At 34.2% G+C, this 57,671-nt stretch carries 49 protein-coding genes and 2 pseudogenes (1 of these 51 running past the window's edge); 36 read left to right on the forward strand and 15 right to left on the reverse strand.

Annotated features, from left to right (window positions below; all coding sequences use genetic code 11):
- Positions 1-19: 19 nt before the first annotated feature.
- On the reverse strand, positions 20-856 hold the full coding sequence (locus tag NEH74_RS07360; RefSeq protein ID WP_055277545.1) for an Rpn family recombination-promoting nuclease/putative transposase: 837 nt from the start codon (positions 854-856) through the stop codon (positions 20-22).
- Positions 857-1,051: 195 nt separating this feature from the next.
- On the opposite strand from NEH74_RS07360, the gene NEH74_RS07365 reads away from it, so the two are divergent.
- The 4 genes from NEH74_RS07365 (at position 1,052) to NEH74_RS07380 (ending at position 7,272) form a co-directional block, all read left to right on the forward strand.
- A complete protein-coding gene (locus NEH74_RS07365; protein WP_055304967.1) occupies positions 1,052-1,396 on the forward strand; it encodes a hypothetical protein in 345 nt (114 codons plus the stop codon).
- A 62-nt stretch (positions 1,397-1,458) separates the two neighbouring features.
- Positions 1,459-2,070, forward strand: coding sequence for a plasmid pRiA4b ORF-3 family protein (locus NEH74_RS07370; RefSeq protein WP_055304965.1), 612 nt, complete (start codon positions 1,459-1,461; stop codon positions 2,068-2,070).
- A 78-nt stretch (positions 2,071-2,148) separates the two neighbouring features.
- Positions 2,149-2,979, forward strand: a complete 831-nt coding sequence (locus NEH74_RS07375; RefSeq protein ID WP_055304963.1) for a hypothetical protein — start codon at positions 2,149-2,151, stop codon at positions 2,977-2,979.
- Positions 2,980-3,747: 768 nt separating this feature from the next.
- Positions 3,748-7,272: an SH3 domain-containing protein gene (locus NEH74_RS07380; protein WP_055304961.1), complete on the forward strand. Its 3,525-nt coding sequence runs from the start codon at positions 3,748-3,750 to the stop codon at positions 7,270-7,272.
- 76 nt (positions 7,273-7,348) lie between these two features.
- Here the strand turns inward: NEH74_RS07380 and bsh are convergent, their stop codons facing one another.
- Positions 7,349-8,338 carry a choloylglycine hydrolase gene (gene bsh, locus NEH74_RS07385; protein WP_055244290.1) on the reverse strand — a complete coding sequence of 330 codons (990 nt, stop codon included), beginning with the start codon at positions 8,336-8,338 and terminating at the stop codon, positions 7,349-7,351.
- Positions 8,339-8,629: 291 nt separating this feature from the next.
- Between bsh and NEH74_RS07390 the strand changes: the two genes are divergently transcribed.
- Together NEH74_RS07390 and NEH74_RS07395 are read left to right on the forward strand one after the other, a co-directional pair.
- Positions 8,630-9,184: an RNA polymerase sigma factor gene (locus NEH74_RS07390; RefSeq protein ID WP_262941243.1), complete on the forward strand. Its 555-nt coding sequence runs from the start codon at positions 8,630-8,632 to the stop codon at positions 9,182-9,184.
- Positions 9,177-10,397: a hypothetical protein gene (locus NEH74_RS07395; protein WP_055304957.1), complete on the forward strand. Its 1,221-nt coding sequence runs from the start codon at positions 9,177-9,179 to the stop codon at positions 10,395-10,397. Before NEH74_RS07390 ends, NEH74_RS07395 begins: the two co-directional genes overlap by 8 nt.
- A gap of 59 nt (positions 10,398-10,456) precedes the next feature.
- Here NEH74_RS07395 and NEH74_RS07400 read toward each other — a convergent pair whose 3' ends face one another.
- A complete protein-coding gene (locus tag NEH74_RS07400; protein WP_262941244.1) occupies positions 10,457-12,082 on the reverse strand; it encodes a potassium/proton antiporter in 1,626 nt (541 codons plus the stop codon).
- Positions 12,083-12,401: 319 nt separating this feature from the next.
- Between NEH74_RS07400 and NEH74_RS07405 the strand changes: the two genes are divergently transcribed.
- The 3 genes from NEH74_RS07405 to NEH74_RS07415 are packed head-to-tail and all read left to right on the forward strand — an operon-like array spanning position 12,402 to position 14,408.
- The gene (locus tag NEH74_RS07405; RefSeq protein WP_055304953.1) at positions 12,402-13,454 is read left to right on the forward strand and encodes a ParA family protein; all 1,053 of its coding nucleotides are present in this window, start codon (positions 12,402-12,404) and stop codon (positions 13,452-13,454) included.
- 14 nt (positions 13,455-13,468) lie between these two features.
- Positions 13,469-13,999, forward strand: a complete 531-nt coding sequence (locus NEH74_RS07410) for a hypothetical protein (protein ID WP_055304951.1) — start codon at positions 13,469-13,471, stop codon at positions 13,997-13,999.
- 34 nt (positions 14,000-14,033) lie between these two features.
- Positions 14,034-14,408: a hypothetical protein gene (locus NEH74_RS07415; RefSeq protein WP_055244276.1), complete on the forward strand. Its 375-nt coding sequence runs from the start codon at positions 14,034-14,036 to the stop codon at positions 14,406-14,408.
- 296 nt (positions 14,409-14,704) lie between these two features.
- On the opposite strand, the gene NEH74_RS07420 is transcribed toward NEH74_RS07415, so the two are convergent.
- Positions 14,705-14,932, reverse strand: a complete 228-nt coding sequence (locus NEH74_RS07420) for a hypothetical protein (RefSeq protein WP_055304949.1) — start codon at positions 14,930-14,932, stop codon at positions 14,705-14,707.
- 206 nt (positions 14,933-15,138) lie between these two features.
- On the opposite strand from NEH74_RS07420, the gene NEH74_RS07425 reads away from it, so the two are divergent.
- The 4 genes from NEH74_RS07425 to NEH74_RS07440 all read left to right on the forward strand — a co-directional run bounded on the left by NEH74_RS07425 (position 15,139) and on the right by NEH74_RS07440 (position 19,097).
- On the forward strand, positions 15,139-15,855 hold the full coding sequence (locus tag NEH74_RS07425; protein WP_055276920.1) for an HAD family hydrolase: 717 nt from the start codon (positions 15,139-15,141) through the stop codon (positions 15,853-15,855).
- Positions 15,856-15,937: 82 nt separating this feature from the next.
- Positions 15,938-16,714, forward strand: coding sequence for a CPBP family intramembrane glutamic endopeptidase (locus NEH74_RS07430; protein ID WP_055276922.1), 777 nt, complete (start codon positions 15,938-15,940; stop codon positions 16,712-16,714).
- 127 nt (positions 16,715-16,841) lie between these two features.
- Positions 16,842-18,434: an ABC transporter permease gene (locus NEH74_RS07435; RefSeq protein ID WP_070099777.1), complete on the forward strand. Its 1,593-nt coding sequence runs from the start codon at positions 16,842-16,844 to the stop codon at positions 18,432-18,434.
- A 12-nt stretch (positions 18,435-18,446) separates the two neighbouring features.
- Positions 18,447-19,097: an ABC transporter ATP-binding protein gene (locus NEH74_RS07440; protein WP_055244269.1), complete on the forward strand. Its 651-nt coding sequence runs from the start codon at positions 18,447-18,449 to the stop codon at positions 19,095-19,097.
- Between the two features lie 203 nt (positions 19,098-19,300).
- On the opposite strand, the gene NEH74_RS07445 is transcribed toward NEH74_RS07440, so the two are convergent.
- Both NEH74_RS07445 and NEH74_RS07450 read right to left on the reverse strand, forming a co-directional pair.
- Complete coding sequence (locus tag NEH74_RS07445) at positions 19,301-20,431, reverse strand: 5-methyltetrahydropteroyltriglutamate--homocysteine S-methyltransferase (protein WP_055304948.1); 1,131 nt, start codon at positions 20,429-20,431, stop codon at positions 19,301-19,303.
- Between the two features lie 96 nt (positions 20,432-20,527).
- Positions 20,528-21,445 (reverse strand): LysR family transcriptional regulator, encoded by a 918-nt coding sequence (locus NEH74_RS07450; RefSeq protein ID WP_055304945.1) that lies wholly within the window; start codon positions 21,443-21,445, stop codon positions 20,528-20,530.
- A 246-nt stretch (positions 21,446-21,691) separates the two neighbouring features.
- Here NEH74_RS07450 and NEH74_RS07455 point away from each other — a divergent pair, with 246 nt between their 5' ends.
- The 4 genes from NEH74_RS07455 (at position 21,692) to NEH74_RS07470 (ending at position 24,141) form a co-directional block, all read left to right on the forward strand.
- Positions 21,692-22,780 carry a helix-turn-helix domain-containing protein gene (locus NEH74_RS07455; RefSeq protein ID WP_055304943.1) on the forward strand — a complete coding sequence of 363 codons (1,089 nt, stop codon included), beginning with the start codon at positions 21,692-21,694 and terminating at the stop codon, positions 22,778-22,780.
- A gap of 5 nt (positions 22,781-22,785) precedes the next feature.
- The gene (locus NEH74_RS07460) at positions 22,786-23,103 is read left to right on the forward strand and encodes a heavy metal-binding domain-containing protein (protein WP_055276929.1); all 318 of its coding nucleotides are present in this window, start codon (positions 22,786-22,788) and stop codon (positions 23,101-23,103) included.
- Positions 23,096-23,224, forward strand: coding sequence for a hypothetical protein (locus tag NEH74_RS07465; protein ID WP_262941245.1), 129 nt, complete (start codon positions 23,096-23,098; stop codon positions 23,222-23,224). The genes NEH74_RS07460 and NEH74_RS07465 overlap by 8 nt, the downstream gene beginning before the upstream one ends.
- Positions 23,225-23,466: 242 nt before the next feature.
- Positions 23,467-24,141 (forward strand): restriction endonuclease, encoded by a 675-nt coding sequence (locus NEH74_RS07470; RefSeq protein ID WP_055304941.1) that lies wholly within the window; start codon positions 23,467-23,469, stop codon positions 24,139-24,141.
- Here the strand turns inward: NEH74_RS07470 and NEH74_RS07475 are convergent.
- Positions 24,130-25,266, reverse strand: coding sequence for an AraC family transcriptional regulator (locus NEH74_RS07475; protein WP_055304939.1), 1,137 nt, complete (start codon positions 25,264-25,266; stop codon positions 24,130-24,132). The genes NEH74_RS07470 and NEH74_RS07475 overlap by 12 nt on opposite strands.
- Before the next feature lie 174 nt (positions 25,267-25,440).
- On the opposite strand from NEH74_RS07475, the gene NEH74_RS07480 reads away from it, so the two are divergent.
- Positions 25,441-26,787 (forward strand): MATE family efflux transporter, encoded by a 1,347-nt coding sequence (locus NEH74_RS07480; protein ID WP_055304937.1) that lies wholly within the window; start codon positions 25,441-25,443, stop codon positions 26,785-26,787.
- 21 nt (positions 26,788-26,808) lie between these two features.
- Here the strand turns inward: NEH74_RS07480 and NEH74_RS07485 are convergent.
- A pseudogene (locus NEH74_RS07485) lies at positions 26,809-26,937 on the reverse strand (helix-turn-helix domain-containing protein); the annotation flags it as partial.
- Between the two features lie 331 nt (positions 26,938-27,268).
- On the opposite strand from NEH74_RS07485, the gene NEH74_RS07490 reads away from it, so the two are divergent.
- The 7 genes from NEH74_RS07490 to NEH74_RS07520 all read left to right on the forward strand — a co-directional run bounded on the left by NEH74_RS07490 (position 27,269) and on the right by NEH74_RS07520 (position 39,482).
- Entirely contained in the window at positions 27,269-29,329 is a 2,061-nt protein-coding gene (locus tag NEH74_RS07490; RefSeq protein ID WP_055304935.1) for an alpha-galactosidase, read from the forward strand.
- A 416-nt stretch (positions 29,330-29,745) separates the two neighbouring features.
- A complete protein-coding gene (gene melB, locus NEH74_RS07495) occupies positions 29,746-31,170 on the forward strand; it encodes a melibiose:sodium transporter MelB (protein WP_055304933.1) in 1,425 nt (474 codons plus the stop codon).
- 641 nt (positions 31,171-31,811) lie between these two features.
- Positions 31,812-32,753, forward strand: coding sequence for a translation initiation factor IF-2 N-terminal domain-containing protein (locus NEH74_RS07500; RefSeq protein WP_055304931.1), 942 nt, complete (start codon positions 31,812-31,814; stop codon positions 32,751-32,753).
- 508 nt (positions 32,754-33,261) lie between these two features.
- On the forward strand, positions 33,262-34,131 hold the full coding sequence (locus tag NEH74_RS07505) for a methionyl aminopeptidase (protein ID WP_055304929.1): 870 nt from the start codon (positions 33,262-33,264) through the stop codon (positions 34,129-34,131).
- Between the two features lie 194 nt (positions 34,132-34,325).
- On the forward strand, positions 34,326-37,358 hold the full coding sequence (locus tag NEH74_RS07510; RefSeq protein WP_262941246.1) for a glycoside hydrolase family 2 TIM barrel-domain containing protein: 3,033 nt from the start codon (positions 34,326-34,328) through the stop codon (positions 37,356-37,358).
- A 252-nt stretch (positions 37,359-37,610) separates the two neighbouring features.
- The gene (locus NEH74_RS07515) at positions 37,611-37,838 is read left to right on the forward strand and encodes an HPr family phosphocarrier protein (protein ID WP_055244983.1); all 228 of its coding nucleotides are present in this window, start codon (positions 37,611-37,613) and stop codon (positions 37,836-37,838) included.
- Between the two features lie 384 nt (positions 37,839-38,222).
- Positions 38,223-39,482: a maltose ABC transporter substrate-binding protein gene (locus tag NEH74_RS07520; protein WP_055304925.1), complete on the forward strand. Its 1,260-nt coding sequence runs from the start codon at positions 38,223-38,225 to the stop codon at positions 39,480-39,482.
- A gap of 75 nt (positions 39,483-39,557) precedes the next feature.
- Here NEH74_RS07520 and NEH74_RS07525 read toward each other — a convergent pair.
- The 4 genes and pseudogenes from NEH74_RS07525 to NEH74_RS07540 form a co-directional block, all read right to left on the reverse strand.
- Positions 39,558-40,622 (reverse strand): annotated as a pseudogene (locus NEH74_RS07525) (branched-chain amino acid aminotransferase).
- A gap of 71 nt (positions 40,623-40,693) precedes the next feature.
- Positions 40,694-41,143, reverse strand: a complete 450-nt coding sequence (locus tag NEH74_RS07530; protein ID WP_055304922.1) for a GNAT family N-acetyltransferase — start codon at positions 41,141-41,143, stop codon at positions 40,694-40,696.
- Positions 41,144-41,533: 390 nt separating this feature from the next.
- Complete coding sequence (locus NEH74_RS07535; RefSeq protein WP_055243344.1) at positions 41,534-42,541, reverse strand: aldose epimerase family protein; 1,008 nt, start codon at positions 42,539-42,541, stop codon at positions 41,534-41,536.
- Between the two features lie 25 nt (positions 42,542-42,566).
- On the reverse strand, positions 42,567-43,571 hold the full coding sequence (locus tag NEH74_RS07540; protein WP_055243343.1) for a LacI family DNA-binding transcriptional regulator: 1,005 nt from the start codon (positions 43,569-43,571) through the stop codon (positions 42,567-42,569).
- A 231-nt stretch (positions 43,572-43,802) separates the two neighbouring features.
- On the opposite strand from NEH74_RS07540, the gene NEH74_RS07545 reads away from it, so the two are divergent.
- The 4 genes from NEH74_RS07545 to NEH74_RS07560 all read left to right on the forward strand — a co-directional run bounded on the left by NEH74_RS07545 (position 43,803) and on the right by NEH74_RS07560 (position 48,884).
- Positions 43,803-44,972, forward strand: coding sequence for a galactokinase (locus NEH74_RS07545; protein WP_055304921.1), 1,170 nt, complete (start codon positions 43,803-43,805; stop codon positions 44,970-44,972).
- A gap of 23 nt (positions 44,973-44,995) precedes the next feature.
- A complete protein-coding gene (gene galT / locus NEH74_RS07550) occupies positions 44,996-46,510 on the forward strand; it encodes a UDP-glucose--hexose-1-phosphate uridylyltransferase (RefSeq protein ID WP_055243341.1) in 1,515 nt (504 codons plus the stop codon).
- Between the two features lie 12 nt (positions 46,511-46,522).
- Positions 46,523-47,503, forward strand: a complete 981-nt coding sequence (galE, locus tag NEH74_RS07555) for a UDP-glucose 4-epimerase GalE (protein ID WP_055304919.1) — start codon at positions 46,523-46,525, stop codon at positions 47,501-47,503.
- Between the two features lie 373 nt (positions 47,504-47,876).
- On the forward strand, positions 47,877-48,884 hold the full coding sequence (locus NEH74_RS07560) for a helix-turn-helix transcriptional regulator (protein ID WP_055304917.1): 1,008 nt from the start codon (positions 47,877-47,879) through the stop codon (positions 48,882-48,884).
- A gap of 725 nt (positions 48,885-49,609) precedes the next feature.
- Here the strand turns inward: NEH74_RS07560 and NEH74_RS07565 are convergent.
- The gene (locus tag NEH74_RS07565; RefSeq protein ID WP_055243339.1) at positions 49,610-50,068 is read right to left on the reverse strand and encodes a hypothetical protein; all 459 of its coding nucleotides are present in this window, start codon (positions 50,066-50,068) and stop codon (positions 49,610-49,612) included.
- A 77-nt stretch (positions 50,069-50,145) separates the two neighbouring features.
- Positions 50,146-50,688: a hypothetical protein gene (locus NEH74_RS07570; protein ID WP_055304915.1), complete on the reverse strand. Its 543-nt coding sequence runs from the start codon at positions 50,686-50,688 to the stop codon at positions 50,146-50,148.
- 131 nt (positions 50,689-50,819) lie between these two features.
- On the opposite strand from NEH74_RS07570, the gene glpK reads away from it, so the two are divergent.
- The 7 genes from glpK to NEH74_RS07605 all read left to right on the forward strand — a co-directional run bounded on the left by glpK (position 50,820) and on the right by NEH74_RS07605 (position 56,748).
- Positions 50,820-52,307, forward strand: coding sequence for a glycerol kinase GlpK (gene glpK / locus NEH74_RS07575; protein WP_055304913.1), 1,488 nt, complete (start codon positions 50,820-50,822; stop codon positions 52,305-52,307).
- Between the two features lie 134 nt (positions 52,308-52,441).
- The gene (locus NEH74_RS07580; protein ID WP_055243337.1) at positions 52,442-52,768 is read left to right on the forward strand and encodes an inorganic diphosphatase; all 327 of its coding nucleotides are present in this window, start codon (positions 52,442-52,444) and stop codon (positions 52,766-52,768) included.
- The gene (locus NEH74_RS07585; RefSeq protein ID WP_055304911.1) at positions 52,769-53,302 is read left to right on the forward strand and encodes a GNAT family N-acetyltransferase; all 534 of its coding nucleotides are present in this window, start codon (positions 52,769-52,771) and stop codon (positions 53,300-53,302) included.
- Positions 53,303-53,569: 267 nt separating this feature from the next.
- Positions 53,570-54,250 carry a DUF554 domain-containing protein gene (locus NEH74_RS07590; protein WP_055276975.1) on the forward strand — a complete coding sequence of 227 codons (681 nt, stop codon included), beginning with the start codon at positions 53,570-53,572 and terminating at the stop codon, positions 54,248-54,250.
- A 442-nt stretch (positions 54,251-54,692) separates the two neighbouring features.
- A complete protein-coding gene (locus NEH74_RS07595) occupies positions 54,693-54,815 on the forward strand; it encodes a hypothetical protein (RefSeq protein WP_257720679.1) in 123 nt (40 codons plus the stop codon).
- Between the two features lie 65 nt (positions 54,816-54,880).
- The gene (locus tag NEH74_RS07600; RefSeq protein WP_055304908.1) at positions 54,881-55,318 is read left to right on the forward strand and encodes an NUDIX hydrolase; all 438 of its coding nucleotides are present in this window, start codon (positions 54,881-54,883) and stop codon (positions 55,316-55,318) included.
- 185 nt (positions 55,319-55,503) lie between these two features.
- On the forward strand, positions 55,504-56,748 hold the full coding sequence (locus tag NEH74_RS07605) for an aminopeptidase P family protein (RefSeq protein ID WP_055304906.1): 1,245 nt from the start codon (positions 55,504-55,506) through the stop codon (positions 56,746-56,748).
- A gap of 214 nt (positions 56,749-56,962) precedes the next feature.
- On the opposite strand, the gene NEH74_RS07610 is transcribed toward NEH74_RS07605, so the two are convergent.
- Positions 56,963-57,671 carry the 3' portion of a Na/Pi cotransporter family protein gene (locus NEH74_RS07610; RefSeq protein ID WP_055304904.1) on the reverse strand. Its footprint extends 254 nt past the window's final position, so the window shows 709 of its 963 coding nt (coding positions 255-963); the start codon falls outside the window, past its right edge; the stop codon is at positions 56,963-56,965.

The following is a 57,671-nucleotide window of genomic DNA, read 5'->3' on the forward strand; positions in this document are numbered from 1 at the left end:
TATCTCCTACTCGATTATGTTATTGAGATAGTATTTCAGTTCTTAACTTTTGTACGGTTTCCAGTGGTAGTTCAATTTTAGAAGCGATTGTTTCATCATCTAGGATATCCAGAAGAGCTTTAGCATTCTCTATTTTATTTTTTTCAATGCCTTGTTCTAATCCTTCTTGTAGTCCTTGTTCATGCCCCTCTTTAAATTTTTCTTTATCACGTTCGTAAAGTGTCATATATTCCACCTCCAAAGATTTATCTGATTTTAAATAACTTACTTTTTGGTTAATTTCTTTTACAAGTTGACTCTTAGCCTGATTTGCATAATCATCTGTTGAATTTTCAATATAGTTTAGAAATTCAATCATTTCTTCATTAACGTCATTAAGTTCCCCTTTTGTATTTAAGAAGACTTTTGTTGTTTCATCTCCAAGGGTTAGCGTGGAATCTTCATAGCACCTATTTTGGAATGTATAAATATGCCTTCCTTTGTTAAAAGGATCGAAGGTACAAATGAAAATAACGAAACTTTTACGAAGCTTTTCATAGTCTTCTCCTTTTTGAATCATATCTAAATCAATATTACCTTGATAGTATCTACTTCGTTTAGCTAAGTTTTTGTGACTACTCTTTTGCATTTCAACATTGTAAATTGTATTATGTTCATCATTGACATAAATATCTAGTCTTACAGATTTGCTATCGAGCACAAGATCAATTACTTTTTGTTGTTCTGGCATCTTTATTTCTTGGATTTTAATATTTAATATCTCCTCTAAAACTTTCTTGCAGATTACTTTATCACTCATGACTTTAGCAAATAAGAAGTCATCAGCTAAATTGAGATTTTGAATTAGTTTATTCACTTTTATCTCCTTTATTATAGCTTATAAAATAAATTTTTAAAACAGATGGATTTATTGTAAAACGAGGATAGTTTAGGGCCCGGTATATTCCTCGTAGTAATATACGAACAATAGAGCTTTGTTCTTTGTTTTAGTATTTATATTTTTTATTCACTAATTGATCGCTATAATAGCTGTGGATAAGGAGTGGTAATTGTGATTGTTAAAGATGATTATTTATGGATAAAAGCAATTCAGGAAGAGTTAAAGGATACACCAAAGATTCCGTTATCCGAGTGTAGCTCATTGTTACAGGAGTTTGTAACTTGTTGTTTACAGAGTGAGAGTGGGATGTATTTCTTTGAAGTGGACGATTTTTATGAGCGAGTTGAAAGTAAAAAGTTGACGCGTGATATGTGGTTGGACTTTGAGCATGATATGGCTAAGTATGGAGTGTTGATTTTTGGAGCCATTGAGATTCATGCTGATTTTTATGAAGTGGATGATTCGCTAGATTGTGTTGTGACTTGTTATCAATCCTTACCGTATTATTTTGAGTAGAAGTTTGTATAATCACGGTGTTTTTTGCTACAATGAAGGTACTTATATTTAGAGGTGATGTTGTGAAGGCTTATCAAATAAAAATTCAGTTGGAAGGTTTGGATGTTTGGCGTCGTGTCGTGATGCCAGCAGAAGTATCGTTTAATGCGTTGCATCGTGTGATTCAATATAGTATGGGTTGGTATAATTGTCATTTGTATCAGTTTGAGTTAGCGGAAGAGTTGGTATTGGTTGAAACAAGCGAAGAGGTGGAGGAGTATTCGTGGATGAATGAGATGCCAACATATGATGGTCGTCCGCGCCTGCGTAAAACGTACCGTTTAAGTAAAAATGCGAAAGTAGATAAGTACATTGAAGTAGGCCAATCGATTCCTTATGTATACGATATGGGGGATTATTGGGAGCATGTGATTACGTTTGAAAAAGAACTTGAAGATTATCCGAATGTTTATCCTGTTTGTTTAGACGGTGAAGGGGCTTGTCCGCCAGAGGATTGTGGTGGTGTTCCAGGTTATTTAGAATTGTTAGAGATTATTAAAGATTTAAGTCATCCTGAATACGAGAGTGTAATGGAATGGTTAGGAGTTGATGAGTTTAATCCAACCTTCGATCTGGAAGATACAAATTATTGGATGAAGGAAGATTTAAAGTTAAAACGTCCTAAGAAAGTCTAAGAGTGTGTATGAATAAAGAACGCTAGAGACATACTATTTATAATTCTTTTTTATTAAATTTAATTTAAGGTGAGGGAAATGAAGAAGTTATGCCTTTTCGTAATAGGATGTATCTTAGTTATTCTAGTTGGCTGTCATTCGAAGAAAGAAGAAACGGAACAGATAGAGCCATTTCCTATATTGAGTCATTTTCTTAATATGGTAGATGAAATTCAATCATATAACACTAATGAGCGCGAGCAATTTATAAAAGATGCATTATCAATAAAGGAGACAACAACATCTAATCCGTTATTTGAGAATTTAAAAAGTGAGATGGAAAGCGTTCGTTTCAGTGAGACAGGCCCATTTTTAGAGGATACGTCTAATCAACCCTTAAATACTCTGACTATACAGTATGAATTAGTGATACCATCTGAATTAGGAATGCAGTCACTGTCAATTGGTTATCGATTTAGTCCGAAAATCATGTCAGATAATTTTCAAGTCTCGTTAAAAACGCCTCATATCGAGGATAGTATTGAGTTATCCTTAATATTTAGGTTACCTAGTAGCCCTATTGAAAATGTTTTTGAAGAGCAACTTCCTACTTTTGTTACTCAAACACCCATTGAAATGACGAATTTAACAGACCATTTAAAGCAAGAATCCATGTCATTTGAAGAACATGAAGGAGAACAAGGTATCATCTATTCTATTCATGATGATGAAACAGTTTTAAATATTTCCTATGATTCACAGACTCAGTTAATTAATTTACTAACTTATTATGTGAGTGATTTTGAAAAAAGTGCTTATCTTATAGAGGAGCAAGCAACTCTATCTATAACAAATAGTCGTTTAAATCAGTATGTGTTTGAAAGTGATATTTATCAGAAATTAGTTGATTATTTTAAACAGAAATTGTGATAGAAAAAGTTAATCTCGAGTCAGGATTTTTGGCTGCTTTTATTGATGATTAATAAGAGGTAACATTTTAATAGAAAAAGTGACCTAGTTTTAAGTAATTAGGTCACTTTTTTATATAAATCAAAATTATCTACTATGCCAGTGTAAAAGGTTTTGGTACCTCATAGACTATAGTCTGTCTTGTACTAGTTGGGGAAACCTATGATCCCAATCATAGATTGAACCATGTAGCATAGAGAACCTATTATTAAAGAGAATTGCCAACTAAGTCTGCTATAAAATTAGGGTCTGTTAGACGAAAATGTTGTTATTGGTTATTTATTTACTTGAAGTGGATACAATCTTTAAAAACTGGACTTAATGATCGTTGGTATCAAGCGATTCGTTACCAACAAAATTGTCTAACAGAGCTTAAAATTATGAAATACATTTCTGTTTCTATCTATATATAAACAGATAAATATTCTACATCTCAAGTAGCAAATAAAAAAATACTGATATGTTTTACCTATCAAGGCAGCCTATAGTCCAGTTAAAAATTTTCTCTGAAGAAAATTTATCTGGACTTATATAGTAAAAAAAGTAGATAAGAAAAAATATTCATGAAAACTCCCATAAACGTTAGCTTATATTGGGTTATTATGTATTAATATGTTAAAATAGAAAAGATTGTATTAATTTTGTATTACAAGATGTACTTTACCTTAAGCAAAGATAATCAACATATCTTTATTTAATGAAAGTTTAAGTGCAGAAAGGATATTAATTATGCCAAAAAAGGTTTTAATTACCCTATCGCTTATGGGGGCTGCTCTTTGCAATCAAGATTATATGAAGACGGTTTTTGCGGAAGAAAGTCGACCTAGTGCCCTTTTAGAGCGTTCAAGTGTAAAAATAGCAATAACTATGGAAAATCTGAATTTGCGAGATAAAGCAAGCACAAGCGGGAGGATTTTAACGACAATTCCGAAAGGAAAGACAGTGACGATTCTTTCAGAAAAAGATGAAAATGGCTGGTATAAAGTAAGCTACGATGGAAAAACGGGATATGTGAGTAGATCTTATTTAACGACAAGTAATTCAACGCCAGCAGTGTCTAAAACAGGAACAGCAACAGAAAACTTAAACTTACGAGATCAACCGGGTACAAGTGGAAAGATTTTAACGACAATTCCGAAAGGAAAGACAGTGACGATTCTTTCAGAAAAAGATGAAAATGGCTGGTATAAAGTAAGCTACGGTGGAAAAACGGGATATGTGAGTGGATCTTATTTAACCACAAGCCCAAGTGGTTCAACGACCATAACGACTAAAACAGGAACGGCAACAGAAAACTTAAACTTGCGAAATCAAGCTAGTTTAAGTGGAAAGATTTTAACGACGATTCCGAAAGGGAAGACAGTGACAATTCTTTCAGAAAAAGATGAAAATGGTTGGTATAAAGTCAGTTATGATGGAAAAACGGGATATGCTATCAGCAATTATATTAAAGAAGATGATAGTAATTCCGAGGCAACAGAGAGTGCACCATCAAAGCCAACAGTATCTAAAACGGGAACAACAACAGAAAACTTAAACTTGCGAAATCAAGCTAGTTTAAGTGGAAAGGTTTTAATGACAATTCCGAAAGGAAAGACAGTAACAATTCTTTCAGAAAAAGATGAAAATGGTTGGTATAAAGTCAGTTATGATGGAAAAACGGGATATGCTATCAGCAATTATATTAAAGAAGGTGATAGTAATTCCGAGTCAACAGAGAGTACACCATCAACACCAGTTCCGATTGAAGGACAGCCAACAGAAAATTTAAACTTAAGAGATCAACCAAGTACAAGTGGAAAGATTTTAACGACGATTCCGAAAGGAAAGACAGTGACGATTCTTTCAGAAAAAAATGCGAATGGTTGGTATAAAGTAAGTTATAATGGCAAAACAGGATATGTGAGCGGTTCATATTTTAAGGTGACTAAATACGAAGAACTAGAAGAAACTGTTATTTGGACTGGAACTGTTAATACCAATGAAAGTATTGTTTACAAAACAGCTGATACTAGTGCAACTACTTTAACAACTTATCATGCTGGACAAAAGGTTGAAGTCGTTAAAGTACAAGGCGATTGGGTTAGAATTAAGTATAATGATACTTATGCATGGATGTTAAAAAAAGTTGTCACTCAAGGTAATTTACCAAATTCAACAATATTATGGGATGGAGAAATTGGTAAAGATACAAAGCTATATGCAACAAAAAGTACAACTAGTACAGTATTAAATTCATTAACTAAAGGAACAGTGGTCTATGTTATTGAAGAAGATGGAGATTGGTTGAAAATTAAGCATCACGATGGATATGGTTATGTTCAACGAGTAACTGTTATAAATCTTAGTATACCAACAATTCCGGAAAATATTCTTTGGACAGGAAAAACAACAGAGAATTTAAATGTTCGTAATTATCCCGATGTAAGTGGAATCCTTCTTGGAACATTAACTAAAGGAACCATTATTGAGGTTGTAAGTGAGGATTCAAAGGGATGGTTAAAGATTAAGTATGAACATGGATATGGATATGTAAATGGAAGTTATGTTCAAAAAGATGATTCCCAAACACCTGAAACACCAGAAACTACAAAGCAAATAGCTTATGTTTATAACTTAGATGGTGGAACACTAAATGTTCGACCACAACCGAATACTAGTCAGTCAGCTATTGGAAAATTATCTGAAGGAGAGGCTGTCACAATCGTAGGTGAATCTGGAAACTGGTATGAAATCGAATATAATAATTCAATAGCATACGTATCAAAAGATTATATTACGTTTACGCCGATAACACCTGAAACGCCAGAAATTACAAAGCAAATAGCTTATGTTTATAACTTAGATGGTGGGACACTAAATGTTCGACCACAACCGAATACTAATCAAGCAGCTATTGGAAAGTTAGCTGAAGGAGAGGCTGTCACAATCGTAGGTGAATCTGGAAATTGGTATGAAATCGAATATAATAATTCAACGGGATATGTATCAAAAGATTATATTACGTTTACGCCGATAACACCTGAAACGCCAGAAATTACAAAGCAAATAGCTTATGTTTATAACTTAGATGGTGGAACACTAAATGTTCGACCACAACCGAATACTAGTCAGTCAGCTATTGGAAAATTAACTGAAGGAGAGGCTGTCACAATTGTAGGTGAATCTGGAAACTGGTACGAAATCGAATATAATAATTCAACGGGATATGTATCAAAAGATTATATTACGTTTAATAAACCAAATCAACATCCAGATGCTAATATTGATTTTGAAACTACACCACGTATAGGTGTGGTTATCGATAGTGTTACAAGTTTAAACATTCGACAAGAAGCTACAACTAACTCAGTTATTTTAGGAACATTAACAGCAAAAGATGAAGTAAGTATTATTGGTCGTTTCAATGATTTCTATAAAATTAGTTATGATGATAGCTATGCCTATGTTCATAAAGATTATGTCGGGGTTAAGGCAACAAGTAATTTAAATGGTCGTGTTAGTTATTTAACAACGGAATATAGCTATTCGTTAACTAAGTTTGCACAAATCCAACAAAGTTACACGTCCGGTACAATACAGTCAATTACAAGTTATTTGAATCCAAACAACCCGGCTAATGTTAACTATCTACTTCAATATTTACGCATTGATCAATTCCGAAGTTTTGATGTTGCTGGATTGAACAAAGAACTTCAAAATAAAGGAGTCCTTCATAATCAAGGTCAGATTTTCTATAATGCATCGAGATACTATAATATTGATCCTATTTTCTTTGTGTCTCAGTCTATTCATGAAACGAATTGGGGAACTAGTAATTTGGCTAAAGGAATTACAATTACAGAAATTGCAGATGAGAATAAACCAATTAAAGATTCTAGTGGAAAGATTATTGACTATGAGCGCATTCAATTAGATAAACCAGTGACGGTTTATAACTTATTTGGAATTGGGGCTAGGGATCATGCTCCCCGTTTATTAGGAACGACTTACGCTTATAAAAAAGGGTGGACAACTCCTGAAAAAGCAATCTTTGGTGCAGCTGAATTTATTTCTTTGAATTATATTAATTCACCAAAATATCAGCAAAATACTCCATTTAAAATTAAATATAATCAATTAAGTGCTAACCAATGGCATCAATATGCGACAACACCATGGTACGCTTATGAAATAGGAAATTATATGCATCGATTTGCTTATTTATATGATGACGATCAAGAGTTTTTATTAGATATTCCGGTTTATAAATAATAAAAATCCCCTAAAGTGTAGGATGTTTACATAACCTACTCTCTAGGGGATTTTTTATATTTTTAAAAATATTTTTTTAGTTTTGGAACAAGATATCTTGCTCTCCTTGATAAGGGAAACTTGTAATTTCTTTTGAGTCTAAATTAGCATTTGATAATTTAACGGCATTGATACGTCGATTGTAATAATCGGTATAATAGTAAGTTCCACTTTCTTGACACATCGCTGATTTATACACGGTATAATTCATTGAGCCATCGGGATCAACTTCAGACCCTTTAATAACTGTTACCCCTGTTAACACGTTGAGGAAAGCAGTAACCCCACTGATTTCATCATTGGCTTCAACAATTGAATCTCTAAAGAAGACGGTTCTAACAAAACGTGCGGCAGGTGAACCATCTCCTGGAATTCCACACATTCCTAAACCATGACCATATGGATGAAGCAGTAAATCTCCCATTTGTTTTGGAGCCGGTGTTGCTTTTTCAAGGGTAACATACTGTCTTAAATTAGTTAAGTGCCAATCAAAAGTTGGGTCATTCGTTAAAACACCAACTGGATTTTCATGAATATGCATACCGTCGGCCATATTTTCAATCACGATACTACGCCCAGATAAATCAGTGAACATCCAGTGAAGACCTGCAACTGGAAGCTGATGCTCAAATGGAATATTAGTCAGTACTAAATTTTCTAACGCTTGACGTAACTCATTTAAATCCGCAAAGTTACTAAGTGCCCAGTATACAAAGTCAGATGCGGAGATATTTATTTTTCCATCGATGGCATTTTCATTAAATTTAGCAAAGTGCGTAAAGTTTAATCCACCACCAGCTAATCCTTTTTCATTGACTGCATCAAAAAGAAGTGGGTGATTATCTACAACGATTCCCATTCCAATACACGCATATTTAGAAGCTAATGTTTCACCATTTACGACATTTAGCCAATTGAAATTTCTTGGAATGATATGAACAGATTGTCCGTATGAAGCGGGAACATCTAAATTTCTACCAAAGAAGTGTTTTCCATCTTTAGTAGTTAAACTTAACCCTGTACACATTTTCGAGTCCTCCTAACTAAGCCACTAGAGTGCTAATTAATTACTGTTTTAAGATTTGCTAAATCTCATTTAATTATTCAAGTTGATGTTAATTTATCAAAAAGACATCAAGGCACATTTAGTACTTGATGTCTTTTCACGAAATAGGGGGATTCTTATAACTCAACAAATTTATTTTTCTTCATTCTCAGGCCATTATGTTAAGATTAAGAAAAAAAGTTTTTAATTTTTGAAGATTTTTTGAGGAGAAGTTCAGATAGATAGATGATACGTGTCCAGGGAGGTTTTGAGATGGAATTGGAGAAGGTGATTCAGGTCGTGTTAACGACCAATAAACAGGCGTATGAACAAATTATAAAGCGTTATTATTCATCCATTTATTATTATGTTTATCAGCAGGTGGGAGATGTTGAGGTGAGTAAGGAGTTATGCCAGGATATTTTCTTTGAGGCATATCGTTCGCTTAAGCGTTATAATTCGAAAAAGGCGTCTTTCCAGACGTGGCTTTATAAGATTGCGAATTATCGTTGTATTGATTATTTGCGAAGCAAGGCGTATCAACAGCGCACGTTTGATGGGGAAGATGAATTAGAGACTTTATCTGAAAGCTCAGATGATGCCTTAACGAGATTAATTAAAGAAGAGAAAGCACAAAAGATTAATCAGCTGATGCGAACTTGTTTAAAACCAAAGCATGAACGGATTATGAGGTATTATTTTTACGCAGATTTAAGTCCACAGGAAATTGCAATATTAGAAAAAACATCAGTTAAAACAATTTACACGATTATTAAGCGGAGTTTAGAGAAATTAAAGATTGCTTTAGGAAGGGATTGTCATGAATAAAGAGATTGAACACATTGATGTGAGTCAAGAAGCTAAGTTGATTATGGATCGAATTGATAGGTATGAAAAGCAAAAAAGGTCAACAGTTCATATGATCAAACCACTGACCGCTATTGCAGCAGTTGCTGTCTTATTTTTACTTCCATTTTTTTTGAATGATGATGGTTCATATGGAGTAACAAGAATTAGCGCCAATGAATACCGTTTAAATGTCTTTGGAGAGGAAATTTATTTTAATATTCATGGCTATGTTGAAAATCCAAATCTTATTCAGCTTACGGATGATATCTATACGTATGAAAATCAAGTAAAGTATTTAGATGTTACATCGCAGATAGAGGTGGATATGATTGAGGTTGAGGATTATTTATTTTTAACTTTATCACAGAATGATAAGATTTTAGACTATTTACTAGTGAATAATATTAGCAAAAAAGGCTTTGTTAGTGAAACAACAATCGGATTAGCCCGTGTTAATCGAGAATTTACCAATTTTAATGAAGAGATGAAAGAGATTATTGAATTAACAAAAAATTATCCATTTGAAGTTAATAAAGACAAAGTATGTACAGAGTTGACGGCCAATGAAAAAGTAAATGAATTAAGTCAAGAAGACTTAGAGGATTATAAATGGTTCTTATCACTTCGAAATGAAGGAGCTTGTATGACTAGTTTAGTTAAGTCTATTGATTATATAGTTTACTTAGATGGAACTGTTAATAATATTGGAGACATTATTCCTCAAGAAAGTGAGATTTATGTGAATTCTAATCCGAAAATAGAGAGTTCGTTCCCCATTAAAATTGAAGATAAAGGAATGATATTTAGTTGGCCTACTATACATAAAAGACAGGGGATTTCTATTAAGTTCTTCGATGATTATTCTTTTGACGATGATATTTCCTTTGAAGGAAATAGTTTGATTGCGGTATTATTAGGTCTAGAGATTGATTTTAATGATTTGAATCCTGATGAATATGAAATCGATGTTTTAGTTGATGGGGCCCCGCTAGATTTTATGCTTGAAAAAGTTAATCAGTCAACGATGTATTTAATATCTGAAGTTTTTACAGAGGAAGCAGAGGGTGATGATGAAATAAAAACTATCAATAAATCAATCGAGATTATTATTACTGATAAGAAGTCTACTAACGAAGTCGTTAGAGTCAAAGATAATCTTAACTGGTCAATTAGTAGATATCATGAACATTAGGATGAAATTTAATATATTCGAAATATTCAATTAAAAAAACCTCTCGTTCGAGAGGTTTTTTAGGTACAAGAAATAATGCATTGATTAAAGGTTTCACAGGTTAGAACAATGGTATCTCCTTGTTGGATAAGTGTATCCCCTTTTGGAGTGATGCTTGTTCCATCCTTACGTTTGATTAAGATAATTAAAGTTTGAGGTGGGAGATCAAGGTCTTTGATTTCTTTACTAAGCCAAGGATGATTTTTATCAATATTAATTTCATTAAGGGTGAGATCGGTTTGTTCGTGAAAACCTGTGCCACTGACAACGAGTTGATCACCAGGTAAAATCATCGTTTGTCCATTCGGGATAATTGTCTGTTCATCGCGTTTAATCATTAAAATTAAGGTGTCGCTGAGGTTTAGTTCACTAATGAGACGATTTGCCCAGTTATGGGTTGGGATGATAAAGATTTGGAGCAAGGGAAGGTGTTCTTCTTCCTGGTAGTCAGTGAACGTTTTGAGGACGTTGTCGTTATCATCAATCATCGCGAGTTTATGGGCAACAGTTGGAAGCAATGTTCCTTGTAAGGCCACTGAGATGAGACAGATGCAAAAACTAATATGGAAAATATCATACGTGGTATCCGATCCTTTTAAAACAACTAAGATAGCAAAGACGATGGAAGAGGCTCCACGAAGACCAGACCAAGATAAGAGGAGTTTTTGGGAAACGGTACTTTTAAAGGGCTTCATTAATAAGAAGGTTGTTAATGGACGAGCGACAAAGGTTAGCCATAAAAAGATAAGGATAGCAGGTAGTAAAATGGTGGGCATTTGGGATGGGAAGGATAGAAGTCCAAGTAGGAAGAAGATTAGAATTTGAGCTAATCCGGTGAGACCATCAAAGAAGTTTACTAAAGTTACTTTATCTGGGATGGCTCCATTTCCAATAATGATTCCGGCTAGATAAGTTGCTAAATATTCATTTCCACCGATAGCTGTTGGAAGAGCATACGTTAAAAGCGCAATGGCCAAGACGAAGATTGTTTCTAAGCCATCCATCATAAAGTTAACTCTTCTTAAGATAATAACGGTAATCATCCCAATGCAAACACCAAATAGTGTCCCAAATCCCAGTTGATTCAGTAAGAGAAGCGGGATTTCACTTAGGTTAGCAGTTTGCTTCATTAAATCAATGAGAAGAATGGTCAGCATGTAAGCCATTGGGTCATTACTTCCGCTTTCAAGCTCTAAAATAGAGGCAGTTCCATCTTTAAGGTTTAATTTTTTCGAACGTAAGATTGAGAAGACGGATGCTGCATCGGTTGAACTGATGATAGCCCCAATGAGTAAACTTTCAATGAGTTCAAGATGAAGAAAGAAGTAACAAAAAAGTCCTGTTATAGCTGCTGTTAAAAGGACACCTAGTGTAGATAAGACTAAAGCCGGTTTCATGACCGGTCTAGCTGTTTTCCAATTGGTTCCGAACCCCCCATAGAAAATAATGAAGATTAAGGCGATGGTACATAATTGTTCGGTAAGATGATAGTCATTGAAGGCCACTTTAAAAAAGCCATCTGATCCAAAGATCATCCCAAGAAGAATGAAAAATAGTAAAGAAGGAAGACCCAATCGGTGAGTCAGCCTGCTAAGTAGAATACAAACCATTAAAATAATGGCACAAACCATTAAAGAAAACTCCATATAAAACCTCCTTTGCGTATATGTCATTTTATGAAATAAGTAGAATTAAATATGAATGATAAAAGAGATGACAGCTTAGTATCATCTCTTTAGAAAATAGGTTTATATTTCGTCTGATTATTCATTAAACTTCTGTTACCTGTTAATCAAAGATTTCTACGTCTCCCTTTTAATAAAGATGATCGATAATTTGCTTATATTAATAAATCATGACAAGTAGATGCCTGATGATAAACTTCCCTGTTTTAATCACTTATACACTAACATGATTTAACGAGCTGATTAATATAATGATAATAAAATAGGGAGGGATAGCGACGTGGGAAAAGCAAAGATTATATCAATTATTAATTATAAGGGCGGCGTCGGAAAAACGGTCAGTGCCTTTAATATCGCAGCGGGACTAAACTTTTTAAATCAAAACTCGGTTTTATTAATTGATTTAGATCCACAGTGTTCACTAAGTACGATTTGTATGAGAGCCTATTCTAAGACTAAAGGGGAACATATTCGCTTTAGTAGTTTAAAAGAAGAAGAAACAATTAATCATATATTTAATAGTTATCTTAATCGTGAGATATTAGATTTTGATGTTCCATTCAATTTAGATAAGTTAATCAAACACAACTTTTATACTGGTGGAAAATATAAATTGCAAAAATTTGATTTTATTCCATCAAGTATGTATAGTAACTCACATCAAGGGATGATGAGAGGATTAGAAGGAATAGAATCTGAGATTAAGCGTAGATTTGGGGATGATGGAAATAGTAGCATTAAACGGTTAAGTATTTTAGCTAAATTTTTAAAAGAAGTCGAGCTAGATCAAAAGTATGATTTTATTATTTTTGATTGTCCACCAAGCAATAACTTTATTGTTCAAAATGCACTGTTTGTATCTGACTATTATGTGGTTCCAACTATTATGGATGAGATGGGAGTACAAGGGATCAATCATTTGAAAAATATAGTGGAGAATGATTCGGTTCAAATCATTTGTAAACAATACAGGTCATTAATTGATTTAGCACCTAGTAATTCATATCTATCTTACCTTAAAAGTGGAAGTCCTAAGATGATTGGAATTATTGAGACTTTACGTAAGGCATCAAGTTCTAAAGGTGGAACTGAGGCAGAGCAATGGCGTAGATTTGTTGAAACTAAGTTACCAGGAATGTTATTTACACCAGTTGTTTATCATCAGGTAGAGGTTCAGAAACTAATTAATGCAGGAGAATGTTGTTTTATTAATTGGAAACGAAATGGGACTCTGCCAGCAAATGAAAGTTATGGACAGATAGTTTTTGATTTGTTAGATCGTATAAATGTTCCAAAGAGTCAGTTTTCAAGGGAAATCACAGATATTTTATAAGTGAGGGATAATAAATGACAAAGGTAAAAGATATCTTAGGGGATTTAAATACGTATCAAAAAATTGTTCAGTTAACGGCCGGTATTATCGATCCCGAAATTGACCGATTTTTGGAGATTTTAAAACCTTACCGTTCGTTAAGTTTAGATGAGTTTGAAAAGAAAATAAGTGGGGATAAAAAGAAAAAATCTAGGTCTTCTCTTCGTGATGATGCGTTACGAATTGGAGAACTATATTATCAAAGGAAAACAATTGGAGGAGTGGCTGAGGAAGAACAGAGTATTATTACGAGTTACTTAAATTCAGCTGACAATAAAATTGTTTTATCAGTATTAGAAATTCCATTTGATGATTCATATGAGAAGATTAATCAATTAACTGATAGCCAATTAACGTCTAATCAACTCTATTTCTTAGGAATGGCCTTATTAAATATTAAATTAAAAGGTAGTTCAAAAGCTATACAGAAGAAAAATTTATTAGATATGCTTTGGAGTGCTATTGAAAATCAAAAAATGAATGAGATTTATGAGAGTGAGTTGTAGGGAAGAGTTTTAGTTAGGTTTAGGGGGATGTTAGGTGAGGGTGGTTTGGAGTATTTTAGTTTGTTTGTGTTTAGTGGGATGTATGAATCCTAAAAATAAGGCGATTGGCGTTTATGATACAAGTCAGTTACCTAGTGATTTTGGTGGTGGAGAAGCTTACGAAATTGGTATGAATCAAGATGGAAAGCCGGTATTTGTTAATCCAGATGCAGCTTTTAAACAAATCGTAACTGATTATAAAGATGGCTTTAAAGCCATCCAAAAAGAGTACTATTTATTTCCTATCACAAAGTTAACGTGGCGACGGTATGGTTATTATGGCTGGCAGTTAACCCATGAGGATGAAGAAATTATTGATCAAGGCTATGAAATATCCCGCTTCTTTGAAATATATAAAAATAGTTTTTAAGGTTCCTATCGTTAGGGACTTTTTTTATTATTTTATCCATCAAACAAAGAGTGTGATTTAAGTTTAGTTCTTCAAATACTCTGATATTAAGATTTTCTATAGAAAATTTCTCATGACTTATCTCATAAAAGGCCATGAAATAAGAGAACTGGTGGCGATAAAAAGGACAATTATTCATTTGAAATAAAGAGCAAGAGTTTTTAAGTAAAGGATTAAATTTTATCAATAGCCGAAGCTACTCCTAATTCTTTATTAAGTAAGTTAATGCCTCAGGGGGAAACAAACCTCTGCAAGGATTAATAAAGTAAAGTGTTCATGATTTCATCGCCATATTGTGAAAAAATAACTAACATTAATAGAAATGTAAAGATAATGATAACATTTAAGAATTGATAAGTCATTGATTTAATGAAACTAGGTTTTTCATCTAAATGAATGGATTTGATAGTTAAATAGATATTATTAAAAAAAGCAAATAGTAGACTTGTCATAATAATGCTTAATACGAGTAACTTTATGTACATGTTATATCTCCCTTTCATCTTTTCTGATAACGATAGTATAGCCTTTATTGTTGGTGAAAGTGAGTGATAGTCGTATAATTTTATTGAATTTAAATTATTACTCTATTATTGAAAAAAACTTAGCTACCTACCATTGAATTTTTTTGGATGGATGTATTATCAGCTATTGATTGGAAATAACAGATGTTAAAAAGGAGTATGGTGAGATGAAGGCAGTTCTATTTGATGTGGATGATACGTTATATGATCAGGTGATTCCTTTTCAAAAGGCGTATGAAGAATTATTTAAAGGGAGTTTTGAACTTTCAATTGAAGAGTTATATAAACGAAGTCGTTATTATAGTGATGAAGTGTTTGAAGCTACTCAGCGTGGAGAAATGTCGATGGAGGCCATGTATATTTATCGTGTACAAAAAGCCTTTGAGAGTTTTGGTATAAGTGTCACAGATGATGAAGCATTAGAGTTTCAACGACTTTATGCAGGTAATCAAAAGAAATTAGAAATTTCTGAAACGATGCGAACAATCATTGAACTCTGTCAAAAACATGAGATTATGATGGGGGTTATTACAAATGGACCTTCACAGCATCAATGGAATAAAGTGAAGGCATTGAAGGTAATGGAGTTTATTCGAGAGGAATATATTTTCGTCTCAGGAGATATTGGAGTTGCTAAACCGCAGATTGGAATCTTTCAGCATGTAGAAAAAATAATGAACCTTAATCCAGAGGAGACATTATTTATTGGAGATACGTTTCAGAGTGATATTATAGGTGCCAAGGGAGCTGGTTGGAAAGCTATTTGGTTAAACCGCCACCATGCAGAGCATCCAGAAGGGAATATTCAAGCGGATTATTGTATCAATAATGAAGCAGAGCTTTATAAATTAGTGTTAAACTTTATAACTAATGAAGCTATCTAATATAGATAGCTTTTTTTGTCGAGTGACTTCTATTCTTTCATTTACTTTCTATAATTGAAAAGAGGATGAGAGGAGGAACGAGATGAAACTTAAAGAGAAGATGGTAGCTGTCCCTATTATTAAACATCCAATGGTTTATTTGTTGCTTGTCTTAGTTTTTCTGGCGATGTTAAGGACGCCAATTTTATCTGTTTTTTCAAGACCAGAAATGATTTTAATGATATACTTAGGGATATTTTTAATTTTTTCAGTGACAGTTGGATTCAAAGAAATTGGACCTTTCTATAATAAGGGAGGCGGAATCATCAATTTAATTGGAATAACAGGGGCTGTTTATGTCTGTGGGATTTTAGCGGAAAGTTTTACAGGATATTTCTTATCAGCAAATGACCCTCAATTATTGAATCAATATACCTTTCATTTATCTGGGCCATATGTCTTGAATCAGTTAGCACGATATTCACTTGTCGGAATTGGAGAGGAAATTTTTAAATTATGTGTGTTTTTTATCCTGTATTGGCTTGGGGTTAAAGTTAGTAAACATAAGCTTGGTTCATGTATCATTTCCGTGATTGTGACGAGTTTTTTCTTTGGGCTTTTACATAGTAATTATAATTATGATCAGTGGTTGAATATTACATTGATTATTGGAGTGGGGGCACTTGTTTATTTTTATTTTCTATTTAAGTATCAGACGATTGTGCCATTAATGATTGCTCATGGATTACAAGATTTTTTGGTCTCACTGGAGCATACGGAAGAGTTAACAGGAATTTATTCATTGTTTTTAGTGGGACTCATTTTAATTTGGTTTATTGCTCGATTTGGATTTGGGATTAAAGTAAAGACGGAAAGATGACTTGGTCATCTTTTTTTGATGGAATTTTTTATACATTTTCATTGTTGTGATTTAAGTTTGATTTAAGGTTGGGAGTTTATAGTAATAACGAAGAGATGAGAAGTTAATACACAAGGAGGAAATAAGAATGTATGTATTGAAAAATGCATTGAAGAGTGTTTCACGCTCCATGGGAAGAAATATTTTAATTGGAATTATTGTTTTAGTCATTTCAATTTCATGTTGTATCGGGCTATCTATTCGCCAAGCTGCGGAAAGTGCAAGAACACAGACGTTAGATTCAATGAGTGTTACTGCTCAAATTTCAGTCGATCGTCAAGCGATGATGCAGCAAATGATGAATAATGGTAATGGTGAAGGTAGATTTGATAAATCAGCATTTACTCAGGTTTCAAGTTTATCAATTGATGAGATGCAAATTTATGCCGAAGCGGATTCGGTTAAATCGTTCTATTATACATCAACGATTTCATTAAATGGAACAGATGAATTTGAAGCTATCTCAACGACAAGTTCAAGTTCTGAATCATCGATAGATTCGATGATGGGGAAAGCTGGTATGGAAATGCCAGGAATGGATAGTGGAAAAGGTGGCGGATTCCAAAAAGGTGGAATGGGTGTACAAGGTGATTTCACGATTATTGGATATAGTTCAGATGAAGCGATGACAGACTTTGTAGCAGGAACTTCAACGTTAATAGATGGAAAAATGTTTGAAGAAGGAACAGAGTTATTAGATTGTGTGATTTCAGATGAATTAGCTATTTATAATGATTTAGCTGTAGGAGATACGATTACAGTAGTCAATCCAAATCATGAAGAGGAAACTTATACGTTAAACGTTGTTGGAATTTATAATAACAGTCAATCAACCACTTCAAGTAGTGAAGTGATGCAAGGATTCTCAGCAGCTAGTGATCCAGCGAATCGTATTTATATGAGTTACAACGCTGTTCAGGCGATTGCTAAAGCTTCAGAAGAAGGGGCAGTTGTTTCAACTGATGAAACAACGGGTATGGAAACAACAACGGCTATTCCATCTCAAGTTTCAGGAACATATGTCTTTGCAAATGTTGATGAATATTATACGTTTGAATCAGAAGTACGCGATTTAGGATTAGATGAAACCTATACCGTTTCATCAACTGATTTAGCAGCTTATGAACAAAGTTTATTACCATTAGAAAACTTAAGTCAAATGGCGGGTTATTTCTTAGCCGTTGTGTTTGGAATTGGCGCAATCATTTTAGTGGTTTTAAATATTTTTAATGTTCGTGAACGTAAGTATGAAATTGGAGTTTTAACTGCCATTGGAATGAAAAAAGGGAAAGTTGCGATGCAATTTTTAGTGGAAAGTTTTGTAGTCACATTAGTAGCGTTAGTGATTGGAGCAGGAATTGGGGCGATGTCATCCGTTCCAGTAACAAATACATTATTAGCTTCTCAAATTGAAGCTCAAAGTAATAATATGATGCAAACTGAGGCTTCATTTGGTCGTCCAACATCAGGAGCGATGGGAGGGATGACTGGAATCATTGGTGGTAAAGGGCAGGCGATGGCAGCTGTTGATTATATTTCAAACGTTACGTCAGCCACTGATTTCACGGTATTAATGCAGTTACTAGGAATCGGTATTGTCTTAACGTTAGTTGCAAGTGTTGTTTCGATTATTTTCATTACACGTTATGAACCGTTAAGAATTTTATCAAATCGTGACTAAGGAGTGAGAAGGATGTCAGTTTTAAAGCTTGAGAATATTAGTTTCACTTATGATAAAAAACCAATTTTTAAAAATCTAAACTTGCAGTTTGAAAAAGGAAAAGTTTATGCCATTGTTGGAAAGTCGGGAACTGGGAAAACAACGCTATTATCAGTGCTTTCAGGTTTAGCCGCTCCCACATCAGGAAACGTTTATTATAAAGGCCAAGATGTGGAGAAAATGAATAAGTATGACTTTCGTAGTAAATATGTTGGTGTTGTTTTTCAAAGCTTCAATCTATTAACAAAATTTACAGCTTTTGAGAATGTCAGTTTATCAATGGATATTGCAAACTTTAATGTGAATGATAAGAAACAATATGTGTATGATTTATTAGAAAGTGTTGGATTAGATAGAGAACAGGCTAATAGTCGTATTTTAAAACTATCTGGAGGGCAGCAACAACGTGTCGCCATTGCACGTGCTTTATCTTATCAACCAGAAGTCATTTTAGCAGATGAACCGACTGGAAACTTAGATGGAGAAACAGAGGCTGAAATTATTAAAATTCTAAGGGATTTAGCAAACCAAGGAAAATGTGTCATCATTGTTACTCATACTCCAGCAGTTGCTAAAGCGGCTGATCATATTTATGACTTGTCAAAATTAAAAAATGCAAAATAATAAAAAGAGACGTCTATCATTGAATGGACGTCTCTTTTTGAGTTTAATTGCCGTTAAAGATAAATGAATGGTGTCGATAAAAAATCAATGAGGGTCAAGTTGTTTGATATGTGAAAAGCTCTTGCTTTTTGAGAACATAAAAAGAGAAGTCATATCTAATTTGTTAGATGACTTCTCTTTAAAAAGTTTTTATTTAGGAAGGGTTATCCCCATACTTCTTCTGCAATTTCTCTTACTAAGTTAATTTTTTTCCATTGTTCTTCTTCAGTTAAAATATTACCTTCTTCCGTTGAAGCAAATCCACATTGAGTACTTAAGCATAATCTTTCTAATGGAACGTATTGTGATGCTTCTTTGATTCGGGCAATAATTGTTGATTTATCTTCAAGTGTTGGATATTTAGAGGTAATCAGACCAAGAACAACGAGTTTTTCTTCTGATACTTCTTTTAATGGTCCGAAATCTCCAGAACGATCATTATCAAATTCTAGGTAATATCCATGTACGTTTTCTTTTCCGAATAATGTTTTAGATACTGGTCCGTATCCTCCGCTACTTGCCCATGTTGAGTGATAGTTTCCTCGACAGACATGCGTTGTTACTACAAGGTCAGCTGGTAAATTGGCAATCGCCTCATTATTTAGTTTTACGTAAAGCTGTTGTAATTGTTCTAAACCACCTGCAGCATCTGCAAAATATTTTGCGAAATTACTATCACAAAGCATTCCCCATGTACAGTCATCTAATTGTAGATGACGGCAGCCTTCATTATATAATGCAAGAATAAAGTCATGGTAAGCTTGTGTTAAATCAGTGTAAAGTTCCTCGCGATTTGGATAAATACGGTTAAGGTGTTCTTCATTATCTGCTCGAACTAATTCGGCAAAAATTTGTGAAGGTGCAGGAATGGTTTGTTTAACAAGTGCGCGGTCACCAACCACTTCTTTTAAAAATTTAAAGTGATCGATGAATGGATGGTGTGTAAATTTAATTTTACCACAAACTCTTGCAGAGTCTGGACGTGTTTCTTCTCCGTGGAAAATATATCCTTGATCCATTACGTTATGCTCAATTCCATCAAATCCCCACATGAAATCAAGGTGCCAATAGCTACGTCGGAACTCTCCGTCTGTTACTGATTTTAATCCCGCTTCAAGTTGTTTTTCCACTAAGTTACGAATACAAGCATCTTCAACTTCTGTAAGTTGTGCTGCACTAATCTCATTTTTTGCAAAAGCTTCACGCGCTGATTTTAACGTTTCTGGACGAAGAAAGCTCCCTACAATATCATATCGAAATGGTGCATGTTTTCTTTGTGTTAATGTATTCCCCATATTTTATCCCCCTTGTGATTTGTTATGAGATTAATTTATCACAAAAGGTTGGTTATGTGTTAATACTAATAAATAATGGTGACATATAGATAAAAACTATACCAAAGATTGATAATGTACAATGTAAAGGCGTAAATGTTCTAAATATCGTTCACTCATTTCACTTAATGGATGATCCGTTGGATGGATATATCCAATCTCCATCATTTCATCGCTTTGAAGTGGAATGGATACAATTTCTGTTCCATTTAAGTCACTACTTAAAATACCCGAAGAAATCGTATAACCATTTAACCCGATTAACAGATTAAATAAAGTGGCTCGATCGGAGACGATGATATTTTTAGGACTTTCTATCGTACTGTGTAGCTCCTCAGAAAAATAGAAGGAGTTATTGATTCCCTGTTCATACGTAAGTCGTGGGAATTCTTTTAAGTCTTCTAACATCACTTTTTTACGCGTTGCAAGAGGGTTGTTTCGACTGACAAATACATGTGGTTTTGCTGTGAAAAGAGGGACAAATTGCATCTCATCGTTTTGTAAAATTCGTTGAATCACTTCACGGTTAAAATGGCTTAAAAAAATAATTCCTAGCTCACTTCTTTTCGTACGGACATCTTCGATAATATCAAAGGTTCGCGATTCACGTAGTGAAAACTCGTATTTATTTTCCCCATATTCTTTGACTAACGCAACGAAAGCATTCACGACAAAGGCGTAGTGTTGTGATGAGATAGCAAATACTCGTCTAGCAGGTGTTTTGAACTTATATTTCTGTTCTAACAATTCCGCCTGCTCAACGACTTGCCTTGCGTAAGATAGAAATTTAATGCCATCTTCTGATAAATATACTCCCCGATTATTTCGATAGAAAATGGTAATTCCCATTTCTTTTTCAAGATCGGCAATTGCTTTTGAAAGGCTAGGTTGTGTAATATATAGCTTTTGTGCGGCCGAGCTAATTGAACCGGATTGCACCACTTGAATAATATATTTTAGCTGTTGTAAAGTCATATCTTTTCTCCCAATTCAAATTATTATTCTATATTTTACCATAAAGCGATTGTGCCGCCAATTCACTGTCAAATGATGAAGTATTCTATAGATGAAAAGACAATACCATATCATAAATGATTTGAGTGGGCTCTTATATAAAAGTTTTTACTGTTAACTAATAGTTGATTTTATCAATGAAAGTCTACGTTTACTCTATTGAGAATATAAGGTAATAGGTTTACAATAAACTTATGAGGTGATCCGATGAAAGAAATTAATATTGCTAAGATGATTACAACGAAGCGAAAAGAAAAGAAGATAACGCAAGATGAATTAGCAAAATATTTAGGTGTTTCTAAAGCGGCAATCTCTAAATGGGAAACCGGTCAGAGTTATCCCGATATTACATTTTTACCGATTTTAGCCTCATATTTTAATGTCAGTATTGATGAGTTAATAGGTTATGATCCTCAAATGATGAAGGAGGAGATTAAATCTTTGTATCAACGACTTTGTCATGATTTTACGACTCGACCATTTAATGACGTCATTGAGGAATGTCAGGATATCATTCGAAAGTATTATTCGTGTTTTCCTTTATTATTTCAAATGGGCGTTTTAATCATTAATCATAGTATGTTAGATGCTAATCAAACACAAAAATTAAATGAGCAAGCTAAATCGTTATTTGAACGGGTGAAGTTAAATAGTGAGGATGTTGATTTGGCGAAGCAGGCGCAAATGGTTGAGGCGTATTGTTGCTTGCTGTTAAATGAACCACAAGAAGCTTTAGTGTTATTAGAAGGAAGCCAAAAACCTCAACTATCAGGGGAAGTGTTACAGGCAACTGCCTATCAAATGCTTGGACAACTAGACGAGGCTAAAGCGGCTTTACAAATTTCTCTGTTTAAAAGTTTAATTTCGATTGTCGAAGCTTTTCCGATGTTATTGTCATTAGGTGGAGCGGATCAATTTGAAGAGACGGTTTCAAGATTTATGAAGTTAGAAGAGACTTTTGAATTGCGGAAGTTAAATCCTTATGTTGTTATACCCATTTTATTAGTGGTGGCACAAGGGTATGTCCAACTTGGAAAAGTGGAAAAGGCACTTGATTACTTAGATGATTATTCAAAGTTATGTACCTATGATTTTTATCCTCTTAAATTTAGAGGCACGCCATTTTTTGATATGATTGAAGATTGGTATGAAACATTTGATCTTGGAAATATCGTGCCACGTGATGAAGTGTTACTCAAAAAAAGCATGAAAGATGCGTTATTACAAAATCCAGTTTTCACGGTATTGCATGAAAATGAACGCTTTATCCATTTAGTAAATCGATTAGGAGAGTGAAGTAGATGTTAATTGTGACAACAGAAAATATCGTAGGAAAAGAAATTTTAGAAGTGAAGGGATTAGTACGTGGAAGTACGGTTCGTTCGAAACATTTAGGAAATGATATTGCAGCAGCTTTTAAAAACTTAGCGGGTGGGGAATTAAATAGCTATAACGATATGCTGACAGAAGCGCGTCAAATTGCGATTGGACGAATGGTTGAAGATGCTGAGGCAAAAGGAGCAAATGCGATTGTTGGGATGCGATTAATGTCATCGTCGGTGATGAGTGGAGCAGCTGAGATGGTCGCTTACGGAACAGCTGTGGTCATTAATGATTAAATTGATTATTGGGTGGTATGTCATTAATCTCATTTTCTTTATTATTTTTTTAAGTATTAAGGTTATCGAACGTAAAAAAGAGAAACGAGAAGAACAGAAGAAAGATTATCGAGAATATTAAAAAGCTGAGTTAAACCCTCAGCTTTTTAATATTGGTTGTATTCAAGAATGTATTTCATGTATTATTCTCCGACATTTTATCAAAGGCTAGGTTATAGGGGACGTAACTGGTGGCGTTTAAATCGAAAGTGGATTGAGTTATTAGCCAGTATAATTGTTGGAATTAGTCTTTATTATTTAGCGATCATTGAATAAAGTCTTTTTATTTTCCCAAAATAAAGTCACTGGAAAGGATGTGATTTTATGAAGGATTTGAATGAGGGGAAAGTTCAACAATGGATGGGCTATATTATGATAGGGTGTTTTTGTTGGATTACTTATTTTAATTTTCAAGTTTTTTTCTTAAAAATTGTAGATATGTTTGCAGCATTGCCTTTTTGGTGGTTTTTAATCGTTCTTCCTTTATTTGCGATGTCGGTTGTTTGGTCGATTAGTTTAGGTGAACAGGAGATTAAAGCGTTAGAAGAACAGGTACAAAAGAATCAACAAATGATGGCACAACGAGAGCGTTGTTTACGTTTAATTCATTATGATGTGCAACAAATTCCACCCATTCAGTTTGAATATTATTGTGCTGATTTATTACGGTTACTCGGTTATCAGGAAGTAAAGGTCACGAAGTCCAAAAGAATTAGTGCCATCACATCTGAGGGGAATCGTGTGTATATTGTGTGTAAGCAAAAAAAATCAGATGATCTAATTGAACAACATATGCTTGAAAATTTTTATTCAGTGATGAGTCATGATAAAGTGAATGAAGGGATATTTATAACCACTTCTTCTTTCTCACAACAGGCCATAGAATGGGTAAAAGAATGTAAGATTACGTGTATTGATGGGAATACATTGAGTGAACTAATTTTATTTGCAACCCGTGAAAGCCGAGAACAATTAAAGAAATATAGCTTAAGAGAGTAGTTTGTATCGATTTCGGTAAACTTTTGGTGTCATTCCAGTAACCTTTTTAAATGATTTTGTAAAGTAACTCTGATCACTAAAGTGAAGAAGATTTGAAATTTCAAGAAGTGTATGATTTGATCCAATTAAAAGTCGTTTGGCTTCTTCAATTTTTTCTTGCGTAATAAATTCGCTAATAGTCAAATTCATTTCCTTTTTAAATAATCGTGAAAGATAACTTGGACTGAAGTGTAAAGCCTCACAAATATCGTTTAATGAAATATTATTATAAAGATTTTTAGTAATATAAAAGATAGTATCTGAAACTGGACGAGAGGTTTCAGTCGTATTAATTTGGTTTATTCGCGAAGTTAAGTCAATTAAACAGGTCATTTTTAATTGATTGAGTTGATGAATATCCGTTGTTTTTTGTATTTTTTCTAAGTAATAAGTATTAATTTTATAAGCTAAGGCAGTAGGTAAACCTCCCGTCATCGCAGCACGAGAAGCAAGAATGAGTAAGGTGATTACCATCGTTTGCATGGTTTGAATTGGGTCTTCGTTAAGATGATTAATTGCTGCTTCGGTCGGTGTAAGTTTATCAATAATTTTTATTAACTCCGCTGTATTTCCATGCTTTACATAAGAAAGTAGTTCGCGTTCGTAATGTAGCGGGACGAAAGGTTCATGAATTTGGTCATCGATTCGAATATGAGTAAAGTCACTTTGAAGTTTATTTTCCATTTGCTCAATTAGCTGTTCATCATAAAAGTTTTCTTTAAGAACTTCTTCAAAAGTTAGCGGTTCATGATAAATTAAATTATGAATGAGCATCGCTTGATGAATCAATTGATTGAGTGATATCTTTTTATAGCTAATAGGCCCAACGATGAATGTTCCAATTAGTTCACTTTCCTTTATATAGCTTATAAACATGTAAATTTCATCTAATGAATAAAGTTTAATTTGTGGAGTCGTATATGTTTTAGTTAAATCAAGCTGATTAAGAACATAATCATCGATGATAAAATCTGAAAAAAGATTTTCTTGTTTACAATTTAGAATGGAAATTGGTAAATTAGAGGTTTGTTCAATGAGATTTTTAATGTAAGCGATTTGGTTTAATTCTGTGTCAAAATGAGTCATATTTAATCTCCTGATGTCAAAATAATTATAAAAAAGTCATTATAATACTAAAAATGTTTAAGGATACATGATAATATTATTCAGGCTCAAATGCAAGTCATTTGGCTTTTTTTATGACAATTAATCATACTGCTTATTTTTAATGAGCAGTATTGAGATAGGGAGGTTATATAGATGATGCAAGATAATGTCTTAGGAACTGAAAAGATTTCTAAGTTATTTATTAAATTCTCGATTCCAGCGATTTTATCATTAACGATTGCTGGGGTTCAAACAATGGTTGATGGAATTTTCTTAGGAAACTTTGTTGGAACGAATGCGATGGCTAGTGTTAATATTGCAGCGCCATTTATGCAGTTAATGATTGGGATGAACTTAATCATTGGAATTGGTGGAGCAAGTTATATTGGGCGTAGTTTAGGTGAAGGTCAAGTTAAGCGCGCGCAAGATATTTTTAAATCAGCTTGCTTATTCATGATTGGTTTATCAATTGTGATTTTAGTTTTAGGATTTACATTTAGTCATCAATTAGCATCATTTTTAGGTGCAAATGATGTGTTGCTTGCTGATTCATCAACGTATATTAAGATTTTAGCGTTATTTGCTCCATTTATCGGACTTTCGTTTATTTTAGGGGTATTTGTTCGTTGTATTGGAAAGCCGAATGTTTATTTAATCAGTTCAGTTGCAAGTCTATTTGCAAATATTATCTTAAATTATGTGTTGATTAAGCAGTTAAAGTTAGGGATTGTTGGGGCGCCGATTGCAACGGGATTATCGTTCACAACATCATTTTTAATTGCAGCTATTCCGTTTATTAAGAAGACTGCTGTATTAAACTTCTTTACAGGAAAATTTAACTGGAAGTTAACAGGTCAGTTATTATATAATGGGTCGTCGGAAGGCGTATCATCATTAGCAGCGGCTATTTCAACCTTTGTGTTTAATATGGCGTTTATGAGAATTGCTGGAGAAGTTGGAGTTTCGGCGTTTACAGCGATTGGTTACATTTCATTATTCGCGTCATTAATTGTGTGTGGAGTTTCAGCAGGAATTGGTCCAGTTATTTCTTATAACTACGGTGCGCAGTTACATGATCGTGTGAAGCAAATGATGAATATTTCTTGTAAGATGGCCATTATCATGGGATCCGCTTTAGTCGTGTTAATCTTCTTATTTGGGAAGTATTTAATTATGATGTTTGTTAGCGATAATCAGGCCGTATTAGATTTAGCGTTACACGGGTCGAAGATTTATGCCTTTACGTTCTTCTTTAATGGATTGAACATTTTATTCTCAGGGTACTTTACGTCAATTGGTGATGCGCTATCGTCTATTATTGTGGCTGTTTGTCGCGGTATGATTTTCATTTTATTAGGAATTAGCATCTTACCACAATTCATAGGAATTAGTGGGGTATGGATGACGGTTCCAGTTGCAGAAGTCTTAACATTATTAGTCGTTATCTTCTTATTTAAAAAAGGAAATCTAAAAAAAGCTCCTGAGTTAGTAGAAGCTTAGTAATCAAAAACCTCGTAGATTTTAGTCTACGAGGTTTTTTTGTTGTTCATTTCGATATTGTGAAGGACTCATCCCTTTATGTTTGCGAAAAATCTTTGAAAAGGCAAAGGGATCATTATAGCCCACTCCTTTAGCAATATTAGTAATAGATAAGTTTTTTCTTTTAAATTTATGTAGTCAAAATGACAAGTTTAATTGTATGTCTTTTTTAAAAGTGAGAAAGGATTTAAATTTTCGATAAAGTTTAAGCTCATGTTATTAATATTCAGATGATTAAGATTAGTTTTTATTGCTTATTGTGGTTAAGATTTTAATTATTGAAGTAAAATGGGATTTCTTGTCTTTATATGAGATGTTCTCTCAAGCTCCTACTATCACTAAAAATTTACTAAAAAATGATTGAATAAAGAAGAGGGCTATATTATAATCAATTTAGAAAACGTTATCTAAAAGAGGGAGTAACGTTGAGAGGAGAAAAAGTATGGGATTTTTAATTGATGAAAAACGATTAGTTTTTGGTGTAGAAACTGCTAAAACAACATATGCATTCGCAGTAGATAACTTAGGTTTATTACGCCATTTATACTGGGGGCCAAAGTTAAATGGTTTAGAAGATTTTGAAGTGCCTGAATTATCAGAATTATCAAGTAATGATCCAATTCTTGATTTAACAGATGAGGAGTATCCAGTTTTCGGTGGAATGCGTTATAAAGAAAACTGTTTAAAAGTAATTTTTGCTGATGGAACTCGTGATATTGAATATAAGTATGTAGGCTACACACAAACTGAAGAGGAGTTAATCATCCATTTAAAGGATGTGTACTATGACTTTGAATTCAATTTACATTATAAAACGTATGAGGAACAAGATTTAATTGAGCGTACTGTGTCTGTTAAAAATAATACACAAGCCGTTGTAGAGATTGAAAAAATTCATAGTGCTCAAATTCATATTCCTTATCAAGATTTAACACTAACATCTTCTCATGGACGTTGGTTAGCGGAGTTTCAAGAGTTTAAGCAACCATTAGGACAAGGGAAAATTATTTTAGAAAACCGTCGTGGTATTTCAACGCATAATCATAATCCGTTCTTCATTTTAGATCGTCACGCGACTGAAACTGAAGGTGAAGTGTACTTTGGGATTTTAAAATTAAGTGGGAATTTCTCAACTATTATTGAGCCACGTCCTTATGGGGGAACCTTAGTTCAAATGGGAATTAATCCTCATGATTGCTTAGTTACGTTACAACCAGGTGAAGAGTTTGTTGTGCCAGCGATGTTGTTTGGTTATACAAATGAAGGGTTTGAGGCGATGAGTCATCACATGCATGATTATGCTAAACAAAATGTGCTTCGTGAAGGTGTTCGTCCGGTTCTTTATAACTCATGGGAAGCAACTGAGTTTGACGTGCATTGTGATGAGCAAATTGCCTTAGCTAAAAAGGCGAAAGAAATGGGTGTTGAGTTATTTGTTATCGATGATGGTTGGTTTGGTGAGCGCCATAGTGATGCAGATGGTTTAGGTGACTGGTATGTGAACGAAGATAAATTCCCAGAAGGATTAAATCCGTTAATTCATGCGGTTAAGGACATGGGAATGATGTTTGGTATTTGGATTGAGCCAGAGATGGTGAACCCGCCAACACAATTATTAAAAGATCATCCAGATTGGATTTATCATTTCAAAAATCGTGTAAATGATACATCTCGTAACCAAATGGTCTTAAACGTGACATTACCAGAAGTACAAGAGTTCATTTTCAATATGATTGATGACTTATTATCTAAATATGAGATTGATTATATTAAATGGGATGCGAACCGTCCGATTTCACAAACAGGAGTGTCACGTGATATGTGGCTTCGTCATATTGAGGCTGTATATGACATTGCACGTCGTGTCAAAGCAAAATATCCTCATTTATTATTAGAAGCCTGTGCCTCAGGTGGTGGCCGTGTCGACTATGGAATGTTAGAGTCATCATTTGATGATTTTTGGACAAGTGATAACACGGATGCCTATGATCGCTTAACAATTCAAAATACATATTCATACGTTTATCCAGTTAAAGCGATGCGTGCATGGGTAACAGACGCTAATAATCGTTCAACAATCCCATTAACATTCAAATTCCATAGTGCCATGATGGGAACATTAGGAATGGGATGTAATATTTTAAAGTTCACTGATGAAGACATGAAGTTATCAGCAGAGTTAATTGAAGAATATAAACAAATTCGTGAAGTCGTGCAAAACGGGGACTTCTATCGTTTACAACATACGTCTAGCAACAACTATTATTGCTATGAGTATGCGAATGAAACAGAAGCTGCATTATTCGTATTCTTACCACAAACACAAATCTCTCGTACTGGAGTGCGCGTGAAATTACGTGGATTAGATGCTAATGCACAATATACCTTTACATTAGCTGGAACTGAAATGAAAAAATCAGGATCATATTTAATGAACCATGGAATTGATGTGAAATTAAGCGGGGACTACGCAAGTACGATTATTAAATTTAAAAAAGCATAATAAAACTCAAAAGAGTGTTGTTTGATGCAACACTCTTTTTTCATTAAATGAGACGGAGATGTTAATAGAATCTCGGAATAATCTGCTTAAGCAAAAGATCATTCGAATACTAGACTAAATACAATTTGAACGATTATTTTAGTATAATACTTTTTATTTATATCAATGTAAAAGGATAAAATAAGATAAAACATGGCGTAGATTGTTTTTGAATATGACCTGTTAACATTTTAAAAATACTTCACGTAAATTAAAGTAAAATCAATCTATTTTTATTAGTAAAAAAAATACTTTTTTAGTACAATAGCTATTGTAAAACGATTTCAAATATAGTATATTATTAGCATGAGAGGTTTGAAAACGATTGCAACCCAAGAGAGGGACGGGGTGTAAAAGTTAAAAAAGGAGAGGTTAAAATGCAACTAACTGCAAAGGCAAAGTACTCTTATGGAATAGGGGCACTAGGTAAAGACTTAGTTTACGGTATTGTTGGTACTTACTTAATGATTTATTTTACTGATACGATTGGTTTAGCGCCTGCATTCGTCGGGACACTTTTCTTAATCGCACGTATTTGGGATACGGTCAATGACCCGATGATGGGGATGGTCGTTGATAATACGAGAACAAAATGGGGGAAATTTAGACCATGGATTTTAATCGGTACGATTATTAATGCTATCGTATTATTCTTCTTATTCAAAAAACCAGATTTAGATGGATTACCATTATATGCATATTTCTCAGTGATGTATATTTTATGGGGAATGACTTACACAATTATGGATATTCCTTATTGGTCAATGATTCCATCTTTAACACAAGATAAAGCTGAACGTGAAAAAGTGGCGGTAATTCCTCGTATTTTCGCTAGTATTGGTGGATTAACAATCGGGACATTCGGTTTAACTTTCGTTGCTAAATTAGGGCAAGGGAATGATGTAAAAGGATATGAATCATTAGCATTTATTATCGCTGTTATCTTCATCGTTTCTTCTTTAATAACATGTATTAATGTCAAAGAGCCTTCAACAAAAACAGCAGATAAAACAACAAAAAAAGCTGAGCGTGTGACATTAAAACAAACATTTAAAATTATTGGTCAAAATGATCAATTAAAAGTGTTCATCGGTGTTGTTTTATGTATGAACTTAATGTTACAGCTTTTAGGTGGGATGGCGCTTTACTACTTCAAGTATGCAACAGGTAATGAAGGAATGTTTAAAATTTACAACGGATTTGCCGGGTTTGCAGAAATTGGTGGATTATTATTATTCCCAATCTTAGCTCAAAAAATTGGACGTCAAAAGTTATTCAAAGTAGGATGTTTCGTTCCTGTGATTGGATTAATTGGATTATTAGTTTCTGGAATTTGGGCTCCCGATAATGCATTATTAGTTATCTTATCTGCATTATTAGTACGTGGTGGAGGCGGATTCGTCTTAGCTTCTACAACAGTTATGTTAGCTGATGTTGTTGACTATGGTGAATATAAACTTGGGACACGTAATGAAAGTATTATTTTCTCTTGTCAAACATTATTAGTAAAATCAGCATCTGCTTTCAGTGGATGGGCAATTGGTGTTGGATTACAAATGATGGGATATGTAGCGAACCAAGAGCAATCTGCTGGAACTATTATGGGAATGCGCAGTTTAATGACGATTGCACCAATTATCTTTATTGTTTTATGCTTCGCTATTTATAAAAAATACTATAAATTAAATGGTGACTTCCATGAAGAAGTTCTTAATGAATTAGAAGCTCGTAATAACTTAAAAGAATTAGAAGCTCGTCATCATTCAGGTGTTGAATTAAAGGGAGCTGCAGTGCAAGCATAGTAAATGAAATCAGCGGATTCTTATCCGCTGATTTTTTTGATTCAAGTTGTATTTCCTTATTGTATATAAGCCCCGATAAGTTTTTCATATGACAAAAAACTTTTATCTGGACTATAGGGAGCTTTCGTCTTAAATCGGTTAAGCAACTAAGAATAATTCAAAATGATAAAATACATTTCGGGCTCTATATAGATTGAGGATAGCAGCGGTGAAATTATAAAAATTACCACTGCGTATATAGTTGTTAAAGAAAAATGTGAAAATGATGGAATCGGCTCAGTTTTATTAGCAGGAAGGCTACTTCTCTCTTTGATGGGGCAACATATTGTTCCTTGGCTTTAGTTAAAAGTATTTGAGCTTTGGAATTGATAGGGAGTGTCGAAGTAATCAATGAATTCCAAATTAATAAAGTAAAATTTTATGCAAGATTCCTAGAAATTATGTATGGATTCACAACTGTTTTTCCGACATTTGAAGGAGAATTTGAGGTGAAGTGTGTCAAAAAGTTGTGATATCGATGTTGTAAACGGTTAACTATTGCGTCATTTGAATGGTTTTACAAGAAGTTAGATTTTCAAACAAGAGTGTAAATGCTAAAATGTTGTTATATGTTAAATCTTGTTTAACAGGGGGGATATACGATGAGAGTATACGAATTTGCTAGAAATTATGGGATGACAAGCAAGGAGCTTGTAGCCATTTGTCATGAAATCGGAATTGAAGTTAAAGCTCAGTCTAAATTAGATGAAACACAGTTAGCAACATTAAGCCGTCATATTTGTCGTGGAAAAGATACGAATGAAACTATTGAAACAACACCTAAAGTAGTGAAGAAGTCAAGGGAGGCTAAGACTATTGCTTATGTCGTGACTGAATGTGAACCATTTACTTCGTTAGGAGAATTGGGAAAAACAGCTGCCGCTTTTGCAACTCAAACAATTAAAGACGGTCGCTCATTAATCATTGCTTTACCTAAGTATAAAGAAATTACGGAAGTTTACGGAACGACTATGGAATGGTTAATGGACTTACCAATTAAAGTAGGATCGACAGAAGCTCGAGCTTCTCTTTTTAAATTAGTTCAAGATTCAGTGACTTATTTATTTATCGGAAATGATAGATATTTTACGCGTGAAGAGATTTATGGCTATGAAGATGATGCTGAGCGCTTCGTCTTTTTCAATCGTGCAGTGCTTGAAGCTCTTCCATATCTAGGAACAAAAATTTCAGAAATTTATGTGAATGATTGGCATACAAGTATGATTCCACTAATTTTAAATGTCGATTATAAATATCATTCATTCTATCAAAAGGTAAAAACGACGTTAAACATTCATAACTTAGAATATCAAGGATGGTATAGCGTCGATATTTTACCAAATGTACTTGGAATTAGTCGACAATACTATGACAACGGATTAACGCGCATGGGAGATTCAGTGAACTTACTAAAGAGTGGAATTGAAACAGCAACTCGTATTCAATTAAATGAAATAAGTACAGAGCAACTAAAACTACCTCAAATGCATGAGAGTGGAATTGCCTCTGTCATTGAAGGGAAATTAAATAATAAAGCATCTTAATGTTGTATCATTAGACTGGGGGAGATGAATGAATCGTCATTCATGAAGCTCAGTCTTTTTGTTTTGAAAGTCACTATATTCATACAGAAATATTCTCTATATTTACTATAGCAAACTAGAGGTTTGACATTTATGCTATTCAAGGCATACTATAGTCCAGGGGTCACCTAGCGATTTCTGCAAGAAATCTAATCTACAATTACTAGGGCTTGGGTTAACTAGCGATTTCTGCAAGAAATCTAATCTACAATTACTAGGGCTTGGGTTAACTAGCGATTTCTGCAAGAGATATATTCCTCAATTGCTAGGGTTGGGGTCACCTATGCTACGGAGTGAGCTTGCGAACTCGTAGCTTTCCTCCACTGATAGGGCTATAAAAGTTTTTAACGTTTAAAAACTTATTTCGATTTATATATCTTTAGAACATCGTGCTTAAAGATAGGATTTTTTCCATAATAGTAGTATAGTAATAAATGAAAGTTATTTTATAAGCAAAAAGGTGATACTTATGAAAATAGGACGTAATGATAAATGTTGGTGTGGAAGTGGAAAGAAATTTAAACAATGCCACTTGCCGATTGAAGAGAAAATTGCTAAACATTATCATCAAGGTGATGAAGTTCCAACACGTGAGCTTTTAAAAACAAAAGAGCAAATTGAAGGAATTCGTCATGCGGGTAAAATCAATACGATGGTACTCGATAAAATTGCAGAAGTTATTAAAGAAGGTATGAGTACGGAAGAATTAAATAAAATTGCTCACGAGTATACAATCGAATTAGGCGGAACGCCAGCCCCATTAAATTATCATGGATTCCCGAAAAGTATTTGTACTTCAATTAATGAAGTTGTTTGTCACGGAATTCCAAGTGACGATGAAGTCTTAAAATCAGGAGATATCGTAAATGTTGATGTGACAACGATTGTTAACGGATATTATGCGGATGCGTCACGTATGTTTATGATTGGTGAAGTTGATGAAGAAAAACAAAAATTAGTCCGTGTTGCTAAAGAGTGTTTAGATCTTGGACTTGCTGAAGCAAAACCTTGGGGATACATTGGTGATATTGGAGCGGCTATTTCTGAGCATGCTGCTAAAAATGGGTATACAGTTGTGCAAAACATTGGAGGACATGGGGTTGGTGTTGAATTCCATGAAGAGCCATACGTTAGTCATGTTGGAGTCCGTGGAACAGATTGCTTAATTGTCCCTGGGATGATATTTACGATTGAACCGATGATTAATATGGGAGTTGCTGAAATTGAAGAACATGAATCAGATGGATGGACAATCTATACAGCTGATCGTAAGCCATCGGCTCAGTGGGAGTATACGATCTTAATTACAGAAGATGGAGCTGAAATTTTAGCTTATTAATAAAAATTGAAACACCTCAAAGCAGAAGAACCTGTGATGAGGTGTTTTTTTGATGCCAAAGATACTGATAAGAAGTATTAATTTTTGTGGGTAAAAAAACACAAAAATATTAGAAATCGTTTACACTAAGTTGAATATATGATAATATCTATTTGTAAAAATGATAAAATTTTACTAAAAAAGGGGAAGTCAGAATGAAAACATCGCAAGATATTCAAGCACTATTAACGAATCCTGAAATTTTTGAAATTAATCGTTTAAAAGCTCATAGTGACCATCGTTATTATCAAACGTTAGAAGAAGCGATGAATAAATCAGAGATGTCATGGCGTCAATGTTTAAATGGAGAATGGTTATTTAAGTATAGTGAAAATGTTGCGACACGCCCAGAGGGGTTTGAGGCGTTAGAAGCAGATTATTCAGATTTTGAAAAAATTTTAGTACCGGGGCATATTCAATTACAAGGATATGATAAACCGCACTACGTCAATACACAGTACGCATGGGATGGACATGAAGAATTAAAGCCACCTTATATCCCAGTTAAATATAATCCAACAGCATCATATGTGACTTATTTTGAAGTACCAGCTGAGTGGAATGGACAAAAAGTTTATATCTCATTCCAAGGAGTGGAGACAGCATTCAACGTTTGGTGTAACGGGGAATACGTTGGATATAGTGAAGATAGTTTCACACCAAGTGAATTTGATTTAACAGAGTATATTAACCGTGAAGGTCAAAATAAATTAGCCGTACAAGTTTATAAATGGTCAACTGGAAGTTGGTTAGAAGATCAAGATTTCTGGCGTTTATCAGGAATCTTCCGTGACATTTATTTGTTTACTACTCCAACAACTCATATTGAAGATTTATTTGTAAAAACTCATTTAAAAAATAATTATCAAGACGCAACTGTTGAAGTGGAGTTTAATGTAACGGGAGAAGAATCAACCATCGTTGCTAATTTAGTCGATGCACAAGGGCGTAGAGTATCTGCTGGAACGTGTGATGTCATCGATGGAACGGCCACTTTATCGTTAGAAGTTGAACATGCGAATTTATGGAGTGCCGAATATCCTTATTTATATGAGTTACAATTAGAACTAAAAGTGAATGGAGAAGTCGTAGAGGCTGTTTGCCAACGTGTCGGAATTCGTGAGTTTAAAATGATTGATAAAGTGATGTGCATCAATGGAAAACGCATTGTTTTCCGTGGGGTCAATCGTCATGAATTTAGTGCAACATATGGGCGTTCTGTTACAAAGGAAGAGATGGAGTGGGATGTTAAATTCTTAAAAGAGCATAACTTCAACTCCGTTCGTACGTCACATTATCCAAATGCATCGTATTTCTATGAATTATGTGATGAATATGGATTATACATGATTGATGAAACAAATTTAGAAACACACGGAACATGGCAACGTATGGGGGCAGTTGAAGAGAAGGATGTCACTATTCCAAATGGCCGTCCAGAGTTTTTAGAAATCATTTTAGACCGTGCCAAGTCAATGCTTGAGCGAGATAAAAATCATCCAAGTATCGTGATTTGGTCATGTGGGAATGAAAGTTATGGTGGAGAGAACTTATACAAAATGTCACAGTACTTTAGAGACCGAGATAACACACGTTTAGTCCACTATGAAGGAGTGTTCTGGGATCGTCGTTTTAATGATACATCAGATATGGAAAGCCGTATGTATGCAAAAGTGCCAGAAATCCGTGAATTCTTAGATAATAATCCAGAAAAACCATTCATTTTATGTGAGTATACACATGCTATGGGGAACTCAAATGGTGGAATGGATCGTTATATTGAATTAGAAGATGAATATGAAATGTATCAAGGTGGTTTCATTTGGGATTACATCGATCAAGCCTTATGGTCGAAAGATCGTTATGGCAACCCATACTTAGCATTCGGTGGAGATTTTGGTGATCAACCAACGGATTATAACTTCTGTGTGAATGGAATCATTTATGCAAATCGTGAGGTTTCACCAAAAATCCAAGCGATTAAGGGAGCTTATCAACCATTTGCAATTGAAGTAAAAGATACAGGAGCAGACATCTATAATAAACATTGCTTCACTGATTTAAGTGAGTATGTCATTAAGTGGCAAGTTGAAGAAGGTGACCAAGTGATTGCTAGTGGAGAAACAGTTGAAAAATTAGCTCCATTAAGCAAAGCATTTATTGATTTAGGAATTAATCTAACTTCATCTTCACTTGAACAAGTGGTTACTGTATCAGTTTGTTTAAAAGAAGGGACAGCTTATGCTGAGGCTGGACATGAAATCGCATTTGGACAACGTGTGATTGAAGCGGTGAAAGAAGAAGTAAAACGTGAAGTTAAAGAGTTTAACATCGCTGAGGGGGATGTTAATGTTGGAATTAATGGAGATGGGTTTGAAGTTATCTTTGCGAAAAACTTAGGACGTATCGTTTCATTAAAATACGATGGAGTTGAATATATTCATCAACCCAACTTATCGTTAATGCCAAGTTTCTGGCGTGCATCAACGGATAATGACCGCGGAAATCAAGCCCCAGTTCGTATGGCACAATGGAAATTAGCAAGCCTATATGCCTTCCATGAAAATATGGAAATTAACCGTCGTGTTGATGGATTAGAAGTTATCTTTACTTACAATTTAAATACAATGCCTGTTTCACACGCAGCTGTTAAATACTTCATTAACTCTTATGGACAAATTCATATCACAATGAGCTACAATGGGGTTGAAGGATTACCTAACATGTTCAAGTTTGGGATGGATTTAGCAATACCAGCTGATTTTGATACGTTAACTTGGCGTGGATTTGGACCAGATGAAACATATGCAGACCGTGAATTTGGAGCACGCCTTGGAACATTCACTAATAAAGTGGTTGATAATGTAGCGGGATATGTTATTCCACAAGCATGTGGTAATCATACAGGAGTACGCTTTGCTACTGTAACAAATGAAGAAGGAAAAGGATTACGCATCAGTGGAGAAACACCATTAAGCTTCAGTGCGCTTCCGTATTCAGCCCATGAATTAGAAGCTGCTTACCATCACTATGAATTACCACCAGTACACAAAACAGTATTATCTATCAACTTAAAAGAAATGGGAGTTGGAGGCGATGATTCTTGGGGGGCTCGTCCAGAAGAATGCTTCGAAATTCCAGCAAACCAAAACTATGAATTTAGCTTTGTCATTGAAGCGGCAAAATAATTTTAAATATCACATACTTAAAACATACAAAAAATGTGCGATCTCATTTTTAGATTGCACATTTTTTCTTTATACAGTTATTCACACACTCAATTGATTTGTACATGAAAATATGATTGAGGATTGTTATCTATCAAGAATTGGGATGGTCGCAGAAGTTTGCGATACGTTTTCTTTGAACGAGTCGTTATTATAAGGAATATGATTTTATTAGAAGATGGCAGTTATGTGTCAGAAAGGATTGTGATTTTGATGAGAATGTATCAGGTTCAATTTCATTCGATTGAAGATGTTAAAGCGTTTGTTAATATTGCGAACCACTATGGCTATGAAATTCAATTGCAACGAGATGCATATCAAGTAGATGCTAAATCGATTTTAGGGGTATTAAGTTTAGGTATTGGAGTACCTATGACTGTTCGTGCACATACGTTGAATGCTTCGGTATTAAAGGGTGAGTTAACACCTTACTTAATTTAAGATGTTACTGTTAATAGACATTTTTAGACAAATGAAGTGCTCATTAAAAGGGACATGTGTTAAACATGTCTTTTTTATTTTAGTAAGATGGGAATTTGTAAGATTGTTTGAAATGAAAAGATAAAACAGTTTATATTATTATTTTTTTTCGTAAATATTAAGCACAATATTATTAAAATATGCTAAAATGTAATCGCTACCATTATGAGTGAGAGAAATGATCACCGAAGGTAAAATGATAGGATAGATAGGAATTGATTGACAAATATTTTCTGATAAGTGTAAACAATCAATGCTGTTGTCTATCATGAGAAAAAGTTAAAGATTAGTAGTAAAATGAACTATTCAGTGAAGATTATTTAAATTGTGAGGGGGAAGTATTGAATGAAAAAAGTAATGTCAATCTTATTAGCAACTGGATTATCTGTAGCGGGATTAGTAGGGTGCAGTAATGATGCACCAAAAGATGAAAATAAGGTACAGTCAACAGATGATGGAAAAACAGTCGTTAAATTATGGTTAGATTATGATGAATATGCAGAGGCTTTAGAAGAGGCAGTTGAAGCAAAATACCCACAGTATGATATTCAGTGGGAGCATGTGGAGTCGACAGATACTCGTACAAAATTAGAGTTAGATGGTCCAGCGGGGGTAGGGCCAGATATCTTCATTCAGCCACACGATGGAATGGCTCAATCAATTCAATCACAAATCTTATTACCCTTAGGTGAGAAGTTAACAAGCCAAGTTCAGGAGCGTTTCATCGAGGGATCAGTACAAACAGTTGAGTTTGACGGAACGTATTATGGGGTTCCACTATCAACTGAATCAGTTGCATTTTTCTATAATAAAACATTATTAGATAAATATGGATTTGAAGTAGCGGAAACTTGGGATGAGATTAAAGCTCAAGGGGACGAATTTAATAATACAGCAGAAAATAAATTTATCATTCGAATGGAAACAGGAAATTCATATACGATGCACTTTTTCTTAACTGCATTTGGATATCAATTATTTGGACCAGATCATAATGATCCAGAAAAAATTAACTTTAATACTCAAGAAGTAATTGATGGGTTAACTTATTATCAATTGATGAGAAAATATTTAGATGTCCCTTACGCTGACTTAACAACAGATACTGTTGAAGTTGAATTTGCTAAAGGAACAGTTCCTTATATTATTGTTGGACCATGGGCGATTTCTGAAATTCAAAAAAATGCTGATTTTGAATGGGGAATTACAACTATTCCAACAATTAATGGTAATCAGCCTGTTACATTCTCAGGAAATATTATTGCGTGTATGAGCTCTTATACAAAAAATGCTGAAGCAGCTCGTGAAGTGTTAGAATTTATGGTTTCTGATGAAGGATTAGAAATTCTTTATAAAGTTCGTGGATCTATTCCGGCTTTAAAAGATCCAAGTGTTATCGATGGCCTTTCTGATGATCAGTATGTAATGGGGATCTTAGAACAAGCTCAGTTCTCTGAGGCAATGCCAAGTATTCCTGAAATGGCAAGCTTTTGGACACCAGCGGAAACATTATATCGTTCAGTTTGGGAAGGTTTAGCAACTCCTGAAGAAGCAGCAGCTAAAGCGTTAGAAGATTTTAATGCAGCATTAGAATTAACAAAATAATGAATAAGAGGGCAACCGTCCTCTTTTTTCATGACTAAAAAACTGAGACTCTTACCATCGAGTCTCAGTTTTTCTCTATTTTAAAATTTTTATCCAATGATAGGGATCTTCAACTCGCCCCCATTGAATGCCAGTTAATGTATCATATAATTTTTTAGTTAATTTTCCAGTTTTGAAATTATTGATTATTACTGTTTCATCTTTGTAATGAATCTCTCCGATAGGTGAAATAACGGCTGCTGTTCCCGTTCCAAAAGCTTCTTTTAAAGCGCCAGTTCGTCCTGCTTCCATGAGTTCATCAATACTTAAATGACGTTCTTCAACAGTTACTCCCAAATCTTTTAAAAGAGTAATGATTGAATCACGAGTGATACCAGGTAAAATAGAACCTTCTAGTGGGGTCGTTACAACGGTGTCATTAATTAAAAACATAACATTCATTGTTCCAACTTCTTCAACGTATTTTCGATGAACACCATCTAACTAAAGCACTTGGGTATAACCATTTTGTTCAGCTTTGACTTGAGCTGCGATACTTGCTGCATAGTTACCTCCGCATTTAGCAAAACCAGTTCCTCCTTTGACAGCTCGTACATATTCATCTTCAACCCAAATTTTTACTGGATTGACTCCTTCAGGATAGTAGTCACCGACAGGTGAAAGGATAACGACAAATTTATATTTTTTCGAAGGATGTAATCCAACTCCTGATTCTGTTGCAAAGCAGAATGGGCGAATATAAAGTGATGTTCTTGGTTCTTTTGGTACCCAGTCTTGTTCGTATTTGACGAGTTCTTCAATTCCCTTTAAAAATAAATCAACTGGAACAGGAGGCATACAAAGACGCTCATTTGATTTAATTAAGCGTTGTGCATTAATTTCTGGACGGAATAGGGCAATGCTCCCATCAGTATGTCGATAAGCCTTTAACCCTTCGAATGTTTCTTGGGCATAGTGTAAGACCATGCAAGCAGGATCCATTTCAATCGGTCCGTACGGTATGATTCGTCCATCGTGCCAACCGATTCCTTCCGTATAATCAATGACTAACATATGGTCAGAAAAATGACGACCAAATCCTAATTTTGTCTCAACTGGTTTTTCTTTTAATTGTTTTGCGCGTTCGATTTTAAATTCCATGCACATTTCTCCCTTCTATTAGTTAGGGTGTTATACCTTTTTTAGAGGAGGATGACAAGATTAAAATTCATTTAGTCTGCAATATTTTCAACACCCTTGTACATAAAATAGATTTCATGATCATGGAATTTATTTTTATGATAGAAATCAGCGACAATCAGATTATTTGTCATTAAAGTTAACCCAGCCAATTTTTGTTCTTTTGAATATTTAGTCATATATTTGAGTAACTTTGAACCGTATCCCCGTTGTTGTGAGTCTGGATCAATAAAGAATTCATCAATAAAGAGCTCATCTTTATACCACCATGTTCGTTCATGGCAAAGTGCAGCCCCAATTAGTTCTTCCTCATCATTTAAAAGAAGAAATCCAACAAAGCGTGGAATCTGACTTAATTCTGCAATATATTTTTTTGATTTTATTTCTGACCAATGACATCCCCATTGCTCATTGTTATAAACCTTTTGTAAAAGTTCTGCGCATTCCTCTAAATACTCGGCCTCATAATAAGCAATTCGCATTTATAGTCCCTCCCTTCTTCTGTCTATTGCTAACATATGAGATAAAGAGATGAATTATTAACTATATAGAAGTAGAAATGTACTTTACAATTCTATATCAGTCTTAGTTGGTTATTCCCTTTGATACGTAGGCATTCTGTAGTCCAGAGGCTCCTGGCATTTTCGAAGAAAATGTTTCTTCAACTGGTAGGGCTTGGGTCACCTAGTGATTTCTGAAAGAAATCTAATCCTCAACTGCTAGGGCTTTAGTTTTTAAGATGTAAAAAACTTATCTGGACTTATATATTTCCTAGATGAAACAGTCAACATGTAAGATTAAGTGGACTTTGATGAATGGAGTAAAAAGTGCATAGTAAAAGGGCTGTCTCATGTTGAGACAGCCCTTTTGGGTTATTTTGTGAAGGTGAATGTTGTGCTTTGTGAGTAAGCTTCACCTGGTTTTAAGAGTTGTGATTCAAAATCAAATGGAACTAAGTGTGTTTCAAAACAAGCGCCTAAATGGGGTTCTCCGCGACGGCCGTTTTCAAAGACTAAATCTTCAGTTAAGAAGTTACCAGCGTAAAATTGCATAGAAGGCGATGTTGTTGAAATTTTTAACGTACGATTTGATGTTAAATCTTTAAATGTTACGACTTCTTTCGTATCCGATAAAATGTATAGGTGATCGTATCCCGATGCTTTTTCGAATACTGGTAATACTTCTTTTGTTTCCGGATTGATGATAGTCGGTGTATTGAAATCGAATAGTGTATTAGAAACAGGGATTAACTTTTTAGTAAATGATAAGTTATCATCAATTTCAGCGATATAATCTGCTTTAATTTGAAGTTCGTGATTATAAATGTTCGTGCTTAGATTACCAGATAGGTTAAAGTAAGCATGCTGCGTTAAGTTTACAATGGTGTCTTGATCCGTTGTTGCCTGGTAAGACACAATGAAATTGTTCTGTTCTAATGTATAGCGAACTTTGACATTTAAGTTTCCGGGGAAGCCTTCTGTTTGATGTGGAAGAACCGTTGTTAACTCGTATCCTGAATCAACTTCAGTAACTTCAAAATCAGCATAAGTTAAGCACTGTGCCCCACCGTGTAAGTTATTTGGTCCATTGTTTAAATCTAATTGATAAGTTTGCCCATTAATCGTAAATTGCCCATTTTTAATTCGATTTGAAGTGCGTCCAATAATGGCATTTAAGTAGCATCCATTATTAAAGTAGCTTTCGATATGATCGTAGTTTAAGACTAAGTTTTGTTCATATTGGTCCTCAGCCATTGCAATTTTAGTGAGCACTCCACCGATGTTTAAAAATCGAACTTCTAATGCTTCATTTTTCATGCTGTATTCAATGACATTAACACCATTGAATGTCCCTTTTTCTAATTTTTTGTAAGTAACCATTTAAAATTTCCCCCTCATCTGATGGTTATAAACTACTTGCTCGCTTAATTAATCGTGTTGGAATGGTAACCTTTTTAGCAATTTCACGATCGTTATTAATACGTTCTACAAGTAAATCTAGTGCAGTTTCACCCATGTGTTTTGTATTCATATCAATTGTTGTTAATGATGGAATGGTATATTGTGATAATGAGATATTATCGTAACTAATGATTGAAACAACATCAGGCACTTTAATATTATTTTCGTTTAATGCTTTTAAGCAGCCAATAGCCATGGCATCTGAAGCGACGATATAAGCATCTAATAATTTTCCTTGTTTAATAATCTCCGACATAATTTCATATCCTGAATCTGCCGTGAAAGCCCCCAAATAAACATTGTTCTGATTGAATGATTTAAGCTTAGACATTTGATTAATGTAAGTTGTTAAACGAATATCTAATAATTCTTGTCCATCTAATGTTTTTTCAATTCCACAGATGAAACCAATTTTTTTCAGTTCTAAATCAAGTAAATAAGAAATGATATCTTTCGTGGCCTCTTTTAAATCGGCCATTACGACATCAATGTTGTAATGTTTAGAGTAACAATCCACTAAAACAAGGTGTTGGTTTAGTGTGTGAAGCGTTTGAATTTCCTCTTCACTGTACTTTCCTAATGCGATTAATCCATCTAAATTCATCGCTGAGATATCATCAAATGATTTCATAGGTAAGTAGATTTTTTGTAAGTTGATATTATGTAATTGGCAATGATTTTCGATAGCTAAACGAATGGACATGTAGTAAGGGTCAGTAATTTCCTCAGCCACTGAGTACCAATAAACAAGTCCAATTGTTAAGGTTATATTTTTTTTGCTTGATTTATTACGTTTGCTTAATGGAACGTAATTTAATTTCTCAGCTGTTGCCATAATTTTTAATCTTGTTTCATCCGATACGTTGAAATTTTTATCTTGGTTTAATACACGTGAAACTGTTGTAATTGAAAAACCAGTTAAATCGGCAATATCTTTAATTTTAGCCATTTGTGATAGCCTCCCTTCGTAAAAAAATGAATGCGTTCATCATTGTTTCGTTTATTATTTTATCATTAAGTTTCATAAAATAAAACAGCATCAACTCAACAAATTCTGAAAAATGTAAGGGTTTTAAGAAAGTTCTATTGATTTTTTTACTAAAAAAGTATAGAATTTTAGTATAGCGATCAGATGAGAGTCAATCAGAGAATGAATAAACATAGAGAGGAAGATTAAAGAATGAATATTGAAAATTTAAAATCAGCATTTGAAAAGGTATTTGGGGAAAATGAAAATACAAAATTATTTTTCTCACCGGGACGTGTTAACTTAATTGGGGAACATATTGATTATAACGGGGGATGTGTTTTCCCATCTGCGATTACTTACGGAACATATGCCGTTGTTGCACCTCGTGAAGATCAAAAAGTACGCTTATACTCAGGGAACTTTGAGGACCGAGGAATCATCGAGTTCGATTTAACTGATTTATCACATGCAGATGATGAGCACTGGAGTGTTTATGTCAAAGGTGTGATGGTGCAATTTAAAGAAGTAGGATTTGAAATTCCAACTGGATTTGATGCATATGTTTACGGAACCATTCCAAACGGTTCAGGACTATCATCATCAGCTTCGCTCGAATTACTAGTTTCTCAAATTTTAAAAGAATTACATGGATATGACATTTCAATGATCGATATGGTGAAATTATCTCAAAAAGCTGAGAACGTTTATGTTGGGGTGAACTGTGGAATCATGGATCAGTTTGCTATCGGAATGGGGAAAAAAGATTACGCGATTAAGTTAAATACCAATGATTTAAGCTATGAGTATGCGAAAGCAAACCTAGGAGATAATTCCATTTTAATTATGAATACTAATAAAAAACGTGAATTAGCAGATTCAAAATACAATGAACGTCGTCAAGAATGTGACGCCGCATTAGAGTTATTAAAAACAGTAGTAGATATTAACTTCTTATGTGATTTAACAGTTGCTGAATTTGATCGTGTATCAAATGTGATAAATAAAGATGTTTTATATCGCCGTGCTAAACATGCTGTTACTGAAAATGAACGTGTAAAATTAGCGATTGAAGTATTAGCAAGTGGAGATTTACATCGATTTGGAAAATTATTAAATGAATCACATAAATCATTACGTGATGATTATGAGGTTACAGGTAAAGAGTTAGATACAATTGTTGAATTAGCGTGGGCGCAAGAGGGTGTATTAGGAGCACGTATGACGGGTGCTGGATTTGGTGGATGTGCCATTGCGTTAGTTCGAAATGATGCAGTAGAAGCGGTTAAAGAAGCAATCGCTAAAGGATATAAAGAAGCAATCGGTTATGATGCTGAGTTATATGTAGCAACGATTGGAGACGGAACAAAAACATTAGCTTAGTTGACATAAGGGGAGAGTAGAGCATGAATATCAATTATGAAATTAATCGTTTAATCAGTTTTGGATTACAGCATCACATGATTGAAGAGGCAGATTTATTATACGCTGCCAATAAAATCATTGATATTTTAAGAGTTCCATCGTTTGAATATGAAGCGGTGGAACTACCATCAATGGAAAACCCAAGTGAAATTTTAGGGGCTATCTTAGATTATGCAGCATCAAATGGAGTGCTTGAGTGTGACAGCGTGGATCATCGTGATTTATTAGATACTAAAATCATGGATTGTTTAATGCCACGTCCATCTGAAGTGATTAAAACATTTAACAATCTTCATGCTCAAAATCCAGAAGAAGCAACAAAGTATTATTATGATTTAAGCAAAGCTTCAAACTATATTCGCGTCAGCCGTGTAGCTAAAAACTTAAGCTGGAAAACAACAACCCTATACGGGGATTTAGATATTACGATTAACTTGTCAAAGCCTGAAAAAGATCCAAAAGCCATCGCTTTGGCAAAAAGCTTACCAAGTTCAAACTATCCAAACTGTTTATTGTGTAAAGAAAACGTTGGTTATGCTGGAACATTAAATCATCCAGCTCGCCAAAACCATCGTATTATTCCATTAGAATTAACGAATGAAGAATGGTTCTTACAATACTCACCATATGTTTACTACAATGAACATTGCATCGTTTTAAAAGGTGCTCATGAACCAATGAAAATTTCTCGTTTAACATTTGAGCGTTTATTACAATTTGTTGATCAATTTAAACACTACTTCCTAGGTTCAAATGCGGATTTACCGATTGTTGGAGGATCGATTTTAACACATGATCACTTCCAAGGGGGAGCTTATCAGTTCGCAATGGAAACAGCACCGATTTTAAAAACATTAAATGTTTTAAACTTTAAAGATGTTGAAGTTGGATTTGTTAATTGGCCATTAAGTGTCTTACGTTTAAAAGGTGAAAATCGTGAGCGGCTTGTTGAACTAGGAGAAATCATTCTAAACACATGGCGTCAGTACAGTGATGAGGCATTAGGTATTTTTGCCCACACAGATGGGGTGCCTCATAATACGATTACACCAATCGCACGTTTTAAAAACGGAAAATACGAGTTAGATTTAGTGTTACGAAATAACCGTACATCAGACGAGCATCCAGATGGAATTTATCATCCACATGCTCACTTACATCATTTAAAGAAAGAGAACATTGGTTTAATTGAGGTCATGGGATTAGCCGTCTTACCAGGTCGTCTTAAAGATGAGTTAGAAGTAGTGAAACAAGCGCTAGTTGCTCGTGATGCGAATATGTTAGAGGAAGCAGGACTTGAAAAACATCTTCCTTGGTTAAATGAAATGCTAACACGCTACGAATCAGTGGCAGCTGATGAAGCTATGTCTGTTATTGAAACTGAAGTTGGAAAAAAATTTGTTGAAATTTTAGAGTGTTGTGGTGTATATAAATTAACAGATGAAGGATTAGAAGGTATTCAACGTTTTATTAATACTATCAATCGTTCATTATAAGGAGGAAGAGAAATGAAAGTTTTAGTAACAGGTGGAGCAGGGTATATTGGATCTCATGCTGTATATGCGTTAATTGAACAAGGACATGAAGTTGTTGTCGTTGATAATTTAGTCACAGGACATCGTCAAGATGTTCATAAAGATGCAACTTTCTATCATGGAAGTATTGCAGATTATCGTTTTATGACAGAAGTGTTACGTAAAGAAAAGGTAGATGGAGTCATTCATTTTGCGGCTTATTCATTAGTTGGGGAAAGTATGACAAATCCGTATAAATATTATGATAATAATATGAGCGGAACTAATGTTTTATTAAAAGCGATGGTTGACTGTGGCGTTAATAACATCGTCTTCTCATCAACAGCGGCAACATATGGAGAGGCACAAAATATTCCAATTTTAGAAACGGATCCAACAAATCCAACAAACGTTTATGGAGAAACAAAATTAGCGATGGAGCGTATGATTAACTGGTATCATAAAGCTCACGGGGCAAACTATGTGTCATTACGTTATTTTAACGTAGCGGGAGCTCATCCATCGGGGGTAATCGGTGAGAAACATGATCCAGAAACTCACTTAATTCCAATCATTTTACAAGTTGCATCAGGACGACGCGAAGCAATTAATGTCTTCGGAGATGATTATGACACAGCAGATGGAACTTGTATTCGTGACTACATCCACGTTTGTGATTTAGCAGAGGCACATATTTTAGCGATGCAATATTTAGTCAACGGTGGAGATAGTACCATTTGTAACTTAGGAAATGGAGAAGGATTCAGTGTTCTTGAAATGATTGAAGCGGCACGTGAAGTAACGAATCATCCAATTCCGGCAATTATCTCACCACGTCGTGCAGGTGACCCAGCTAAATTAATCGCATCTAGTGTAAAAGCACAAGAAATTTTAGGATGGACACCAAAACATCCAGCCGTTAAAGATATGATTGCCAGTGCTTGGGCAGTCGAAAAACAAAAAATGAATCAATAGAAAAGTCATTCGATAGCATCCATTATTGGGTGCTATTTTTATTTAGGTAAAATTTTAGTTTCATCAAGCGGTTATGAATAATGTCATTAAAAAATAGAATCAGCAGTTAAAGGTTTGAGAGGTAATAATCAGTACTATTTATTTTGAAATAATAAATTTAAAAGTGAACTAGCATTAAGTTGAGCTGCTTAGCTTGTGTTTAGTTTACTTTTTTTATTGTTTTCTATTAAAGATAACCATCTAATATAAATACCTAAATTCTGTGTAATTTTGTATATTTTATACAAAAAATGTGATAAATGTCATATAATTTATATAAATGGACAATGTATGTCCAGGTAAAATGATATAATGTTGAGGAAATGGTATAATAATGTATAAAGAGAAAGATCACAGAGTTCATCGGATTTTATCTATTTATGAGCGTTTAGTAAAGGGAAAGGTATTAAATAAAGAACAATTAGCTTTTGAGTTTGGTGTAAATAATAAGTCAATCCAACGAGATATTGAGCAAATCAAATTCTATTTAGCAAATCAGCCTGAATATGCAAGTTTAGAGTTAAAATATAGCCGTAAATATCGTGGTTATCAGCTACTAGGAAGCGAGAATCAAAACTTGAAACGAGAAGGTTTGTTAGCGATGGTAAAGATTTTATTAGCGAGTCGAGCTTTTAACGAGAAAGAAATGAATTATTTAATTAATACATTACTGAATCAGCTAGAGTTATCGGATCGTAAATTGATTAAAGAGCTCATTGGAAACGAATTATTTAATTATGTTCCATTAAAACATAATCGCGATGTATTAGATAAAGTTTGGGAGTTAAGTGAGATTATTCATAATCGACAGATTATAGAAGTCTCATATATTCGAGGAGACCATAAACGATTACGTCGGCACTTAAAACCAGTAAGTATCATGTTTTCAGATTTTTACTTTTATTTAATTGGCTATATGGAAGAAACGAAATATGATTCATATAGTAGTGAAACACTAAATAATAATTATTTGCGAGTCTTTCGAGTTGATCGATTTGAAAATTATCGTGTAATAAATCGTCAATTTTACTTGCCTTATTCTAACCGATTTGAAGAAGGAGAGTTTAGAAAAAGAATACAGTTTATGTTTCTTGGCGAGTTAATTAAATTAAAGTTTGAATTTTATGGTCCAAAAATTGAACCTGTACTTGATCGTTTACCAACGGCTACCATTTTAGAACAAGACTTTGATAAATATGTAATTGAGGCTGAAGTATATGGTAAAGGGATTGTCATGTGGTTATTCAGTCAATCAAGCAGTATCAAAGTATTATCTCCACCTAGCTTAGTGGAAGAAATGAAAGATGAACTTAGACGTTTATCAAACATGTATAACCTTTAGGGGATCATGTTATTTGGGGTTTTATATCGGCGTGGGAACCGATATAAAATAAATTATGGGTAATGTTTTGATTCAATTGTTTCGTTTTTTAGTGTTGATGGGTTATAAATTTGGGAGATTTATAATCAATGTCAATACAAAATGGGTATTTATTTAGGGTAAATTATTAAGATTAGAGTGATGCGAGAGAGTTTAATTAGCGGGGAAAGTATAAAGTAATAAGGGGTTATTACTTTAATAATGGAAAAATAATTTTTAAATTTTTATTATTTACTTTATGATAGTTTATAAGTTTGAAATGAAGTTTTATATCGGGAAAGCTTCATTAAGCGATTGCTTCTAATTGGGAGGAAGTAGTCGCTTTTTTATTTAGGTATTGTGTTAGCATTATTTGATGAAATTGAATGATATTCTTTTTACTTGGAGAGGATTTCAATCGAATACCATCAAAAAGACACATCTTTTATGTTGAAACCGCATTCAGCATATGGTAAATTAATCTTTGTGACTCACAAGCTCTAATGATAGAGTTATCGTTTCATTCTGAGGGGGATGAAGCAATTGTGATTACACGAAAGGAATGTATTAACTTTTTTTGAAAAATAGGTGATTAATCACTACTTTGTCACCATCACTTGCTTTTGGCGGCAACTTTATTATTAAAAACTTCAATGTGTTGGAGATCTAAAATGTAAAACCACCCATGAAAAAATGGGTGGTTTTATTTATGTGAGAAGATAATCTTTTTTTGATTCAGTGATGACTTCTGAATCTGAAAAGCTATAACCTTGCAACAAATTCATGTGAGAAAATAATTGGAATAGATAAAGGTCACTCATGAGTTCTGTTTTGGAATGTTTTCCATTCATTTCGATGAGTTGAATAGTAGCTGTTGGGTCTTCATCATAATTGGTCTCAACATGAGCAATAAGTTCAATGGAAGGAGCTGGGTGTTTGCTCATGTATCGAATCATACGTTCAATTTCTGCAATGGTTTGATGAAGGTTTAATTGTTTCAAGGTTACTAAAACATTTGGGTCTAGAATATCTTCATACTCAAGTTCATAGATCAGACGCCCTAATTCATGAATGACAAAGAAGAGGTAATAAATGTCGACTCCATTTCCACTAAAGTCAATAGAGCCTTCATGACGCTTATAAGTAATATAATACTCTTTAGTCATAGAAAAATCCCCCTTTTATTTCTTGTCTTACCTATAGTTTATTCAACAAGAAGGGAGAATTTGACGAAATTGTATCATTATTGACTAAAAGATTCGAAGAAATAAGAAGAGATATTTTCATGATTTTTATTATAAAATGAACAATAAATGGTATCTGGAAATTCTCCATTTAAAGGATAAACCTTTATAAAATAAAGCTCTTGTGATAAATCTTCAATAAAGGTTTCATTGTTTAATGATATTTTTAACGTACTTGCTCGTAAGTCTTCATTGATTCCCCAAACGAGGAAATAATCTGATGTTTGATAGGTCTGACATCGGTTCACATAGGCTCCACTTGAAGTGGTGTGCCCCCCAGAAAAGTTATATCGCCAAAATAAAAGAGCATTGGGTTCATACCAGGCGATATCTAATTGATCTGTTGCTAAGTCATGATAGAGGATAAATTCCATTTCATTCACACGAATTTGATCCACTATCTCAATCTTGTGAGTTAAGCGGGATTGTAAATGTTTTGGAATCGATGAAGGATGAGTTGTCGTCAGATAAATCGCCAATAAATCGGCGATAAGAAAAAGCACTAAGGCAAGCATGAGCTGACGCTTCAGTTTTTTAAACATAAATCCTCCAATAAATTACGTCGTCTATAAACTGTATGCACATAGCAGAGGCTTTATCATTTATATGATTGGTAAAATTAAAACGTGGTATAATAAGTAAAACGGTTTCTTTTATTAAAGGAGAGGGTGAAATGGACTTAATACTAGCAATTGATCAAGGGACGACAAGTACAAGGGCGATTGTCTTTAATAAACAAGGTCAGGTTATTGAACAGTCACAACGTGAGATTACTTGTTTATATCCAACATCGGGATGGGTGGAGCAAGATGCGAATGAGATTTGGATTTCTACATTATCTGTTTTAAATAGCGTCTTATTATCCCCTAAAATTGATGTTCAGGATATTAAAGGAATTGGGATTACAAATCAACGTGAAACAACAATTTTATGGGATAAAAAAACAGGGCGCCCACTTTATCATGCAATTGTCTGGCAATCGAGACAGACAGAATCCATTTGTGAAAACTGGAAAGCTCAAGGGCTAGAAGCTATCGTTAAAGAAAAGACAGGGCTTTTAATTGATCCTTACTTTTCTGCGTCAAAAATTCGCTTTTTACTAGATCATGTTCCAGGAATTCAAGAGAAAGTGGCGAAAGGTGAGGTGTTATTTGGGACGGTGGATAGTTACTTAGTTTGGAAGCTATCAGGGGGAAAAACACATATTACAGATGTGACGAATGCTTCACGTACATTACTATTTAATATTCATACAGGAACATGGGATGAGGAATTACTAGAGCTATTCAGTATTCCAAAGAGTATCTTACCTGAAGTGAGACAAACTTCAGAAGTCTATACGTATACGATGGATTATATGACAGGGATTCCGCTACCCATTGCTGCAGTTTGTGGTGACCAACAGGCAGCTTTATTTGGTCAGAATTGCTTTTATAAAGGTGATGTTAAAAACACATATGGAACGGGATGTTTCGTCTTAATGAATACAGGAACTGAGCCAGTCCTTTCAAGCCACGGTTTACTAACAACGATTGCTTGGAAAATTAATAATGAAATACATTATGCCTTAGAAGGGAGCGTGTTTATTGGTGGGAGCGCCATTCAATGGTTGCGCGATGGACTTCGCATAATTAAACATGCTAAAGATTCGGAAGACTATGCAAATCGTGTGACAGATTGCGGTGGTGTATATGTTGTCCCAGCCTTTGTTGGGCTAGGAACGCCCTATTGGGATAGTGATGTTCGTGGTGGTGTGTTTGGTTTAAGCCGAGGAACGAGCAAAGAACATTTTATTCGTGCGACGCTTGAAGCGATTGCATATCAAAGTAAAGATGTAATCACCGCGATGGAAGAAGATTTAGGGCATTCGATGAATGTTTTAAAAGTAGACGGTGGTGCTGCTAAAAATAGCTTTTTAATGCAATTTCAAAGTGATATTTTAGGAGTTGATGTATCTGTTCCGATGACAACAGAAACAACCGCCTTAGGTGTCGCCTATTTAGCAGGGCTTGCAACGGGTGTTTATAAGAGTATGGATGAGATTGCTTCTTATTGGCAATCGAATCAACAATATAAGGCCAGAATTACAGAAGAACAACGAGAAACACTGTATGGAGGATGGAAAAAAGCCATTGCAGCGGTACGTCTTTTCAAATCATAAGAGAACTGAATTAATACGTTGAATGATTAAAAAGGATTGCTTCTTATATCGTCATATAAAAGTAAAAGAGTAGTTATTAGTTATAGTAAAATTTATTTAGCTTTATCGTACGGAATAAGAAGGGAGCGAAAGTGATGATTGGTCAAAAAGTTACTGTGATGATGGATCGTCCACTCGGATCAAAACATCCGAAACATGGGTTCATTTATCCGTTGAATTATGGCTATATTCCAGATACTGTAGCGGGTGATGGCGAAGAAGTAGATGCTTATGTTATCGGAGAGTTTGAACCATTAGATAGATTTGAAGGTTATGTCGTGGCGATTATTCATCGACAAGATGATGTGGAAGATAAGTTAGTTGTTTGTCGCGATCGGTATCGATATAATGAATCACAGATTAAGGCTTTAGTTGAATTTCAAGAAAGATTTTTTCAATCGACAATTGAAATGAGTGATTAGATGGAAGTGACAATTAGACGAGTTGAATTTTATGAAATTAACCAAGTTGTTAGCTTTTTAATTGAGCAGTTTAAGGATATATTTTTAACTTTAAAAATAGAGGAAGAGGTATTAATTCAGTTATTTAGTACTGCGATGAGGTGTGAACAATGCTTTATTGCATTGTATAAAGAACAACTGGTAGGTGTATTGACTTATTCAACGAGGAAACATGCTTCATTTGAAGTGAGTCTAAAAGATGTTAGAAAGATGACAGGGTGGTCTAAATTTCTACGATTTTATTACAAGGTTATGAGAGACGCAGTTGTTGTGAATGATAATCAAATATATTTAAATTCATTAGTTATACATCCAAGCTTTCGTCGCCAAGGCATTGCGACACAATTAATAGAATATATTTTGGATGAAATAAAAGTAAGTGAATATCTTCTTGATGTGATGAAGACAAATCAGGAAGCATTAGCTTTATATAAGAAGTTAGGGTTTAAAGTTATTAAAAAACGATTTAACACACTAATCTTGAAATTAATGTAGAAATTTGAAGGGGATATTTTACAATAAATGACAAATGAAGCTTAATAAGTGTATTATAATAAAAGAGCAATAGGGGTGTGATTAGCAGTGAAAAAACTAGATTGATTGTGGTTGAGGTGATTCAGTGGCAATTGATTTAGTTTTTTTCTTTTTCTTAGAGTGTAGTTATTGGGTACATAGCTGTGAATCTTTTTTTAATTTCTTTACTGTTATTTTTTGAAAGATTTATGTATAATTTCTTCATGACAAAAGAAAGGGGGCGTCATAGTGTTAGGGACAGTTGTGAATGCAGGGGCGATTATTTTAGGGGGGAGTATCGGACTTGTATTAAAAAAAGGATTGCCTAAGCGATTTGGAAATCAAGTCATGAATGGGTTAGCACTATGTGTACTATATATTGGTATCAGTGGAACGCTACAAGCAAAAAATGTATTAATGCTTATTTTATCAATGGTAATTGGAACGTTAATTGGTGAGTTATTAGATTTAGATGAACGTGTGACTCAATTAGGAAATTGGCTAGAGAATAAGTTTAAAAGTAAGGATGAATATGTTTCAATTTCTGAAGGATTTGTGAGTGCAAGTTTATTGTTTTGTGTTGGAGCCATGGCGATTGTTGGCGCTTTACAAGATGGACTAAAAGGTGATACCTCGATGCTTTATACGAAAGCAATGTTAGATGGAATATCAGCGTTAATTTTTTCAACGAGTTTAGGAGTGGGAGTTATCTTATCAAGTGTTTTGGTTTTGATCTATCAAGGTGGAATCACCTTTCTTGCGAGTTTGATGGCTCCTTTTTTAACTGATATGGTGATTGCTGAAATGACGGGGGTTGGATCATTATTAATTATTGGACTTGCCTTGAATATGCTTCGAATGACGAATTTAAAATTAATGAACTTTGTTCCTGCAATTTTTATTCCCATTCTTTTATCTTTAATCATGTAGGGGTTAGTGAATTTTTGCACTTATCAATCAAAATGGTCAAAAAGTGACAAATGTTGTATATTGAACTCGTTATAATCGAAAGTGAAAATAAGTGGATGTTTCGTGATTAGGGATATTACCGAATGTATTTTTGTTGATCACGAGTTAGAGACAGAGCATATTATCTTTATTCTACGGTCTTGTTTTCAAGCAGCTAAATGATGATCGAAAGAAGATGCTAACGATCTTCTTGCGGGGAAATATAGTGTACTTGCAGATGACCTTAGTCTACCTGATGAGGTGATCAAATAATATCCTCATCCATATGAGACAGAGTAGGTGTTTATGTGAGATGTTTTAATTCAAAAAGGTATATAAATGCCATCAAGTGACGGATTAACTAGGAGTTGAGGTAGAAAAAGCCATTTTTTGTATACAAGTATTTCATACAAGACGTTGCTTGATGTATTTTCAATGGGCATATCCGAAAGCTAAAATTATGATTTGTCTGATTGAAATCCAACGAATTAATAAAGAGAGTTGGTTTAAAAATTCGACTGATATTAAACGTGTAATGGGGAATTGATGCAATTCCTGGTTATTATTTAAAAATAAGCGGTGAGATTTAATTAAAGATTGGAAGTGTACGAAATGGTTGATGATGTTTTTGGTGAAAAGCTATCTGGTCAAACGTATGTTGATCGAGAAGGGGTTTATGCCATTATTTTAAATGATAAAAATGAAGTGGCTACTATTCGTCTACCTCATGGTTATTTTTTACCAGGTGGTGGACTAGAAGGCACTGAAAGTAAAGAAGCTTGTTTACGTCGTGAATGCTTAGAAGAGCTTGGCTGGGAGATTGAAATTAATCAATTTGTTTGTAAGGCATCTAATTACTACTATTCGATGTATCGTGATCTTTATTTACATGCAATAGGACACTTTTATTTAGCGACGTATCTTGAACAAGTGGCACAGCCGATTGAACATGACCATGAATTAGTCTGGATGAGTTTAGAGGATTGTTTAAGTCAATTACATCTTGATCATCAAGCATGGGCAATTAAGCAAGTGACTCACTTATTGTAGGATGAGGTGACAAGTGTCTCGTCATAGAAGAAGACATTCTGTAACTCAGGATGTCTTTTTCTATGATTAAATTCGACTTTTTCGTCTAAAATAGGAGATGAATAAAATTCTTACAAAAAAACAATAATTGAATGAATTAATATATGCTATAATAGTAGCAATATTTTGAAAAGGAGTGAGCTTTTATGTTAGACACTTTAAAATTTAGACGTCAAAAATTAGGGGCCAATATTAAAGATAACTCGTTATTAATTTTGTTTTCAGGAGATGCACCCGTGCGTTCAGGTGATCAATTTTATGAATATACACCACATCGTAACTTCTATTACTTAACGAACTTAGATCGTCCAAAAATGGCGTATGTCTTACGTAAATTTAATGGAGTTATGGAAGATTATTTATTCATTGAGACAGTTTCAGAAGTAGAAGAAAAATGGACTGGAAAACGAATGAGTAAAGAAGAAGCAACAGAAATTTCAGGAATTAAAAATGTCTTCCCTGAAAGTGAGTTACGCAACATGTTAGGTCGTTGGTTATTAAACGAAGGATTTGAAAATGCGTACTTTGACTTTGAACGTGGATCATATCATCATTCAGATACGATTCAAACTTTATTTGCCAAAGAATTAAAACGTCAATATCCATTTTTGCACGTACAAAATATTTATCACGATATTACCGCTTTACGTTTAATTAAATCAGAAGATGAGATTGCAAATATGCGTACAGCAATTGAAAAAACACGTTTAGGAATTGAGAGTTTAATGAGAAACTCAAAACCAGGAATGTATGAGTATCAATTAGAAGCATATTATAATTTCACGATTAAAACAGAAGGGGTTAAAAAGACATCGTTCCATACGATTGCAGCTTCTGGAGCTAATGCCACAGTTTTACATTATGATAAAAATGATTCAATCTGTCGCGATGGAGATTTAATTTTATTTGACTTAGGATGTGAGTGGAACTATTATTGTTCTGATATTTCACGTACATTCCCAATTAACGGGAAGTTTACAGATCGTCAGCGTGATGTTTATCAGGCTGTTTTAGATGCGCAGTTAGCAACTATTGAAATCATTAAGCCTGGAGTTCCTCTACAAGATGTTAATGAATTTGCTCGTAGAAAGTTAGCTGAAGGATGTAAGAAACTTGGGTTAATTGAAAAAGATGAAGAATTATCAAAATACTATTACCATGGAATCGGACACTATTTAGGATTAGATACACATGATGTTGGTGGACGTGGTGGTGTCTTACAACCAGGTATGGTTATTACAATTGAACCAGGATTATATATTGCTGAAGAAGGAATCGGAATCCGTATCGAAGATGATATATTAGTGACAAAAGATGGACACGAAAACTTATCAAAAGACATCATCAAATCGGTAGAAGACATTGAGAACTTCATGGGTTCTCAGCGCTAAGGGGTTCCCTGGCATTTTCGAAGAAAATGTATCCTCAATTGCTAGGGATTGAAACAATCTTCGATTGTCAGCTTAGCTATGGAGTCCTTGTCTTTTTCGAAAGAAAAGTATCCTCCACTAATGAGGTATCTCTGCTGGTAGGGTGATAGCTTATTACTAAAAAAGACATTAAAAGTAAACAAAAGGGAGACTCTTAAATGAGTGCTCCCTTTTTCTATCGAAAATGTCGGTAGGTGGATTGTTTTTTCTCATGAAAGACCATTTCAGCAAATTTAACGAATAGTTTGCTAAATGGTAGGAATAAGAATACAGTCGATAAATTGAAGAAAAGTTGTGCATTCGCAATTTGTCGTTCAGGTGTTGGACTAAAGGTTGCAGTGAAATCTATTAGATTGTCGATGAATGGTAAGAAGAGTAGTGTTCCCAGAAAATTAAAGGTAAAGTGAATGAGTGCTGCCTGCTTTCCGGCTGTATTACCACTTAAGCTAGATAGTATAGCTGTCATACATGTTCCAATTTCATGGCCAAAAAGAATAGGAATGGCTGTATAAAGAGTGATTGCTCTGGTAGAAGCGAGTGAGATGAGAATGGCTGTTGAAGCTGAGGAACTTTGAATTAAGAAGGTAATGGACATTCCCAGAAGAATACACAGAAGAGGTTTACCTTGAACATTAAAAATGAGTCGTTGGAAAAGGCCAGAAGAGACGATAGGGCTCATTGATGATTTAACGATTCCAAGCCCGAGAAATAACATCCCAAAACTAAATAAAAAATGCCCGATATGATGAATGTTTTTCTTGGTAGAAAAGAGCATTAGGGTAGCTCCTAAAAAAATAAAGTAAGGAATAAAATCCGTTAAATTAAGTGTAATCAATTGCGTAGTTACCGTTGTTCCAATGTTAGCTCCCATAATGACTCCGGTT

This window comes from Turicibacter sp. GALT-G1 (assembly GCF_025594995.1).
GTDB classification, from domain to species: Bacteria; Bacillota_I; Bacilli_A; order MOL361; family Turicibacteraceae; genus Turicibacter; species Turicibacter bilis.

What these genes read in the sequence shown, in the direction of transcription:
- NEH74_RS07445 (WP_055304948.1), bottom strand. Translation starts at nt 20,431, where the DNA reads ATGGGGAATACATTAACACAAAGAAAACATGCACCATTTCGATATGAT.
- NEH74_RS07480 (WP_055304937.1), top strand. Translation starts at nt 25,441, where the DNA reads ATGATGCAAGATAATGTCTTAGGAACTGAAAAGATTTCTAAGTTATTT.
- NEH74_RS07465 (WP_262941245.1), top strand. Translation starts at nt 23,096, where the DNA reads ATGATTAAATTGATTATTGGGTGGTATGTCATTAATCTCATTTTCTTT.
- melB (WP_055304933.1), top strand. Translation starts at nt 29,746, where the DNA reads ATGCAACTAACTGCAAAGGCAAAGTACTCTTATGGAATAGGGGCACTA.
- NEH74_RS07395 (WP_055304957.1), top strand. Translation starts at nt 9,177, where the DNA reads ATGAATAAAGAGATTGAACACATTGATGTGAGTCAAGAAGCTAAGTTG.
- NEH74_RS07535 (WP_055243344.1), bottom strand. Translation starts at nt 42,541, where the DNA reads ATGGTTACTTACAAAAAATTAGAAAAAGGGACATTCAATGGTGTTAAT.
- NEH74_RS07510 (WP_262941246.1), top strand. Translation starts at nt 34,326, where the DNA reads ATGAAAACATCGCAAGATATTCAAGCACTATTAACGAATCCTGAAATT.
- NEH74_RS07380 (WP_055304961.1), top strand. Translation starts at nt 3,748, where the DNA reads ATGCCAAAAAAGGTTTTAATTACCCTATCGCTTATGGGGGCTGCTCTT.
- NEH74_RS07585 (WP_055304911.1), top strand. Translation starts at nt 52,769, where the DNA reads ATGGAAGTGACAATTAGACGAGTTGAATTTTATGAAATTAACCAAGTT.
- NEH74_RS07455 (WP_055304943.1), top strand. Translation starts at nt 21,692, where the DNA reads ATGAAAGAAATTAATATTGCTAAGATGATTACAACGAAGCGAAAAGAA.
- NEH74_RS07520 (WP_055304925.1), top strand. Translation starts at nt 38,223, where the DNA reads ATGAAAAAAGTAATGTCAATCTTATTAGCAACTGGATTATCTGTAGCG.
- galT (WP_055243341.1), top strand. Translation starts at nt 44,996, where the DNA reads ATGAATATCAATTATGAAATTAATCGTTTAATCAGTTTTGGATTACAG.
- NEH74_RS07600 (WP_055304908.1), top strand. Translation starts at nt 54,881, where the DNA reads ATGGTTGATGATGTTTTTGGTGAAAAGCTATCTGGTCAAACGTATGTT.
- NEH74_RS07390 (WP_262941243.1), top strand. Translation starts at nt 8,630, where the DNA reads ATGGAATTGGAGAAGGTGATTCAGGTCGTGTTAACGACCAATAAACAG.
- galE (WP_055304919.1), top strand. Translation starts at nt 46,523, where the DNA reads ATGAAAGTTTTAGTAACAGGTGGAGCAGGGTATATTGGATCTCATGCT.
- NEH74_RS07595 (WP_257720679.1), top strand. Translation starts at nt 54,693, where the DNA reads ATGTATTTTCAATGGGCATATCCGAAAGCTAAAATTATGATTTGTCTG.
- NEH74_RS07430 (WP_055276922.1), top strand. Translation starts at nt 15,938, where the DNA reads ATGAAACTTAAAGAGAAGATGGTAGCTGTCCCTATTATTAAACATCCA.
- NEH74_RS07440 (WP_055244269.1), top strand. Translation starts at nt 18,447, where the DNA reads ATGTCAGTTTTAAAGCTTGAGAATATTAGTTTCACTTATGATAAAAAA.
- NEH74_RS07470 (WP_055304941.1), top strand. Translation starts at nt 23,467, where the DNA reads ATGAAGGATTTGAATGAGGGGAAAGTTCAACAATGGATGGGCTATATT.
- NEH74_RS07410 (WP_055304951.1), top strand. Translation starts at nt 13,469, where the DNA reads ATGACAAAGGTAAAAGATATCTTAGGGGATTTAAATACGTATCAAAAA.
- NEH74_RS07400 (WP_262941244.1), bottom strand. Translation starts at nt 12,082, where the DNA reads ATGGAGTTTTCTTTAATGGTTTGTGCCATTATTTTAATGGTTTGTATT.
- NEH74_RS07420 (WP_055304949.1), bottom strand. Translation starts at nt 14,932, where the DNA reads ATGTACATAAAGTTACTCGTATTAAGCATTATTATGACAAGTCTACTA.
- NEH74_RS07460 (WP_055276929.1), top strand. Translation starts at nt 22,786, where the DNA reads ATGTTAATTGTGACAACAGAAAATATCGTAGGAAAAGAAATTTTAGAA.
- NEH74_RS07515 (WP_055244983.1), top strand. Translation starts at nt 37,611, where the DNA reads ATGAGAATGTATCAGGTTCAATTTCATTCGATTGAAGATGTTAAAGCG.
- NEH74_RS07425 (WP_055276920.1), top strand. Translation starts at nt 15,139, where the DNA reads ATGAAGGCAGTTCTATTTGATGTGGATGATACGTTATATGATCAGGTG.
- NEH74_RS07565 (WP_055243339.1), bottom strand. Translation starts at nt 50,068, where the DNA reads ATGACTAAAGAGTATTATATTACTTATAAGCGTCATGAAGGCTCTATT.
- NEH74_RS07505 (WP_055304929.1), top strand. Translation starts at nt 33,262, where the DNA reads ATGAAAATAGGACGTAATGATAAATGTTGGTGTGGAAGTGGAAAGAAA.
- NEH74_RS07605 (WP_055304906.1), top strand. Translation starts at nt 55,504, where the DNA reads ATGTTAGACACTTTAAAATTTAGACGTCAAAAATTAGGGGCCAATATT.
- NEH74_RS07530 (WP_055304922.1), bottom strand. Translation starts at nt 41,143, where the DNA reads ATGCGAATTGCTTATTATGAGGCCGAGTATTTAGAGGAATGCGCAGAA.
- NEH74_RS07560 (WP_055304917.1), top strand. Translation starts at nt 47,877, where the DNA reads ATGTATAAAGAGAAAGATCACAGAGTTCATCGGATTTTATCTATTTAT.
- NEH74_RS07500 (WP_055304931.1), top strand. Translation starts at nt 31,812, where the DNA reads ATGAGAGTATACGAATTTGCTAGAAATTATGGGATGACAAGCAAGGAG.
- NEH74_RS07570 (WP_055304915.1), bottom strand. Translation starts at nt 50,688, where the DNA reads ATGTTTAAAAAACTGAAGCGTCAGCTCATGCTTGCCTTAGTGCTTTTT.
- NEH74_RS07375 (WP_055304963.1), top strand. Translation starts at nt 2,149, where the DNA reads ATGAAGAAGTTATGCCTTTTCGTAATAGGATGTATCTTAGTTATTCTA.
- NEH74_RS07450 (WP_055304945.1), bottom strand. Translation starts at nt 21,445, where the DNA reads ATGACTTTACAACAGCTAAAATATATTATTCAAGTGGTGCAATCCGGT.
- NEH74_RS07540 (WP_055243343.1), bottom strand. Translation starts at nt 43,571, where the DNA reads ATGGCTAAAATTAAAGATATTGCCGATTTAACTGGTTTTTCAATTACA.
- NEH74_RS07545 (WP_055304921.1), top strand. Translation starts at nt 43,803, where the DNA reads ATGAATATTGAAAATTTAAAATCAGCATTTGAAAAGGTATTTGGGGAA.
- NEH74_RS07490 (WP_055304935.1), top strand. Translation starts at nt 27,269, where the DNA reads ATGGGATTTTTAATTGATGAAAAACGATTAGTTTTTGGTGTAGAAACT.
- bsh (WP_055244290.1), bottom strand. Translation starts at nt 8,338, where the DNA reads ATGTGTACAGGGTTAAGTTTAACTACTAAAGATGGAAAACACTTCTTT.
- glpK (WP_055304913.1), top strand. Translation starts at nt 50,820, where the DNA reads ATGGACTTAATACTAGCAATTGATCAAGGGACGACAAGTACAAGGGCG.
- NEH74_RS07475 (WP_055304939.1), bottom strand. Translation starts at nt 25,266, where the DNA reads ATGACTCATTTTGACACAGAATTAAACCAAATCGCTTACATTAAAAAT.
- NEH74_RS07435 (WP_070099777.1), top strand. Translation starts at nt 16,842, where the DNA reads ATGTATGTATTGAAAAATGCATTGAAGAGTGTTTCACGCTCCATGGGA.
- NEH74_RS07580 (WP_055243337.1), top strand. Translation starts at nt 52,442, where the DNA reads ATGATTGGTCAAAAAGTTACTGTGATGATGGATCGTCCACTCGGATCA.